Source organism: Cupriavidus neocaledonicus (assembly GCF_000372525.1).
Classification (GTDB): Bacteria; Pseudomonadota; Gammaproteobacteria; order Burkholderiales; family Burkholderiaceae; genus Cupriavidus; species Cupriavidus neocaledonicus.
Map to the genome: position 1 here is coordinate 1 of NZ_AQUR01000068.1, position 46521 is coordinate 46521.

Annotated in this window: 49 protein-coding genes; 26 read left to right on the plus strand and 23 right to left on the minus strand. The window is 65.7% G+C overall.

From position 1 onward, the window contains the following. A partial coding sequence (locus A3AG_RS31275; protein ID WP_018003985.1) for an ISL3 family transposase occupies positions 1-291 on the plus strand: 291 nt, incomplete at its 5' end. Between the two features lie 295 nt (positions 292-586). Continuing rightward, entirely contained in the window at positions 587-976 is a 390-nt protein-coding gene (locus tag A3AG_RS0102910) for a cupin domain-containing protein (protein WP_018003986.1), read from the plus strand. Positions 977-1084: 108 nt separating this feature from the next. Here A3AG_RS0102910 and A3AG_RS0102915 read toward each other — a convergent pair whose 3' ends face one another. After that, complete coding sequence (locus A3AG_RS0102915; protein ID WP_018003987.1) at positions 1085-1696, minus strand: alpha-ketoglutarate-dependent dioxygenase AlkB; 612 nt, start codon at positions 1694-1696, stop codon at positions 1085-1087. Between the two features lie 59 nt (positions 1697-1755). Further along, positions 1756-1956 (minus strand): hypothetical protein, encoded by a 201-nt coding sequence (locus A3AG_RS33885; RefSeq protein ID WP_145987516.1) that lies wholly within the window; start codon positions 1954-1956, stop codon positions 1756-1758. Positions 1957-2066: 110 nt separating this feature from the next. On the opposite strand from A3AG_RS33885, the gene A3AG_RS0102920 reads away from it, so the two are divergent. Then, positions 2067-2639 carry a phasin family protein gene (locus A3AG_RS0102920; protein WP_240619780.1) on the plus strand — a complete coding sequence of 191 codons (573 nt, stop codon included), beginning with the start codon at positions 2067-2069 and terminating at the stop codon, positions 2637-2639. 246 nt (positions 2640-2885) lie between these two features. Here A3AG_RS0102920 and A3AG_RS0102925 read toward each other — a convergent pair whose 3' ends face one another. The 3 genes from A3AG_RS0102925 to A3AG_RS0102935 are packed head-to-tail and all read right to left on the minus strand — an operon-like array spanning position 2886 to position 5717. Continuing rightward, entirely contained in the window at positions 2886-3623 is a 738-nt protein-coding gene (locus A3AG_RS0102925; protein WP_018003989.1) for an ABC transporter substrate-binding protein, read from the minus strand. A 22-nt stretch (positions 3624-3645) separates the two neighbouring features. After that, the gene (locus tag A3AG_RS0102930; protein ID WP_018003990.1) at positions 3646-4689 is read right to left on the minus strand and encodes an Ldh family oxidoreductase; all 1044 of its coding nucleotides are present in this window, start codon (positions 4687-4689) and stop codon (positions 3646-3648) included. 20 nt (positions 4690-4709) lie between these two features. Further along, positions 4710-5717: a Bug family tripartite tricarboxylate transporter substrate binding protein gene (locus A3AG_RS0102935; RefSeq protein WP_018003991.1), complete on the minus strand. Its 1008-nt coding sequence runs from the start codon at positions 5715-5717 to the stop codon at positions 4710-4712. 113 nt (positions 5718-5830) lie between these two features. On the opposite strand from A3AG_RS0102935, the gene A3AG_RS0102940 reads away from it, so the two are divergent. Continuing rightward, positions 5831-6727, plus strand: a complete 897-nt coding sequence (locus A3AG_RS0102940) for a LysR family transcriptional regulator (protein ID WP_018003992.1) — start codon at positions 5831-5833, stop codon at positions 6725-6727. Between the two features lie 76 nt (positions 6728-6803). Here A3AG_RS0102940 and A3AG_RS0102945 read toward each other — a convergent pair whose 3' ends face one another. The 8 genes from A3AG_RS0102945 to A3AG_RS0102980 all read right to left on the minus strand — a co-directional run bounded on the left by A3AG_RS0102945 (position 6804) and on the right by A3AG_RS0102980 (position 13799). Next, positions 6804-7460 carry a TetR/AcrR family transcriptional regulator gene (locus tag A3AG_RS0102945; protein WP_018003993.1) on the minus strand — a complete coding sequence of 219 codons (657 nt, stop codon included), beginning with the start codon at positions 7458-7460 and terminating at the stop codon, positions 6804-6806. Between the two features lie 124 nt (positions 7461-7584). Further along, entirely contained in the window at positions 7585-9231 is a 1647-nt protein-coding gene (actP, locus tag A3AG_RS0102950; RefSeq protein ID WP_018003994.1) for a cation/acetate symporter ActP, read from the minus strand. After that, positions 9228-9611, minus strand: a complete 384-nt coding sequence (locus A3AG_RS0102955; protein WP_018003995.1) for a DUF485 domain-containing protein — start codon at positions 9609-9611, stop codon at positions 9228-9230. The genes actP and A3AG_RS0102955 overlap by 4 nt, the downstream gene beginning before the upstream one ends. A 30-nt stretch (positions 9612-9641) precedes the next feature. After that, positions 9642-10862 carry an FAD binding domain-containing protein gene (locus A3AG_RS0102960; protein WP_018003996.1) on the minus strand — a complete coding sequence of 407 codons (1221 nt, stop codon included), beginning with the start codon at positions 10860-10862 and terminating at the stop codon, positions 9642-9644. Next, on the minus strand, positions 10859-11338 hold the full coding sequence (locus A3AG_RS0102965) for a VOC family protein (RefSeq protein ID WP_020384427.1): 480 nt from the start codon (positions 11336-11338) through the stop codon (positions 10859-10861). Before A3AG_RS0102965 ends, A3AG_RS0102960 begins: the two co-directional genes overlap by 4 nt. A 336-nt stretch (positions 11339-11674) precedes the next feature. Beyond that, on the minus strand, positions 11675-12241 hold the full coding sequence (locus A3AG_RS0102970; protein ID WP_018003998.1) for a DUF6036 family nucleotidyltransferase: 567 nt from the start codon (positions 12239-12241) through the stop codon (positions 11675-11677). Further along, the gene (locus tag A3AG_RS0102975) at positions 12238-12903 is read right to left on the minus strand and encodes a helix-turn-helix transcriptional regulator (RefSeq protein ID WP_018003999.1); all 666 of its coding nucleotides are present in this window, start codon (positions 12901-12903) and stop codon (positions 12238-12240) included. The genes A3AG_RS0102970 and A3AG_RS0102975 overlap by 4 nt, the downstream gene beginning before the upstream one ends. 116 nt (positions 12904-13019) lie before the next feature. Next, positions 13020-13799 (minus strand): DNA-binding transcriptional regulator, encoded by a 780-nt coding sequence (locus A3AG_RS0102980; protein WP_026163886.1) that lies wholly within the window; start codon positions 13797-13799, stop codon positions 13020-13022. A gap of 264 nt (positions 13800-14063) precedes the next feature. Here A3AG_RS0102980 and A3AG_RS0102985 point away from each other — a divergent pair, with 264 nt between their 5' ends. The 8 genes from A3AG_RS0102985 (at position 14064) to A3AG_RS31280 (ending at position 22942) form a co-directional block, all read left to right on the plus strand. Further along, positions 14064-15932 (plus strand): bifunctional 3-(3-hydroxy-phenyl)propionate/3-hydroxycinnamic acid hydroxylase, encoded by a 1869-nt coding sequence (locus A3AG_RS0102985; RefSeq protein WP_018004001.1) that lies wholly within the window; start codon positions 14064-14066, stop codon positions 15930-15932. Positions 15933-15934: 2 nt separating this feature from the next. Next, complete coding sequence (locus A3AG_RS0102990; protein WP_018004002.1) at positions 15935-16894, plus strand: 3-carboxyethylcatechol 2,3-dioxygenase; 960 nt, start codon at positions 15935-15937, stop codon at positions 16892-16894. A 15-nt stretch (positions 16895-16909) separates the two neighbouring features. After that, positions 16910-17698 (plus strand): 2-keto-4-pentenoate hydratase, encoded by a 789-nt coding sequence (gene mhpD, locus A3AG_RS0102995; RefSeq protein ID WP_018004003.1) that lies wholly within the window; start codon positions 16910-16912, stop codon positions 17696-17698. A 12-nt stretch (positions 17699-17710) separates the two neighbouring features. Beyond that, positions 17711-18679 (plus strand): acetaldehyde dehydrogenase (acetylating), encoded by a 969-nt coding sequence (locus A3AG_RS0103000; protein ID WP_018004004.1) that lies wholly within the window; start codon positions 17711-17713, stop codon positions 18677-18679. Further along, positions 18676-19698: a 4-hydroxy-2-oxovalerate aldolase gene (gene dmpG / locus A3AG_RS0103005; protein WP_018004005.1), complete on the plus strand. Its 1023-nt coding sequence runs from the start codon at positions 18676-18678 to the stop codon at positions 19696-19698. Before A3AG_RS0103000 ends, dmpG begins: the two co-directional genes overlap by 4 nt. Before the next feature lie 149 nt (positions 19699-19847). Further along, the gene (mhpT, locus tag A3AG_RS0103010) at positions 19848-21119 is read left to right on the plus strand and encodes a 3-(3-hydroxy-phenyl)propionate transporter MhpT (protein WP_018004006.1); all 1272 of its coding nucleotides are present in this window, start codon (positions 19848-19850) and stop codon (positions 21117-21119) included. A gap of 62 nt (positions 21120-21181) precedes the next feature. After that, complete coding sequence (locus tag A3AG_RS0103015) at positions 21182-22054, plus strand: alpha/beta fold hydrolase (RefSeq protein WP_018004007.1); 873 nt, start codon at positions 21182-21184, stop codon at positions 22052-22054. Positions 22055-22177: 123 nt separating this feature from the next. Beyond that, positions 22178-22942 (plus strand): GntR family transcriptional regulator, encoded by a 765-nt coding sequence (locus A3AG_RS31280; protein WP_018004008.1) that lies wholly within the window; start codon positions 22178-22180, stop codon positions 22940-22942. An 84-nt stretch (positions 22943-23026) separates the two neighbouring features. Here A3AG_RS31280 and A3AG_RS0103025 read toward each other — a convergent pair whose 3' ends face one another. The 9 genes from A3AG_RS0103025 to A3AG_RS0103065 all read right to left on the minus strand — a co-directional run bounded on the left by A3AG_RS0103025 (position 23027) and on the right by A3AG_RS0103065 (position 31934). Continuing rightward, positions 23027-24097, minus strand: a complete 1071-nt coding sequence (locus A3AG_RS0103025) for a porin (protein WP_026163887.1) — start codon at positions 24095-24097, stop codon at positions 23027-23029. Positions 24098-24243: 146 nt separating this feature from the next. Next, positions 24244-25593, minus strand: a complete 1350-nt coding sequence (locus A3AG_RS0103030; RefSeq protein WP_026163888.1) for a 3-hydroxyacyl-CoA dehydrogenase — start codon at positions 25591-25593, stop codon at positions 24244-24246. A gap of 13 nt (positions 25594-25606) precedes the next feature. Further along, positions 25607-26404: a crotonase/enoyl-CoA hydratase family protein gene (locus A3AG_RS0103035; RefSeq protein WP_026163889.1), complete on the minus strand. Its 798-nt coding sequence runs from the start codon at positions 26402-26404 to the stop codon at positions 25607-25609. 41 nt (positions 26405-26445) lie between these two features. After that, on the minus strand, positions 26446-27414 hold the full coding sequence (locus A3AG_RS0103040; RefSeq protein ID WP_018004010.1) for a PDR/VanB family oxidoreductase: 969 nt from the start codon (positions 27412-27414) through the stop codon (positions 26446-26448). Positions 27415-27518: 104 nt separating this feature from the next. Next, a complete protein-coding gene (locus tag A3AG_RS0103045; protein ID WP_018004011.1) occupies positions 27519-28514 on the minus strand; it encodes a tripartite tricarboxylate transporter substrate-binding protein in 996 nt (331 codons plus the stop codon). Between the two features lie 39 nt (positions 28515-28553). Then, positions 28554-29792 carry a Rieske 2Fe-2S domain-containing protein gene (locus A3AG_RS0103050; protein ID WP_018004012.1) on the minus strand — a complete coding sequence of 413 codons (1239 nt, stop codon included), beginning with the start codon at positions 29790-29792 and terminating at the stop codon, positions 28554-28556. Position 29793: 1 nt separating this feature from the next. Further along, positions 29794-30798: an amidohydrolase family protein gene (locus A3AG_RS0103055; RefSeq protein WP_018004013.1), complete on the minus strand. Its 1005-nt coding sequence runs from the start codon at positions 30796-30798 to the stop codon at positions 29794-29796. Positions 30799-30803: 5 nt separating this feature from the next. Beyond that, positions 30804-31205, minus strand: a complete 402-nt coding sequence (locus tag A3AG_RS0103060; RefSeq protein WP_026163890.1) for a RidA family protein — start codon at positions 31203-31205, stop codon at positions 30804-30806. 27 nt (positions 31206-31232) lie between these two features. Then, the gene (locus A3AG_RS0103065) at positions 31233-31934 is read right to left on the minus strand and encodes a GntR family transcriptional regulator (RefSeq protein ID WP_018004015.1); all 702 of its coding nucleotides are present in this window, start codon (positions 31932-31934) and stop codon (positions 31233-31235) included. Between the two features lie 450 nt (positions 31935-32384). On the opposite strand from A3AG_RS0103065, the gene A3AG_RS0103070 reads away from it, so the two are divergent. From A3AG_RS0103070 to A3AG_RS34310, 14 genes are read left to right on the plus strand one after another with little or no spacing between them, the layout of a single operon-like run. Next, entirely contained in the window at positions 32385-34556 is a 2172-nt protein-coding gene (locus A3AG_RS0103070; RefSeq protein ID WP_018004016.1) for an acetate--CoA ligase family protein, read from the plus strand. A 14-nt stretch (positions 34557-34570) separates the two neighbouring features. Then, positions 34571-35758 carry an acyl-CoA dehydrogenase family protein gene (locus tag A3AG_RS0103075; RefSeq protein WP_026163892.1) on the plus strand — a complete coding sequence of 396 codons (1188 nt, stop codon included), beginning with the start codon at positions 34571-34573 and terminating at the stop codon, positions 35756-35758. A gap of 27 nt (positions 35759-35785) precedes the next feature. Then, complete coding sequence (locus A3AG_RS0103080) at positions 35786-36913, plus strand: acyl-CoA dehydrogenase family protein (RefSeq protein WP_018004018.1); 1128 nt, start codon at positions 35786-35788, stop codon at positions 36911-36913. Between the two features lie 47 nt (positions 36914-36960). Beyond that, positions 36961-37947: a Bug family tripartite tricarboxylate transporter substrate binding protein gene (locus A3AG_RS0103085; protein WP_018004019.1), complete on the plus strand. Its 987-nt coding sequence runs from the start codon at positions 36961-36963 to the stop codon at positions 37945-37947. 51 nt (positions 37948-37998) lie between these two features. Further along, positions 37999-39162, plus strand: a complete 1164-nt coding sequence (locus A3AG_RS0103090; protein ID WP_018004020.1) for a thiolase domain-containing protein — start codon at positions 37999-38001, stop codon at positions 39160-39162. Between the two features lie 5 nt (positions 39163-39167). Beyond that, on the plus strand, positions 39168-39611 hold the full coding sequence (locus tag A3AG_RS0103095) for a Zn-ribbon domain-containing OB-fold protein (RefSeq protein WP_051073463.1): 444 nt from the start codon (positions 39168-39170) through the stop codon (positions 39609-39611). A gap of 18 nt (positions 39612-39629) precedes the next feature. Then, the gene (locus A3AG_RS0103100; protein WP_018004022.1) at positions 39630-40856 is read left to right on the plus strand and encodes a CaiB/BaiF CoA transferase family protein; all 1227 of its coding nucleotides are present in this window, start codon (positions 39630-39632) and stop codon (positions 40854-40856) included. Between the two features lie 26 nt (positions 40857-40882). Next, the gene (locus A3AG_RS0103105) at positions 40883-41881 is read left to right on the plus strand and encodes a DODA-type extradiol aromatic ring-opening family dioxygenase (protein ID WP_018004023.1); all 999 of its coding nucleotides are present in this window, start codon (positions 40883-40885) and stop codon (positions 41879-41881) included. Between the two features lie 29 nt (positions 41882-41910). Next, positions 41911-42573, plus strand: coding sequence for an RraA family protein (locus tag A3AG_RS0103110; RefSeq protein ID WP_018004024.1), 663 nt, complete (start codon positions 41911-41913; stop codon positions 42571-42573). Positions 42574-42578: 5 nt separating this feature from the next. Next, on the plus strand, positions 42579-43241 hold the full coding sequence (locus A3AG_RS0103115; protein WP_018004025.1) for an RraA family protein: 663 nt from the start codon (positions 42579-42581) through the stop codon (positions 43239-43241). Between the two features lie 2 nt (positions 43242-43243). Further along, positions 43244-43906 (plus strand): 4-carboxy-4-hydroxy-2-oxoadipate aldolase/oxaloacetate decarboxylase, encoded by a 663-nt coding sequence (locus A3AG_RS0103120; RefSeq protein WP_018004026.1) that lies wholly within the window; start codon positions 43244-43246, stop codon positions 43904-43906. A 15-nt stretch (positions 43907-43921) separates the two neighbouring features. Next, positions 43922-44692 (plus strand): enoyl-CoA hydratase/isomerase family protein, encoded by a 771-nt coding sequence (locus A3AG_RS0103125; RefSeq protein WP_018004027.1) that lies wholly within the window; start codon positions 43922-43924, stop codon positions 44690-44692. A 7-nt stretch (positions 44693-44699) separates the two neighbouring features. Further along, positions 44700-45122 carry a PaaI family thioesterase gene (locus A3AG_RS0103130; RefSeq protein ID WP_018004028.1) on the plus strand — a complete coding sequence of 141 codons (423 nt, stop codon included), beginning with the start codon at positions 44700-44702 and terminating at the stop codon, positions 45120-45122. 40 nt (positions 45123-45162) lie between these two features. Next, the gene (locus A3AG_RS34310) at positions 45163-45369 is read left to right on the plus strand and encodes a hypothetical protein (protein ID WP_018004029.1); all 207 of its coding nucleotides are present in this window, start codon (positions 45163-45165) and stop codon (positions 45367-45369) included. A 229-nt stretch (positions 45370-45598) separates the two neighbouring features. Here the strand turns inward: A3AG_RS34310 and A3AG_RS0103140 are convergent, their stop codons facing one another. After that, positions 45599-46513 carry a LysR family transcriptional regulator gene (locus tag A3AG_RS0103140; RefSeq protein ID WP_018004030.1) on the minus strand — a complete coding sequence of 305 codons (915 nt, stop codon included), beginning with the start codon at positions 46511-46513 and terminating at the stop codon, positions 45599-45601. Positions 46514-46521 lie beyond the last annotated feature (8 nt).

Consider the following 46521-nt stretch of genomic DNA (forward strand, 5'->3'; position numbering starts at 1 on the left):
GAGCTCAAGCGCCTGTGGTTCTATCGCCGCCCGGGATGGGCGCAAAAGGCGTGGGAGCATTGGTGCGAACAAGCAAGGCAGAGCCGAATACCTGCCCTCGAACTGTTCGCCCAGCGCCTGAAAGCGTATTGGCACGGCATCCTTGCCCGATGCCGCCATCCGCTGAATACCAGCGTCGTTGAGGGCATCAACAACACCATCAAAGTCATCAAGCGCCGAGCCTATGGCTACCGTGACGAGGAATACTTCTTCCTGAAGATCAAGGCTGCCTTCCCCGGAATTCCTCGTTGAACCAATTAATTGGGGCTGAACGTCCGGCAGCCCGGACCTGGATCCGATCGCCTTCAATCCCATGTATTAGGGCTGTGGCGGGCGAGGGACGTATTTGCAAACGGACGTGGATAAGATCCAACCGAGCGGCGCCATCTGGATTGGCGCGGCCGCCAATTCCGTTCGTTCTCGTACAGACAAAGATGGACGTTGGCGAAAAGACTCACTCTAGTCGGCAGCTCCGCCAGCATGAGAGTCAGCGCGAACCAGACGTGATACCCACCTCCGAAACGCCAGAATAAGTCCGGGAGACATCATGCACTACAAGCATTTGACCATGTTGGGCGCGGTGGCACTGATGGCAGGTAGCGCCCTTGCGCAGGGTTCGGGGCTGACCCGTACCGTGGTAGGGAGGGCAGACGTATCTGTACCGGGGCGCGAAGCTGTGGTCGCGCGCTTGGAGGTGGCGCCAGGCGCCTATGCCGGGCGTCATACGCATCCCGGGGACGAGATCAGCTATGTCATGGAAGGCGAGGTGCAACTCTTGGTCGACGGCCAGTCGCCGCGCACGGTCAAGGCCGGTGAATCGTTCGTCGTCCCCGCCGGCATTGTGCATGACGCCCACAACAGCAGTAGCGCGGCGGCGCGGGTTGTTGGCGTGTACGTGGTCGAGAAGGGGAAGCCGCTGGCATCGCCGGCCCCGTAACGGCGTGGGCGACGAGCGATATTGCTCTCACTGGGGGGCGGCTCATTTGTCAGTTTGCCGGCGCCGATTGCAGTAGGCGTCCCGCCGGTGCAGGCGATTGGCAGACGGTCATGAGTGCACAGGCAAAGGCCTACGTGGCGGTATTGCGTGGCGCTTCGTACGTAAGGTGATCGACCAGCGGCGATCCTTGACCGGCGGTACCGAGTGCTGCCACTCCCACCGTGCCACGCCCTCCAGCTTGTAGATCGACCTGGGCGCCAATTCCAGCTTTATCGATTGACGGTTGGTGGGTTGGCTTGGCGGGTATCGCCGGAAGCGGAGGACGGCAGCGCTGCCAAGGGAAATGCCGACGATTGTCTCGTACTGCGGCACATCGCGGTGCCAGCCCAACTGGGTGCCTGGCGCATACTCAGTCACCAGAAGGTTCTCGATCTCCCGCGGTTCCGCGCCTAGCCAGGCTGCAACCCGCTCGCGAAGAGGGAAAAACCGGGGATCCAGCTCCAGGCTGGGCTCCACCGTGTTGGTGCTGAAATCGTAGATTCCACCATAGCTGATGATCCGGCATCGGGATTCGTGCTCTTTGTACTGGGCCGGATGCAAAGGAAGCGTACGAATAATGGCGAGCAGCTCTCGTTCTTCCTGTTCGGTCAGGAAGTTCAATTGATAACTCAGGCCAGGAATCGCCTCGCCTTCCTCGTATCCGAACAGATCCAATTGCATGGTTCGATCAGCGGGGCAACATCAAAGTGGATCGCCCGTTCCGTATCCTAACTGCTTCTTCATAACAAGTTGCGTGCCGTCTTGACTGGAGGCGAGGCGGCGACGGCTTCGGGTTTGCCGCAAGCGACCATCTGTCCACCACCTGGACCGGTCCCCCGCCCAAGAACGATGGTCCAATTCGCTTCCACGGCTAACCGCATGTTGTGTTCATCCATGATGATGGTGTGTCCGTGCTGAGCCAACGCGTTCAGGACTGCCATCCATCTATCCATATGTGACGGATGCAGCCCTGACGTTGTTGCCGTGGGTCGACGGCGAGATGGAATGAGACTTGCGACCGACCGATGCGCGGGATAACCCAAAGGAGACCATGATGCCAGTCGACAAGCTCGACCCCATGTACGGAACCCAGGCTGCAGCCCTGGATATCGTCGTTGGCATGACGACGAAGACCCTGGACGCGCTCCAGAGGCTAAGTGAGTTGAGCATGCAGACCATGAAAGAGACCATCGCCGACAGCCAGGAAACAATGCGCCGGGCTTTCGCTGTCAGGGATCCTCAAGAACTTTTTGCGTTGCAGGCCAGCTCCGTCGAGTCAGCCGCCGGGAAATCACGGCGATACCTGCAGCAGGTACACGAAATCGCTGCGGCGACGAGAGACGACTTCCAGAAGGTGGTAGAAGCCCACTACGAAACGAGCAAGCATAGCTTGCAGGAGATTTTCGACAAGCTCATGCAAAGCGCGCCGGAGGGCTCGGAGGGCACGCTGAACGCGTGGCAGGCGGCCATGCTTTCCGGTGCCACGTTTTGCGAATCCTTGCGGCGATCCACCCGGCAAGCCGCAGAACTCGCGGAGAGCCAGGTGGCCAGTGCCGCCGCTGACGCCGTCAAGGCCGCACACAAGCCGAATATCCCGTCCGCGCGCGCGGCCGCAAAGCGTTAAAAACCGGGGAACCCTTGGGTACGGCACCCGGCGCCGTCCCCATGGCCTCGCTATTGTTTTCGCGAATGTCGGAGGGAATCGGGCCGTACGGAAGGCTCGCCTTTGGCGCGGATGAATGCCTGCCCTGTGCGTCCTCCCGCGTAAAGCTTGCAAACCGCCCCGGGGAGAATTACCAGGGCGTATTGCCCGTCGGCGGCGCACGGCATGGTCAAGGCCTGGGCAGAAATGGGTCGATTCCAGCCCTCGCTACGATATCGAAGGCGCGACGGACGCGCCGTCGATGCCGTGACGCCTGAGAGCGTCCGAAACGAAGCAGGAGGTTTTCATCTCCTCGACGAACCGCCGCAGGAATTCCACGGCTTCAGCGCTGCGGGCGATGGGGAGGCCCATGGCTTGCTGTATGACCATAAACCGGCCCGGCAGCAACCTCAGGCCGCCAGTGCGCCTGGCATCGGCTTCCAGTTGCTGTCGCACCCCTGCAGCCACGTCCGCGCCCTGTTCCAGGAAGGTTTGCACAACGGCAGGAGACGTTGGGGCGCGCACGATGTGTGCATGTTGCAGCGTACGAGTGAGATAAAGGTCGTAGGCGCTGCCTTTTCCTACCACGACACGGCGGCCGGCAAGGTCGACCTCTTCGTTCGCCTTGAGGGGGGATTCCTCCTTCACCAGATACGCGCCCTCGATCAGCACGTAGGGTTCGGAGAATGCGATGCCGGCGCCCCGGACCGGGTCGACGGCAAAGAATCCGAAGTCGGCTTGTTCGGCCGTGACGGCCTCTACCGACTTCCCCGCGGAGTCGAACACGACCAGCTCCAGCGGGATGCCAAGGCGATGGGCAAACTCGCCGGCCAGGTCTACTGAAACGCCGAATGGATTGCCGTCGGCATCGAGGTTTGCCAGGATAGGGTTGCCTACGTTGATCGATGCGCGAAGGATTCCCGTCGGGGCAAGCGCCTTAGCGAGCCGTGCATGGTCGTTTGTCATGATGCTTTCGGAGTGTGCAATCTCAGTTCGTGGTTGCGTTCGCATGTCGGTCCAGTAGCGCCTTCACCGCCGGGTCCATGGCGATGCCCCTTTCGCGCTGCCGCGCCAGCTGCTCTAGTTCGATCTCTCCGGGAACGATGACAGGCTTGCCAGGCTCGGCCGGTGCGCTACCGTGGAGGATGGCTGCAAAGTCTTTCATGCGGGCACTCAGCCATTGCGCCGATCCCAGTCGCCTGGTATCGACCAGCATAAAGAAATGGCCCAGGTTCTGCGGCTCGTCGGGTGCATCGACCCACGACTTGACGTGAGTCAGGTACGCAGCATCCGAGAGCAATCCGGCGAAGAGATCGACCATCAGTGCCAGCCCATAGCCCTTGTGCCCGCCAATAGGCAGCAGGAAGCCATCGAGGGCGGCCTTGGGATCGGTGGTTCTTCGTCCTTGCGCGTCGGTGGCCCATGAATCCGGAATGGATTGTCCGGCCTTGAGCGCATTGCGAATCTTGGCGCGAGCGGCCACGCTCATGGCCATGTCCAGCAGGAAGTGGCGGCCGTCATGCCCCGGTACGCCGAAACCCAGCGGGCTGTTGCCCAGGCGCGCATCGCTTCCGCCCCATGGCGCGATGGTCGTCGTGGCATTGCTGCCAATCATGCTGGCGAACCCCGCTTCCGCCGCAATGTAGCTGTACGGCGATACCGGCCCGAAATGATTGCTGCCCCGGACGAAGGCCATGCCGATGCCGAATTCTTCGGCGACTTCCATGGCTGCACGCAGTGCCTTCATGCCGGCGAGCGGACCGACTGCGTTGCCACCATCGACCTTTACCAGCGCCGGCGCGACACGTTCGACGGTGATGGTGGGGCGTGCCGAGATACCACCGGACTGGAGTCGTTCGCCATAGGATTCAATCCGGGACAGTCCGTGGGTGCTGAGCCCGAAGAGGTCTGCGAGTACCAGGATGTCGATGACATCGATGGCATCGCCTTCGGTCAGGCCGAGGCCCTGGAACGCGCGCGTTCCGAGTTGGCGGAGTTCGGCTTCGGATACCGTGATTCGATCTTGTTGCATGCTGGATGTTCTCTGAAGACTTAGTTTGCCTGGATGCCTGCGCCGCGGATGACAGTGCCCCAGCGTTGTTGCTCGGTACGAATGAATGACGCAAATTCGGCGCTGCCCGCGCCGACGGCCGTGCTAGCGTCCTCGGCAAGCCGTTGGCGCACCAGCGGGGTGGCCAGGGCCTTGACTGCCTCGGCATGCAGGCGGCTGATCACCGGCGTGGGCGTGCGCGCAGGCGCCATCAGCCCAAACCATTGTGAGCTTTCGAATCCCGGATAGCCTTCCTCGGCAATGGTGGGAACGTTGGGAATCGGCGCGAGGCGCTTTGACGAACCAACCGCGAGGATGCGCAGCTTGCCTGACCTGGCGTGTTGCAGGATCCCCGCCAGGCCCGCCGATGCCGCGTCAATGTTTCCGGCGAGCAAGTCGGTGATCTGGGCGCCGGTGCCCTTGTAAGGCACGTGCACCAGGTCGATATGCGCGGTCTGCTTGAGCATCTCGAAGGCAACGTTGCCGGCGCTTCCGTTGCCCGCCGAACCGTAGGTCATGGCGCCAGGCTTCGCCCTGGCCTGAGCGATGAATGCCTTGATGGAATCGCTATGGACGGCAGGCCCCACCGCGAACACCATCGGCACTTTGGCGAGCAGTGTCACCGGCGTGAAGTCCTTCAGCGGATCGTAGGGAAGCTTGTGCATCATGGCGGGATTGACGGCAAGCGTGCCAACGTGACCGAGCACCAGCGTGTATCCGTCAGGCGCGGCGCGCGCGGTCTCCTGCATGGCGATAACACCCTGGCCACCGCCCTTGTTATCCACCACGACCTGTTGGCCCAGGCCTTTCGACATCTCGGCCGCGATGACGCGGGCAATGGCGTCAGAGCTTCCGCCGGGTCCGTACGGGACGATCAGCCGGATCGGCCTGACGGGTGCCCAGGTCTGCGCATGTGCGGGAAGAAGGGAAGCAGCTAGCGGGATGGCGAGGGCGGCAAGGGCGGTACGGCGCGACAGGCGCCGTACCGGCTTTCGTACTTTGTTGGACATTTTGTCTCCTGCTTGGTCAGGACAGTGTTGCGTTCCGTCCATGCAGCGAATGATCACGCTGACCGGATTCCGGTGTAAAGTGCAAAGATCACAAGTATTCTTGCGTCAGACACATGAATTTCGATTTGGCCGACTTGCGGGCGTTTCTGGCCGTCGCCGATCTGGGCAGCTTCAAGGCGGCATCCGACGCGATGTTCCTGTCGCAGTCGGCACTGTCGCGTCGTGTCGACAAGCTGGAAGAAGCGCTCGGCGTTGCGCTGTTCACGCGGACCACCCGGAAGGTCGAATTGACGACCTTGGGCCGCATGTTTGTGCACAAGGCGCGAAACGTCATCAACGAACTGGAAGATGCCATGCTCGGCATCCAGACCGTTGCCGAGCGGCTATCGGGCGAGGTGACGATTGCCTGCGTACCGTCCGCCGTCGGGCATTTCCTGCCCTCTGTCGTGGGGCCATATCACGAGCGCTATCCGGGGATACGGCTCCGGATCGTTGACGAGTCTTCCGGCGACGTCCTGCTCGCGGTCACGCGCGGCGATGCGGATTTCGGCCTGACCTATATCGGGACGCAGGAGCCAGATATCGATTTCTGCCCCCTGATCGAAGAGGCGTTCGTTGTCGCCTGTCGCAAAGGGCATCCGCTGGCGGCGCGACGAAGTGTCAAATGGAAAGACCTTGAAGGTTTTGACTACATTACGCTCGCGCAAGGCAGCGGCAACCGCTTCCTGATCGACCAGGCCCTTGCGCGGCTGCAGGTAAGACCGCGATGGTACTGCGAGGTAAATCATGTTCCAGCCCTGGTAAGCCTGGTCCAGGCCGGCCTGGGAATCGGTGTCGTACCTCGCATGGCTTTGCCGCCGAAGCCCGGCAGTGGGCTGCTTGCGATCCCACTGACTGACCCAGTGATAACTCGAACGTTGGGCTTGATTTCGCGGCGAGGACGCCCGTTGGCGCCGGCCGCTCAATTTCTCTTTGACATGCTTATCCGAAGAGGAACAGCGAAACTCTAGGCGCGTGGCACGAGGCCCCGGATGGCTGCAATACGGGTAAAGCGAATGCGCTGCAAGGCCAAAAGGCCCCCGACCACTATCCTCGCATCTTGGCCATCGCGGCGGGTGCACCCAGCAGAAACATGTCAACCTTCTGCCGGATCACGGTATCCATGTCCGTCGGGACCTTCAGCCCATAGACCCATTTGCGCACGCCGATATAGAAAATGGCGGCGTGCAGGCTCCAGATCATCTCGATCTCCGCGTCGGTTTCGGCGGCGGTGCGCGGCGCGGGAATATCGAAAGCCTCCCGGACTTCGGCAAGTACGGGCAGGAACACCTTGGTGCGCAACTTACTCAGGTACTTGTTGTTGATGCCTTCGTGAGTCAGGCCGGCAAAGATAAACAGCCGGATCCATTCTTCGCGCAGGATCACCGACGAATAGTCCAGGTAGAAGGCGTACAACCGTTCGGTCAGCGGCAGGGAGCGGTCCGTGATCTGGCGGTCCCAGTCCGGGCGCCACTGGAAGACTTCGTTGTAGACGCGCTCGATCAGCGCGTCCTTGCTGGCGAAATACCGATAGAGCAAGGGTTGGGTGACGCCAATCTGCTTGGCCAGTTCGCGCGTGCTGCCGCCGAAGCCATTCCGGGTGAAGTGCTCGATGGCCTTTTCGACGATCTGCTGCTCCCGCTCCTCGGGCAGCAACCGCCGCGTGGATTTTGCGGCGGCGTCTTCAGTGGCGCGTGGCTCCATGGCTGTCTCTCTCGTCGTATTGTTCCGGTAATGGCCCGATTCTACCAATCGCCCGATCAATAAGAACAGGCGGCACACCAGTCGCCCGGCGGCCGCCCTCAAGCTGCCTCACCAGCCTTTGTATTCAATGACCAGGTTTGGCGGTGATGCCCAACTCGCAGTCCACGCGCTGGTTCTGGTAGGCATTGCGTTCCCACGCGCCGCGCGCCGAGCGATCCGTCACCGAGAACACGTAGATGCCCGCAAACGCCACCAGCATCGAGAACAGCGCCGGATACTCGTACGGGTAGATGGCCGACGCGTGCCCCAGCACCTGCACCCATACCGTCGGGCTCAGGATCGTCAGCACCACGGCGGTAACCAGGCCCATCATGCCGCCCATGACCGCGCCGCGCGTGGTCAGCCCGCGCCAGTAGATCGACAACAGCAGCACCGGGAAGTTAGAACTGGCTGCAATCGAGAACGTCAGGCTGACGATGAACGCAATGGTCTGCTTCTCGAACAGGATGCCCAGCAGGATCGCCAGCACGCCCAGCACCAGGGTGGTGATGCGCGACACGCGCATCTCGTCCTTGTCCAACGCGCGGCCTTTGCAAATCACGATTGCGTACAGGTCGTGCGAGATGGCCGAAGAGCCGGCCAGCGTCAGGCCTGCGACCACGGCCAGGATGGTCGAGAACGCCACAGCACAGATGAATCCCAGGAAGACGCTGCCACCAACGGCGTGGGACAGGTGTACGGCCACCATGTTGACGCCGCCAATGACAGCGCCCGAAGTGGTGTGGTACAGCGGGTCCCTGGCGACAAGCGCAATCGTCCCGAAGCCAATGATGATGATCAGCGCGTAGCCCATGCCAACGATGCCGGTGGCATACAGCACGCTCTTGCGCGCCGCCTTGACGTGGCTGACCGTAAAGAAGCGCATCAGGATGTGGGGCAGGCCAGCCGTGCCGAAGATCAGCGCGAGGCCAAGCGAGACCGCCGAAACCGGGTCGGACACCAGGCCGCCCGGACGCATGATTGCGGCCTGCTTGCCGTGGGCCGCGATGGCATGGTCGAACAGGCTGTTCAGGCTGAAACCGAAGCGGCTCATCACCATGAACGCCATGAACGCGCAGCCGGCCAGCAACATGACGGCCTTGATGATCTGGATCCAGGTGGTGGCCAGCATGCCGCCGAAGAACACGTAGACCACCATCAGCACGCCGACGAGCACCACTGCCGAGGTGTAGTTGAAGCCGAACAGCAGTTCCACGAGCTTGCCAGCGCCGACCATCTGCGACACCAGGTACAGCAGCACGATCACGATGGAACTCGACGCAGAGAACGCGCGGATCGGCCGTTGCCGCAGCCGGTACGAGAGCACATCGGCCAGCGTGTAGCGCCCGAGATTGCGCAACGGCTCGGCAATCAGGAACAGGATGATGGGCCAGCTTGCCAGGAAGCCGATCGAGTAGATCAGGCCGTCGTAGCCACTGGTGAACACCAGCGCCGAGATGCCCAGCAGCGACGCAGCCGACATGTAATCACCCGCGATGGCCCAGCCGTTTTGCATGGCGGTGATCTTGCCGCCGGCGGCGTAGTGATCGGCGACGGTGTTGTTGCGGCGGGCTGCCCAGCGGGTAATGGCCAGCGTGGCGACCACGAACACGACGAACATTCCGATGGCGATGCCGTTCAGGCCCTGGCCGACGGGTGGCGTGGCAGCCAGGGCAGGGGTGGCGGCTGCCAGCGCGGCGAGCGTGGCAACAAAGGCAAGCGTGCGATTCATGACGGCTCTCCGTTGCGGATGTCCGCGATCATCGGGTCGTAGACCGTGTTGGTGCGATACACATAGATGGCCACGAGCGCGAAGGTGAACGCGAACATGCCAAAACCGATGGGGATGCCAATGTTCATTGGCTGATCCGCTGCCAGTCGCAGCGCCAGCAGGTCGGGACGGAAGGCCAGTGTCAGGATAAATCCGAAGTACACCAGCAGCATGGCGGCAGTGAGCGACCAGGAGAAGCGCCGCCTTGTGCGGTGCAGTTGCTCGAAGTCGTGGCGACCCAGCATGGGATGCGGCGCCAGCGGGGCGTCGATGGCACCGGGATCTTCGTACGCCTTGTAGGACGCGGGTTGGGACGCGGCTTGGGGGGCGGCTTGAGGCATGGTTGTCTCCTGGGTTGTTGTCCTTGACCGTCAGAACTCGCGCGACACGGCGGTTTCCCGCATCACCGCTTCGGGCGTGCGATAACGTTCGGCCATGGCGCGGTCTTCGTCGCTCTTCAGTTGGGCTTGCATATAGGCGCCGAGGTGGCGAGCGTGCTCGACAATGGCCTGGCCGACTTGCACGCGTTCGGCGCTGTAGGCTTCGAGTCCGGCTTCGATCGTCCGTGCATCCGACAGCGCGCGCACCAGTGCCATGGCGTCGCCAGCGGCCTTGGTGACACCCATGCCGCAGTGCGGCCGGGCCACAAAGGCAGCGTCGCCCAGCAGCGCAACCCGACCGAAGGCCATCTGCGGAACGGTCAGGTCATAAATCGGCTGGAACAGTGGGTGGGCAGTCCGGGCCACGACTTCGGCAAACTGAGGCGCAAGCAGGTCAGAAGCGGCGCTTTCCATGTCGGCGATGACGTCGGGACGGATCAGGCCCGGCGGAATGCCGGTGGACCAGCATTTGCCGGTGGCGTCGGTGAGCAGGTCGGCCAGTTCGCTTTCGCATGTGGCGCGATACCACACGAAGTTGAATCGACGCTGGCCTGGCGCGGTACTGTTGCGCTCGCCGGCGACCGGGTAGCCAAGGATCTGTTCGTGCGGAGGCAGGCAGAACGCGAACTTGTCGAAGATCGCAGCGTGCGTGTGAGGCGTCAGATCGGTCTCGTCGACCAGCCCCCGCCAGGCGATATAGCCCGCGTATTCAAGCTGCGCGGACGGCAGCAGTTGTTCCCGGACCGCTGAGCGGAAGCCATCGGCGGCGATCACCAGATCGGCGCAGTGCTTCGAGCCATCCTGCAGGGTGACTTCGGCATCATCGGCATGTGAAGCCACCGCCGTGACATGTGAACCGGTGCGATAGATGCCGGGAAAGGCCTTGCCCAGTACCTCGTACATCTTGCCCCAGGCCGTCAGCATTTGGGGCAGTTCGCGATGCGAGACCGCACTGCCGTCGCGGGCCAAGGTCACACGGGTATTGACCGGGACGCCGATGCTGTCGTCTACGTTTACGCCGGCGGCCAACAGCGCCTCAAACAGTTCCGGATGCGTGACAATGCCGGCGCCTCGTCCGGCCAGGGCTTCGGGCGTGCGCTCGAAGATCTCCACTTCCCAGCCGCTGCGCGACAGAAGATTGGCGGCAAAGAGTCCGCCGACGGAGCCACCGATGATGATGGCCTTGCGGGGGGATGATTGGGTGATGGTCATGCTGCGACTCCTGCGTTGGCTTGCGAGTGCTGCGGCAGGGCGAGGCCTGCCATTTCCTCAGCGGGGTAGTTGAGCTCGATGGTGACCCCCGACGGGTCTTCGATGAATACCTGATGCAGGCCGAGGCTCGGGACGGTACGGTCGCGCCAGGCGATGCCCTCGGCGCGCAGTGTTTCCCACATCGCCGCGACCCCCGTCGCCAGGAAGGCGATGTGGTCGACGGTTCCCGTGCCAGTTTCCGGCAGCGCCTTGTCGCCAAGGTAGGCCGTCAGGCCGGCAGGATTGTTCGGGTCGATGCCGATGATGTGTACCGTGCCGAAGTCCCGTTCGTCGTCGCCCATGTAGAGCCACGCGCCGGGGAAATCGAACGGCGGCCGGTACCCGCGACGGAATCCGAGAATGCGTTCATAGAATGCGCACGACCGTTCGAGGTCCGCCGTCCGGATCGAATAGTGTGCAAGCTTGGTAATCGCCATGGTCACCTCCAATAAATTATCAATCGATCATTGATCGGTTGATAAATGGTAGTGTCAGGCAGCAGGTTAACCAAGCGCCAGGAGGGTGGTATTTACCCTGATGCGCCGGTCCGGCGGACTTGCAATGGTTTTGGAAGGCGCCGCCCGCGACACAGGATGGAGCGATCCCGCGGGCCAACTGTCAATGGCGGCTCGTGGCCGCTTGCTGGCCTGAGCTTCCTCAAGACTCCCAGGCGCATTGAACAGTCCGCGTGACGAGGCCGGTATTACCGAGCAGGCAATAAAGCGAAATGCTAGCGCGATGGCACGCCGATGGCGGCTGCGCTGAAAGCTGAGCTAAGCGTCGTCAGCTGGAGTCGCATGGCCTTGGTCCAGCAAGGCCTTGGTCCAGCGCTTGATGCGTGCACGTAGTCGCCCCTGCGCAGCTCTGTCTATCGGCATGTCATCGACGCGACTGATCGCTGTACGGGGCAAGACATAGCCATGTTGTATCAGGGCCATACAGAAGACTCGGTCCTTGTCGCGATCAGCTGCTGCCTTCGCCATAAAGAGGTCGACAAGGTCAAGGCAATAGCCGACCCGGCCATTCGTCCCCGCTGTTTGGATGCGCTGCAAACGGCTTTCCCACCCGGCCGGAAGACATGCTGTCTCTGGCCCGACGCCCTGCGCGTAGTAACCATACGTCTCGTGGAAGCGCGAGCCTTCTCCAATCGCCGCGTCGATCGCATCCGCCTTGTGGGTGGCATTTAGCGGGTATATGTCCGCCTCCGCGGACATCGTGAAAACCGCCGGGGGATTGGGAATTGGCCCCAGGATGGACTGGCTGCCAACGACAACGAATTCATATTCGTTCGTGATGTCGGCAGCGGCCCGAATGATGTGCTCAAGATCTTCCCGCTTCATTCCTGGTCCCCCAGGACAACGCCTTTTTTCAACGCCTGAACCTGTGCTAGCACTTCGTGCCGAATGGCATCTGGTAAAAGCGTGGGCAGCGGAGACGCTTGGCGCAGCTCTTGAGCACGCCGAGTTCGGCCAAGCGCTTTGCGCCACGACTTGTTTGCAAGAATAGCTTCCCACTCGGACCAGAGTGAATCAGAACGTGAGTCTCCCTGCGCGCGCCATCGCCTGAGGACTTCTCGGGCCCGCTCCAGTAGCGCCGGGTCATCCTGGATCAGGCGGATTGCTTCCTTGTGGAGCGCCATGCTCTGCAAGTCCTGGGCCTCATGGCGGCTTGGATCAGTCCTTACCCGAACCTGAACCTGCGGAATGACGCGCTTGGATGAGGCGGCCGCAGAGTTCGCGGGCGCCGGTTGGAAAGTATCGCTGACTAACAGGGCCAGGTCACCGGCGACACCCAGCACGGACATGACACGCAGATATGTGCCCATGGTTGGCGCGGGGTCGCCGGCTTCAACCGCCGCGAGGGTCGTCCGTGAGATGCCGACGCGCTTGGCCATCTCAACCGTGCCAAAGCCCTGAGCCTTCCGCAGGCGTTTGATGCGGTCGCCGAGTTGCAAGAGCAAGTGGCGCTCGAGGACGGTGGTGGTATCGGTAAAGGCTGGCATATGTCCAATATTTTAGACAAAAGATCGAAGGATGACTAGTTTACTGAACAAATTTGCGTTGGGGGAGCGTTACATCGGACTCCCTGGACGTATCTCAGTCCGCGGAATGACTTGCTTCACCCCAGCGCCTCGACCATCTCCTTTGCTGCATGCTGCAACTCAGGAACAAAGCGCCGCGTCGCCTCCGCCGGACTGATTGCCTGCTGCAGGTAAATCACGTTCAGGCTCGCAAGTACACGCCCCTCGGCCTCGATGGCGACGGCCACGGCACCGATCTTGCGCTGATCGGACCAGTCGCCCTGATTGGAGCCAAAGCCATCCTTTCGGGTTTGCCGGATGAGGTTGCGGATATAGGTGTCATCCATCGCGAGCTTGAGCTGCTGTTCGCCGCCAGCGCCTGAGCGCAGGACTTCGAGAATGTCTTCGCGCTCGGCATCCGGGCACATCGAGAAATACACACGGCCGGCGGCGGTCAGCAGGATTGGCAGGCGTCGGCCGACCATGGCGCGGTGAAACGACAGCGGGCTGAACCGGTGCGTGGTTTCGCGGATGATCATGGCGTCGCCGTCGGGCGTGGTCAGGTCGGATGGCCAGACCACGCGCTGCATCAGGCGTCCCATGATTGGCGGCGCCACGGTGGCAATGCGTTCGTCGTCGGTGAAGCCTTCGCTGAGCGCGCGCACGTCGAGCGTGAGCCGGAAGCTGTCGTCCGATGTACTGCGCCGCACGAATCCTTCTTCCAGCAGCGTCTCAAGCAACCGTCGCACCGTGGTCCGGTGCAGGCCGGTTGCGTCGCTGAGCTGCTGGCTGGTGGCGCGGCCGTTCTCCATGGCGTTGAGAGCCCTCAGTACCTGCAGACCACGTGAAAGTCCCCGCACATTCGCGTATTTGCTCACCGAAAGTCCTTATAAATCAGAGATGTGCACTCCTTGCACATTTTAGAGAAATTTTTGAGTGCGCGCGGCCCGATGCCTAGACTCATCTCAAAATCGCACACTCGGAGACCACCCCATGTCCTGCCTGATCCGTCGCCAGCGCCGCCGCGCCGGCGCCTGACCCGCAGCCGGTCACGCCGGCCGCCCTTTCCAATCCATCAAAACAGAGCCAGTACGCGCCGGTCCGGCGCGGGGGCGCGCTCGTGCCTTGCCAGTAGGAGACCTATGAACACCATGGCCAAGCAGACGTCGCAAGTCGACCGTCTTCCCCATGTCGACACCGACGTTGCCATCATCGGCGCCGGCCCTGTCGGACTGATGATCGCCAATATTCTCGGCCTCCAGGGCGTGCACGTCACCGTCGTCGAGAAGCTGGACCAGCTTATCGACTATCCGCGCGCCATCGGCCTCGACGATGAAGCGCTGCGCGTATTCCAGGCCGTGGGGCTCGCCGATACGCTGCTGCCGCACACCACGCCCGACCACTGGATGCGTTTTGTCACGAAGGACGGTCATTGCTTCGCGTCCATCGAGCCGCGCACCGACGAGTTCGGCTGGTCGCGCCGCAACGCATTCATCCAGCCGCTGGCCGACCAGGTGCTGTACGAGGGGCTGCAACGCTTCGAGCACGTGCAGGTGCTGTTCGGCCATGGCGTCGACGCCTTCAGCCAGGACGGCACCGGTGTGAGCGTCGAGGTGACCACGAACGCCGGCCAGCGCCGCACCATCCGTGCCGCTTACATGGTCGGTGCCGATGGCGGCAACAGTCTGGTTCGCCGCACGATGCAGGTGCCCTTCGAAGGCCGTACCAAGCCGAACCAGTGGATCGTCGTCGACGTGCGCAACGATCCGGTCGGCTCGCCGCATATCTACATGCATTGCGATCATGAGCGTCCCTATGTCTCGGCCGCGCTGCCGCATGGCATCCGCCGCTTCGAGTTCATGGTCATGCCCGGTGAGACCGAGGAAGAGTTGTCGAAGCCGGAGAACATGGCCGCGTTGATCCGCAAGGTGGTGGCCGATCCCGACAAGGTCGACTACATCCGCAAGCGCGTGTATACGCACAACGCGCGGCTCGCGTCGACGTTCCGCGTCGACCGCGTGCTGCTGGCCGGCGATGCCGCGCACATCATGCCGGTGTGGCAGGGGCAGGGCTATAACAGCGGCATCCGCGACGCCAACAACCTCGGCTGGAAACTGGCGATGGTCGCCAAGGGGCTGGCCGATGCGCGCCTGCTTGACAGCTACACGGTCGAGCGCCGCGCTCACGCGCGCTCGATGATCCACCTGTCCGAGGTGGCGGGCGACATTTTCGCGCCGACCACGCGCTTCGGCACGCGCTTCCGAGATGCGCTCGTGCGCAGCTTCAACGTGCTGCCGTCGGTCAAGCGCTATTTCGTCGAAATGCGCTTCAAGCCCATGCCGCGCTATGAGGAGGGTGTGGTGCTGCTGCCGCCTGTGCGTCAGCGCGGCGGCTGGCTGGCGGGCGTACTGGAGCGTTCCGGCAGTTCGGCGCCGGGGCGTCTGCTCGGCCTGATGAGCCAGAAGCGCGATTCATGGCTCGGCCGCCTGGTGTATGGGAACGATCCGCTGGCCGGTTCGCCGGTGGGCCGCCTGTTCATCCAGCCGCGCGTGCGTACCAGCGATGACCGCCTCACGCTGCTCGACGATGCCATCGGGAACGGCTTCGCCGTGATCGGCTGGGGCACAGACCCGACCTTTGGCTTGACGCCCCAGGCGCGCGCGCTCGCGCAGAAGGCGGGCATGCGCTTCGTGCTGGCCAAGCCCGATGTGCAGCTGCGCCATGGCGTTGACGTGACCGAGGGCGTGATCACAATCGGCGACGCAGGCGGCCGCCTGAAGGAGTGGTTCAGCCGCCTGCCGCAATCGGTAGTGCTGCTGCGCCCGGACCGCTTCGTCGCAGGCGTGTGTTCGCCGCAGCAGGTGTCGGAGGCCATCACGGAACTGGCCGGCAAGCTCGGCATGACGCAGGTGCCGCCGTATGCGGGTGCGTCCAGCCCTTCCATGTCGTCGCGCCCCGCGTGCGACGCCGTCACCGACCCCACCACCATTACCCAAGCAGCAGGAGCATGAGGATGCCGATTCGCCTGGAATGTCTGTCGCATACGCCGTTGCACGGCTATGTCGACCCAGCGCCAGAAGTCGTTGCCGAGGTCGAGCGCGCACAGGCCGCGGCGCGCGAACGCGTGCGCGCGTTCGACCCGGAACTGGTCGTTGTGTTCGCACCGGACCACTACAACGGCTTCTTCTATGACGTCATGCCGCCGTTCTGCATCGGCGCCGCCGCCACCGCGATCGGCGACTTCAAGAGCCTGGCCGGCAGGTTGTCGGTGCCCGCGGATCTTGCGCAGTCGCTGGCCGAATGCGTGATGGCCGCGGAGATCGATGTCTCGCTGTCGTACCGGATGCAGGTCGACCACGGCTGTGCCGACGCGCTCGCAGTCCTGACCGGCGGGCTCGACCGCTACCCGGTCATCCCCGTCTTCATCAATTCGGTGGCGCCGCCCATGGCGACGCTGCGCCGCGCGCGCCTGCTCGGCGATGCGGTGGGCCGCTTCCTGGCCCGTACCGGCAAGCGCGTGCTGGTGGTCGGCTCGGGTGGCATCTCGCACGAGCCGCCGGTGCCCGAACTGGCCGGTGCGAGCGAGGAAGTCGCCGAACGCCTGATTGCGGGGCGCAACCCGTCGCCCGAATCGCGCGCCGCGCGCCAGGCACGCACGGTAGCCGCTGCGCAGGCGTTCGCCGCCGGCGACAGCCACCTGCATCCGCTCAATCCCGAGTGGGACCGCGCCTTCCTGGCACTGCTCGCTTCCGGCGACCTGACGGCCGTCGACGGCATGACCAACGACGCGATCACGCGCGACGGCGGCAAGTCGGCGCACGAGATCCGCACCTGGGTGGCGGCGTTCGGCGCACTGGCCGCTTACGGCCCGTACCGCGCGTCGCTCGACTTCTACCGCGCGATTCCCGAGTGGATCGCGGGCTTCGCCACGATGCATGCCGAACCGCATGCAACGCTGGCCGCGGCCGCCTGACCGATGGAGAACCCGATGACCGACCCGAATATCGTTAGCGCGATCGCCGCGCGCCTGTGCGCCGCCGAGGCCTCGCGCCAGACCATCGCCCCGGTGCGCGGCGAGATCGCGCCCGATGACACTGCCACGGCCTATGCCGTGCAGCAGGCCAATGTCGATGCGCGCGTCGCCAGCGGCGAGCGTGTCGTCGGCCGCAAGATCGGCCTGACATCGCTGGCCGTGCAGAAGCAGCTGGGCGTCGACCAGCCCGACTTCGGCGCGCTGTTCGCGAGCATGGCCTATGGCGACAGCCAGCCGATGCCCCTGTCGCGCCTGATCCAGCCCAAGGTGGAAGCCGAGATCGCGCTGGTGCTCGAGCACGACCTGACGCACGAGCGCCACACCTTTGCCGACATCCTGCGCGCCAGCGCCTATGCACTCGCGGCCATCGAAGTCGTCGATAGCCGCATCCAGAACTGGGACATCCGCTTCGTTGACACCGTGGCCGACAACGCGTCGAGCGCGCTGTTCGTGCTGGGCAGCCGCCCGGTGCCGCTGTCGCAGGTCGACCTCACCGCATGTGCGATGACGCTTTCGCGCGACGGCGAAGTGCTGTCGCGTGGCAACGGCGCGGCCTGCCTGGGCAACCCGCTCAATGCAGCGGTCTGGCTCGCGGACCGCATGGTGCAGCTCGGCACGCCGCTGCGCGCCGGCGACGTGGTGCTGACCGGCGCGCTCGGCCCGATGGTCGCTGTCACCGAGCCCGGCACCTACACCACCGAGATTGAAGGACTCGGCAGCGTCCGCGCGACGTTTGCCGCATAACAGGGAATACACATGGCTTCCGACAAACTCAAGGCTGCGATCATCGGCTCCGGCAATATCGGCACCGACCTGATGATCAAGATCCTGCGCAACAGCCGCCATCTGGAAATGGCGGCCATGGTCGGCATCGATCCGGCCTCGGACGGGCTCGCACGTGCCGCCCGCCTGGGTGTCGCCACCACGCACGAAGGCGCCGAAGGGCTCACGCGCCTGCCGGTGTTCGACGACATCGACTTCGTCTTCGACGCCACCTTCGCCGGTGCGCATGTCAGGAATGACGCGCTGCTGCGCAAGCTCAAGCCGGGCCTGCGCATGATCGACCTCACGCCCGCCGCAATCGGCCCGTATTGCGTGCCGGTGGTCAATCTCGATGCGCACCTCGGTGCGCCGAACGTCAACATGGTCACCTGCGGCGGCCAGGCCACCATCCCCATCGTCGCGGCCGTGTCGCGCGTGGCGAAGGTCCACTACGCCGAGATCGTCGCGTCGATCAGCAGCAAGTCGGCCGGCCCCGGTACGCGTGCCAACATCGACGAATTCACCGAGACGACGTCGAAGGCGATCGAAGTGGTCGGCGGCGCCGCGAAGGGCAAGGCCATCATCGTGCTCAATCCGGCCGAGCCGCCGGTCATGATGCGCGACACCATCTACACGCTGTCCGAACTGGCCGACCGCGAAAAGATCGAAGCGTCGATCGAGGAGATCGTGCGCGCGGTGCACGCCTATGTACCCGGTTACCGTCTCAAGCAGACGGTGCAGTTCGACGAGATCCCTGCCAACGCGCCGCTCAATGTGCCGGGGCTGGGCCGCTTCAGCGGACTGAAGACTTCGGTGTTCATCGAAGTGGAGGGCGCGGCCCACTACCTGCCTGCGTACGCGGGCAACCTCGACATCATGACCTCGGCCGCGCTTGCCACGGCCGAGCGCATGGCGCAAGCGATGCTGGGCGCCACTGCCACCACGGAAGGAGCCTGCGCATGAGCACCACGGCCAAGAAACTCTATATCTCCGACGTGACGCTGCGCGATGGCAGCCACGCGGTCCGCCATCAATACTCGATCCAGAACGTGCAGGACATCGCGCGTGCGCTCGACCGCGCCAAGGTCGACAGCATCGAGGTCGCGCATGGCGACGGCCTGCAGGGCTCAAGCTTCAACTACGGCTTCGGCGCACACAGCGATCTCGAGTGGATCGCCGCCGTGGCCGACGTGCTCGAGCACGCGAAGATCGCCACGCTGCTGCTACCTGGCATCGGCACCACGCATGACCTGAAGGCCGCCTATGACGCCGGCGCGCGCATCGTGCGCGTGGCCACGCATTGCACCGAGGCCGACATCTCGAGGCAGCACATCGAGTATGCGCGCGAACTCGGCATGGACACCGTCGGCTTCCTGATGATGAGCCACATGACCACACCGCAGAACCTCGCCGTCGAAGCGAAGAAGATGGAAAGCTACGGTGCGACCTGCATCTATGTGGTCGATTCCGGCGGCGCGCTGACGATGAACGACGTGCGCGACCGCTTCCGTGCGCTCAAGGGGGTGCTGAACGCCGATACGCAGACCGGCATGCACGCGCACCACAACCTGTCGCTCGGCGTGGCCAACTCGCTCGTCGCGGTCGAGGAAGGCTGCGACCGCATCGACGCATCGCTGGCCGGCATGGGGGCTGGCGCGGGCAATGCGCCGCTGGAGGTATTCATCGCCGCCGCGGAGCGCATGGGCTGGAACCACGGCACCGACCTGTACACGCTGATGGACGCCGCCGACGACATCGTGCGTCCGCTGCAGGACCGTCCGGTGCGAGTCGACCGCGAAACGCTGGCGCTTGGTTATGCGGGTGTCTATTCGAGCTTCCTGCGCCATTCGGAAGTGGCGGCGCAGAAGTATGGGCTGAAGACGGTGGACATCCTCGTCGAACTCGGCAAGCGCCGGATGGTGGGCGGGCAGGAGGACATGATTGTTGATGTCGCGCTGGATCTGAAGAAGCGCGCGGCTTGAGGACTGACGGTCCGAGACCTGTCAAGACAGCTGACTGGTTTCCAGGTTGCAGGAGCGGGCGGCGTATGGATACACCGCGCCACCGCCCAGCCCAAACCAAAATTCAGACCCGCCACCAAGAGCGGCATACAGATAATGCGGAGACAAGAATGAATTCATCAAACACCATAGGCGCCAACGCGAGCAACACAAAGGGCAGTATCACCACCATCGGCCTGTGCCTGGCCATCGCCCTGCTGGAAGGTCTCGACCTGCAGTCGGCCGGCGTCGCCGCGCCGCGTATCGCGAAGGAGTTCTCGCTGTCCGTCGCGCAAATGGGCTGGGCGTTCAGCGCCGGCGCCATCGGGCTGCTGCCGGGCGCGGCGCTGGGCGGGCGCCTGGCTGACCGCCTGGGCCGCAAGCGCGTGCTGATGCTGTCCGTAGCGCTGTTCGGCGCTTTCTCGCTGGCGACGACGCTCGTGTGGAACTTCGAAAGCCTGCTGGTCGCGCGCCTGCTGACCGGCCTTGGCCTGGGCGCCGCCATGCCCAACCTGATCGCGCTGTGCTCGGAAGCGGCGTCACCCGCGCAGCGCAGCACGGCCGTTGGCGCGATGTACTGCGGCATGCCGTTCGGCGCCGCGCTGGCGGCCGCGATCGGCATCGTCAGTCCCGGCGATGAGGGCTGGCGACACATCTTCTACGTAGGCGGCTTCGGGCCGCTGCTGATGGTGCCATTGCTCGCGCTGTGGCTGTCCGAGTCGGCGCAGTTCGTCGAAGCGAAGTCGCACTCGGTGAAGGGCACGGAAGCCACGCCCGGATTTGTCGAAGCGCTGTGCGGCAACGGCCGTGTGCGACCCACGCTGGCGCTGTGGATCAGCTACCTGGGCACCTTGATCGTGCTGTATTTCCTGATGAACTGGCTGCCGTCGATGGTGTTGTCCAACGGGCTGACGCGCACGCAGGCGGGCATCGCCATGATGATGTTCAACATCGGCGGCGGCATCGGTGCGGTCGGCATTGCCAGTGTGATGGACCGCTTCAGCCGGCGCCTCACGGTGGTGGGCATGTACGTGGGTATCGCGGCCGCGCTGGCGGGGCTCGCCGGGGCGGGCGGCAGTGTGTCGATGGCGTGGGGCGCGTTCTTCTGCGGCCTGTTCCTGGTGGGTGGCCAGTCGGTGCTGTACGCGCTGGCCGGCCAGGCCTATCCGACCGAAGTGCGCGGCACCGGTGTGGGCGCGGCCGTGGCAATCGGCCGGCTCGGCTCGATCCTCGGGCCGCTCATTGCCGGGCAGCTGTTTGCGCTGGGCCAGAGCGCGTCGATGCTGGTGACTGCCAGCATTCCGCTGATCGTCATCGCGGCAGTCGCCGCGCTGACGGTGGTTGGTTCGTTCACGCCGCGCCTGGAGACCCGCGCGGCCGTGCCGGGCGGCCGCCGCGCCTGAGCGTGCGCACTGCCGGCGCACATTCCATTCAGTACAGATTCAGTCGAGCAAGGAAGATCATCATGCAAGCTACTGCACAAGCCATCACCGAAGCGAGCACAAGCCGGTTCGTCACCGTCAGGAATGGCGACACCGAATTCCGCATCCACTGCAACGACACCGGCTCCGGTGCCGAGACCGTTGTCATGCTGCACGGCTCGGGGCCCGGTGCGACCGGCTGGGCCAACTTCAACCGCAACGTCGAACCGCTGGTTGCCGCCGGCTACCGCGTGCTGCTGGTCGACTGCCCGGGCTGGGGCAAGAGCGACCCGGTGGTCAACGCGGGCTCGCGTTCGGAGCTCAATGGCCGCGTGCTCAAGGGCGTGCTCGATGCGCTTGACATCGAGCGCGTGCATATCCTTGGCAATTCGATGGGCGGCCACAGCGCGGTCGCGTTCGCGCTGGCCAATCCGCATCGCGTCGGCAAGCTCGTGTTGATGGGCGGCGGCACCGGCGGCCCGAGCCTGTTCGCGCCGATGCCGACGGAGGGCATCAAGCTGCTCAATGGCCTGTACCGCGAGCCGACCATCGAGAACCTGAAGCGCATGATGAACGTGTTCGTCTATGACGCCAGCTCGCTGACAGACGACCTGATGCAGGCACGGCTGGACAATATGCTGGCACGGCGCGACCACCTGGAGAACTTCGTCAAGAGCCTGGCGGCGAATCCGAAACAGTTCACCGACTACGGCGCGCGCCTTGGCGAGATTGCGGCGCCGACGCTGGTGATCTGGGGGCGTGATGACCGGTTCGTGCCGCTGGATGTCGGGCTGCGGCTTATCGCCGGGATTCCGAATGCGCAGATGCATATCTTCGGCCGCTGCGGGCACTGGGCGCAGTGGGAGCATGCAGAGACGTTCAATCGGATGGTGGTGGAATTTTTGGCGAGAACGTAGGCGCTTCAACCCGGCCCGCAAATCATCGCTTTGTCGACGGTAGCTGTTTATTTCTGGTTCTGGATGGCATGCCAGTATTCCGTTTCGGTATACTGGGCAGTAGAGACCGCTTATTCAGATCAGATGACACAGTCCGAAAAGAAGAGCATGGCCGGCGAAATCAAGGCCACGATCCAGCGCGAAATCGAGGATGGCGACATGCCGCCCGGCACGCCGCTGGACGAACGCATGCTGGCGGAGCGCTTCGGCGTCTCCCGCACACCCGTGCGCGAGGCGCTGCAGCAATTGTCAGTGCAGAACATGGTGCGCATCGTGCCTCGCGTCGGTGTGTTCGTCTCGCGCCTGTCGATCACGCAACTGCGCGAAACCCTGGAACTGCTCGGCGAGCTGGAGGCCGTGGCGGCGAAACTTGCCGCGCGCCGCATGGATGACGACCAGCGGGTTCGCCTGAAGGCCGCCCGCGCCGAATGCGAGCAGGCGCATGCCGAAGACGATGGCAAGCGCTTCGCCAAGGCCAATGCGGAGTTCCATGACACGGTCTATGCGGGTAGCCACAACGAATACCTGGTGGAGCAGATCCAGGGGATTCGCCGGCTGATGCAGCGCTACCGCCCGCGCATCTTCCAGACCTCGGCGCGCCGGCAGCGCGTGTTGGAAGACCACCAGCGGCTGGCCGACGCCATCCTCAGCGGAGATGAAACCGCGGCCCACGCGGCCATGCTTGAACACGCGCCGGTGGGCACGACCGGATTCTCGGAATTCCTTTCCACCTTGCCGGCCAGCTACCTCGAGGGCGCGGGCGGCGGGGAGCCGGCCGCCGCCAGGAGCACCGCCCCCCGCGGCGGCGCAAGACGTGGCCGCAAGCCCGCCGCCTCGCGGGCGGCCTGATCCGGCACGCGGGTGGCCCACAGGCTCCCCCTCACTTATGGGCTTAGGGGAGAGATCAGCTTCGCGGCGTCCCTGGGCAGCGACTCAGAACTTGTGCCGCATACCCATTGCCACGCCGAACTGACTCTTTTCGTTCGGTGCGATCTGGTAAGCCGCCATAGCGCCGTTCAGGCTTTCGAAGTTCAGCGACGCATTCTTGGTGTAAGCGGTGCTGAGGTAGACGTCGGTGCGCTTGGACAGTGAATAATCCGCAATGAACGTGACTTGCCACGGGTTGCTCGGATTGCTCTTGCCGGTCGCGGTATACAGCGACTTGACATTGTCGTAGTAGAACGCCCCTGTGAGCTGCAGGGCGCCGGTTGCCTGGTAGTTCAGGGCAGCCCACCACAGGTCGTCGCGCGCAGCCGTGTTGGCGGCGCGAGTGCCGTTGTTGTTGTAGCGATACGCGGCCTGCGCGAGCAGCGTCGGCGTGATCTGGTAGCGCAGGCCCAGTGCCGCCTTCTGCGTGCGGGTGTAATCGGCGGTCTTGGCGCTGTTGATGCTGTCATAGGCAACGGCGACGCCGAACGAGCCGATGCGGTAGTCGAAACCGCCGCCGTAGGCAGACGAACCCGCGACCGTGCCGGGCTGCTCGCCAAAGCTCCAGTGCGCTTCCGCCGTCAGCGGGCCCAGGTCGACATGGTATTTCACCATGTTGTCTTCGCGCAGGTTCGCGCCGGCAATGCCGACCACCGGTTCGTACGTGGTGGCATACGCCGTGGGCGAGTAGTTGGCCATCATCAGGAATAGCGACGTGTATTGACGGCCCAGCGTCACCTGGTGCGCGCCGGCACGCATGCCGACCCATGCCTGGCGGCCGAACAGGCGCCCGCCTTGCGTTGAAATGCCGTTATCCAGGCTGAAGCCGCTTTCCAGCGCGAACAGCGCCTTTTTTCCGCCACCCAGGTCTTCCACGCCGCGCAGGCCCCAGCGGCTCGGGGACAGGCCGCCCGAGCTCACGCCGACCTTGGAATGCCCGTCGGGCCCTGTTCCCAGGTTGTTGTTCGTGTATTCAATGTTGGCGTCGGCCACGCCGTACAGCGTGACGCCCGATGTCTGCGCGGCCGCGCTGGCACTGGCAATGACGCAGGCAAGGCCGGCCAGGTTTCTTTTCATGATGTTCTCCTCCATGTTTTTGGCTGTCATCCCCTGATCCGGGAAGTGGCAGAAATAACGCGTGCTGGTATTTGAATAAAAAGGAACTTCGTGTTTGGAATGCGACGGCGCGCAGCCGGATAGGCGGAAAATGCGCGCTCGCGACCCTATGCTTTGCCGCGCTGGTAGTCGGCGAAGGTCTTGTCCTGGTGCGCCAGCCGGGCCAGCAGCGGCGCCGGTTCCCACCAGTAGCCGTGCTCCGCGTGGAAGCGTTGGATGTCGGCGTACACCTCGCGCAGCCCGATGCGGTCGGCGTAGTGCATCGGGCCGCCATGACTCGCCGGGAAGCCATAGCCGGTCAGGTAGACGGTGTCGATGTCGCTGGGCCGCAGCGCCACGCCGGCTTCGAGCAGCTTCGCGCCCTCGTTGACCATGCTGTAGACGCAGCGCTTGATGATCTCGTCGGCACTGACGGGGCGCCGTGCGATGCCAAGCCGTGCGGACTCCTGTTCGATGAAGGCCTCGACTTCCGGGTCACGCAGCGGCTGGCGGCTGCCTGGTTCGTAGCGGTACCAGCCCTTGCCGCTCTTCTGCCCCAGGCGGCCCAGTTCGGTCAGCTTGAGGATCAGGTCGTTCCAGCGCCGGTCCTGTGGACGGGTTGCAATCTGTGCCTTGCGGGTCTGGTAGCCCACGTCGTTGCCGGCCATGTCGTGTACGGCGAAGATGCCCATCGCATAGCCGAAGTCGGTGAGCGCCTGGTCGACCTCATGCGGCAGCGCGCCTTCCTCGACCAGGAAATGCGCTTCGCGCGTGTAGTTGCGGAACAGCGCATTGCCGATGAAGCCCGGATAGACGCGCGCGAGCACGGCGGTTTTGCCCATGCGCCGCCCAAGATCCATCAGCGTGGCGATCACGTCCGGCGCGGTGTCCCGCGCGCGCACCACTTCGAGCAGGCGCATCACGTGGGCCGGACTGAAGAAGTGAGCCCCGACCACGTCCTGCGGGCGCTGCGTGACTGCCGCGATGGCGTCGACGTCCAGCCCTGAGGTGTTGGTGGCGAGGATCGCCCCGGGTTTGCACAGTGCATCGAGCTCGCGGAACACCTGCTGCTTGAGCGCCATGTCTTCGAAGACCGCTTCGATCACCATGTCGGCGGACGCGGCGTCAGCCAGATCGACGGAGCCCTTGATGAGCGACAGCCTCGCTTCCATGGCCGAGGGTTCGAGTTTGCCGCGCGAGACGCTGCCGGCATAGTTGTCGCGCACGCGGCGCAGGCCGGTATCGAGCCCTTTCTCGCTACTGTCGATCAGCGTGACCGGCATGCCGATATTGGCCAGCGCCATCGCAATGCCGCCGCCCATGGTGCCCGCGCCCACCACGGCCACCTGGCCGACCGGGCGCAACGGGAGGTCCTGCGGGAAGTCCGGGATATGGGCCGCTTCAGCCTGGGCGAAGCGGACGTAGTCTGCCGTGGCCTGTGCTTCGGCGCCGGCGTCGGTTGGAGTCGTGGTGGTCATGGCGTTGCTTGGCTTATTCGGATGTCTCGCCCGCGACGGCGAGGGGCTTGGCACGGCCTTCGACGAAGTCGCGCAGGCGTTCTGCCGCCTCCGGCGGGCGCGGGATGTTCGAGGTCAGGTATTCGACGAACAGGCCGTCGTCGTGCGACAGGTCGTTGATGCGCGGCAGCACGTTGGTGATGCGCCAGTTGGTGTCGGCGGTATTGCGCCCGACCAGCCCGGCCAGGTCGCGCGCCTTGGCCAATGCCTGGCCCTGCGGCACCACGTAGCTCACGATGTGGTCGCGCTCGCCCTCCTGGGCATTGAGCAGGCGGCCAGTCAGCATCATGTCGGCCATCACGGTGTAGCCCACCACGCGCTGGATGCGCACGGTGCCGCCGCCGCCGACAAAGATGCCACGCTGTCCTTCAGGCAGGCCGAAGAGAGCCGATTCGTCCGCCACGCGGATGTGCGCGGCCGTGGCCAGTTCCAGCCCGCCACCGACTACCGCGCCGTGCAGCGCCGCGACAAACGGGATCGGCCCGCGAGCAATGCCGTCGAACACGGTGTGCCAGGAGTGGCGCGTGCGCTTGCGTGGCCGCGGCTGCTCGCCGGACGCGCGTGCCAGCGCTTCCTTCAGGTCGAGCCCCGCGCAGAAGTTGCTGCCGTGGCCGAACAGCACGCCGACGTCGGCTTCTTCGCCGGCACGCAAGACGGCGTCGTGCAGGGCCCAGACCACCTCTTCGTTGATGGCATTGCGCTTCTCGGGCCGGTTCAGGCCGATCAGCGCGATGTTGCCGTCGAGTTCATAGGTCACCAGTGCGGTGCTCATGTCATGCTCCTTTCAGATTACGTGGTGCCACGGTGCGCTGGCTACAGATCGAGCACCAGCTTGTGACTCTTCGAGCCCGAGCAGCACACCATCATCCGGTTGTTGGCGGCGCGCTCGGCCGCATTCAGTACGAGGTCGCGGTGGTCCGGCTCGCCGTCCAGCACGCGTACCTCGCAGGTCCCGCACACGCCTTCCTGGCACGAATACATGGGCTCCACGCCCTCGGCGATCAGGCATTCCAGGATGGTCCTGCCAGGCTGGATCTCGATGCTGCGGCCGGTGCGCGCCAGTTCGACGGTGAAGCCGCCGGCGGTGGCCGCGTCTTCGCGCGCGGCGAAGTACTCGCGATGCACGCGCCCGGGTGCCAGCGATGCGGTGGCCTGTTCGAAGGCCTCCAGCATCTGCACCGGACCGCAGCAGTAGATGTGCGCGCCTTCCGGCAGGCTTGCGGCGATCGCCGCGACGTCGAGGCGTTCCGCGCCGGCTTCGCGGTCGAAGCTCAGGTGGACCTCGCCGCCAGGCTCCATGCCCATGGCTTCCAGCGTCTCGGCGAACGCTGCCTGCTTGCGCGTGCGCGCGGCATAGTGCAGCCGCCACGGCCGGCCCAGTTCGCGCAGCCGATGGATCATGCCGAGGATCGGCGTGATGCCGATGCCGCCGGCCACCAGTACCGCCAGCGACGCCGAATCGTCGAGCGGGAAGTTGTTGCGCGGCGCGCTGATGGTCAGCACGTCGCCGGGGCGCAGGGTTTCGTGCAGGTAGCGCGAGCCGCCGCGGCTCTGCGCATCGCGGTTGACGCCGATCACGTAGCGGTGCGTTTCGCGCTGCGGGTTCAGCAGCGAATAGCTGCGGATCAGGCCGTTGGTCAAATGCAGGTCGATATGCGCGCCCGCCGTGAAGGCGGGCAGGGTACGCAGTGGCGGCTCGGGCCGCAGCTCGAAGGCCAGGATGCCTTCGGCTTCCCAACTGATGGATTTGACCCGGACTTGCAGGGTATCGGTAATGCTCATGGATGTCTCCGGTCGAAGCAGGGGCGCTTCCGCGCGTGCGGCCCGTGCAGCCTTTGCTGCCGCCACGGCGTACATCGCCGCGAAGAGTCTTGCCGTCCCGGCTTCTAGAGTTCGGCGCGAAAGCCCGAGGCGCGGATGATGGGTCCCCACGTTTCCAGCTCGGCGCGCTGGCGGCGCGCCATCTGCTCGCCGTCGAGGTAGTCGGGCACCACCGCGAGCCGGGTCATCAGGGTTTGCCGTGCCTGCGGCGCAGCCAGGATGGTCTTCAGCGCCGCCTGCACGCGTGCGATCTCAGGCTGCGGCGTGCGCGCCGGCGCCCACATGGCCGTCCAGGCATCGCCCAGGCGCACGGGGATGCCCTGCTCGGCCATGGTCGGGATGTCCGGCGCCAGCGGCGAACGCTTGTCGCTGAAGATGCCGAGCAGGCGCATCTTGCCGGCGCGGTGGTGGCGCAGCAGGTCCTGCAGCAGCGTGACGGCCGATGGGATATGGTCGCCGAGCAGGTCGGTGATCATCGGCGGCGTGCCCTTGTAGGGCGTGACGGACAGCGCAATGCCGGCCGCCCTGGCGAACTGCAGGCCCAGGAAATGGTTCTGGCCGCCCAGCCCCGGCGTGCCGAAGCTGGCCTGCTGCGGATTGGCGCGCGCCCACCGCACGAACGCGCCTGCGTCGGGCGCGCCGGTTGCCATGCCCGCGGCCATGCCGGTCGGGTAGGACACCAGGCCGGCAACCGGCGTGAAATCGCGCCACAGGTCCCACTTGAGCTGCTTGCCGAACACCAGCGTCTGGAACGTGGGCGTGGCGTTGGGGGCGATCATGTAGGTCATGCCGTCCGGCTCGGCGGACTTGAGCACGTCGGCGGCCAGCCGGCCGCCGGCGCCGACATGGTTTTCCACGATCACGGACTGGCCCAGCAGCGCGGGCAGGGAATCCGAGAAATACCGGGCAATGGCATCGGTGCCGCCGCCGGGCGGCAGGCCGACCAGGATGCGGATGGCGGGTTTGCCGCGCAGCTGCGCCAAAGAGACGGCGGGCGCGGCGAGGCCGGCGCACGCCGCCAGCAACAGCTGGCGGCGCGAGCGGAAGCGGGGGCTGTTCATCTGTGTCTCCGTCTTCTTGTCAGTCTTGTGCCGGCGGCTTCAGGCCGCTGTGGCGAGCGATCGCCAGTCTTCTCCGGCGGGCAGCACGCCACCGACCGAGACGATCCGGCTGTAGTCGAGCTCCGGGTTGTCGGCGAGCGTCGGTGTCTTGCCGGCCTGGAACTCGCGCACCGACTTCAGCAACGCCTGGCGCACGCGCAGCACCGCGCCATCCGCCGAGCACAGCTGCTCGGTGGTGCGGTCGGCAATCGGCCCCTGGCCGATGAACATGGCGAAGTCCTCGGTGCCCAGGTGCTGAGGGAACCCGGTGGCATGGCCGCGGCGCATCAGGTCTCGGTTCTGGCCCCAGTTGTCAGCGGGCGTGCCCGGCGGCAGCGGCGGGAAGTTCCACACGTCGGGCGTGGCCGACATGATCGTCATGCCGAGCGGGCGGTGCGGGTTGAAATGCACGAACCAGGCGCGATGCGTGACATCGTCCACCGGCGTCGAGAAGAACACAGTGCTCGGACCTTTTTCATCGGGCGCGCAGATGATGCCGTACCACGGCATGACGAAGTTGTTCACGCGCGCATAGAGCTTGTCGTCAGCCAGCGGGCGCAGCGCCGCATAGCGGTAGCCGTAGGGGCGGTCCTCGAATTCCAGGCGCGGTGCGAGCGCCTGCGTCATGTGCATGCGCTGGTTGCCCGAGCCGGCCGTGATCTGTGTGGTCGATTCATGCAGCACGCCGACGTGGGACGAATCCATCGACGCTTCCACGCCCTGCACCCAGTTAGTCGGCACTTCCTGGCTGGTGACCGAACGCTGCTCTTCGGGCAGCGACGTGAACGGCAGGTCGGGGAACTTCGGTGCCTGTTCGCCCTTGCCCAGCCATACCCACACGATGCCGCCGCGTTCCTGCACGCCGTAGCGGTTCACGCGCACGTGCTTGCAGAACTGGGCCTGGTCGCCGACATGGTTCGGCGCCTCGATGACTTCGCCGGTCGTGCCCAGCTTCCAGCCGTGGAAGATGCAGCGCAGGCCGTTGTCCTCGTTGCGCGCCATCAGCAGCGAGGTCTTGCGGTGCGGGCACAGTTCGTCGAGTACGCCCACGGCACCGTCGGTGCGGCGGAACGCGACGTAGTTGTTCCCCAGCAGGCGCACGCGCACGGGCGCACCATCGGCCATCAGCCGCGCCGACGGCACGGCCGGAATCCAGTAATGCTGCCGGATCATCTCGCCCATCGGCGCGCCGTTCTCGACGCGTGTGAGCAGGTCATTGTCTTCCTGGGTCAGCGGCATCTCAGCACTCCTCATCGGTGCGGAAGGCGCGCGTGTACAGGCGCCTGCAGTTGCATTCGAAAATGTTCTTGCGCTGCGCGTCCGTCAGCCACGAGATCGCTTCGATCACCGGCTTCATGTCGTCGTAGTCGCGGTCAGTCAGCGGGTCGCGCGCGCTGCCGGTGCCGGGCTTCTCGGTGCCCAACAGCACGTTGTCGGTGCCGGCCACCTTCAGCAGCAGGTCAATCGCTTCGGTCGAGTAGTTGCAGGTGTCGAAGTAGAGCTTGCGCAGTTGCTCGTCGAAGGTGACGGTCTCGCCCTTGCGTACCGACCACGAGCGGAAGCGGCCCATCTGGTAGGGAATCGCGCCACCGCCGTGCGCCACCACGATCTTCAGGTTCGGGAAGTCCTGGAATACCTTCGAGTTCAGCAGCGAGACGACGGCGATGCTCTCCTCGTTGATGAACTTGAGCGTGTACGACTCGCGCGCGCTGCAGCTGCCGGCGGAATGGATCAGCCCCGGCACGTCCAGGCGCGTCATGGCTTCGTACAGCGGATACCAGAACTGGTCGCCGAGGCCGGGCGGCGTGGGGCCTTCGCTCTCGGTCGGGTCCGGGTTGATCAGGCAGCCGACGAAGCCAAGCTCGTTCACGCAGCGCTCCAGCTCGGGCACCGCGCGCTCCGCCGGGGATTCCAGCATGTGCTGCGGCAGGCCGGCCACGCCGCGAAAGCGGTCCGGGAACATGGCGACGAAGCGCGCAATGATGTCGTTGCAGTGGCGGGACCACAGCTCCGTCACGCGGCCGGGCTTGACCGAATGCATCTGCAGGTAGGGGCGCGGCGAGATGAACTGCATGTCGGTGCCGACGGCATCCATGCTGCGCACCAGCTCTTCGGCCGCCTTGCGCACGGAAGCGTCCGGAACCTTCGGCGTGGTGGACGGATTGGCGCGGCCGCCGATGAGTTCCGCCATGTAGCGGAAGCTCTCCGGCGGCATGACGACGTGGGCGTGGGAATCGATGATCATGGTGTTCAGCCTTGGTTGGCGCCGGCCAGGACGGCCAGGCATTCGAGTTGCAGGAGCATGCCGTGCTGCAGGTCATGCACGACGATGTGCCGCGCGGGGCGGTCTTCGGGGTTCCTGAAGTACTGCAGCCATTCGGCGTTGATGGCTTCGCGCACGCTGTTGTCCTTCACGTAGATCGTCAGTTTCACCACGTCGGCCACGCTGCCACCGCCGGCCGCGAGCACGCTCGCGAGATTGCGAAACGCATGCGCCGCCTGCGCGTCGGCCCCGCCCGGCAGCTCGCCGGTGGCCGCATCCTTGCCCGAGATGGCGGAGGTGCAAATGACATTGCCCACGCGGGCGGCGGTGGGAATGGGGGCGTTGTGCGCAAGGCCGGGCACGTCGATCGAACGGAGAGGTCTGGTCATGGGATGCCTGAAGTCGCGAAGTCGGGGTCAGGAGTCGGCGGCATGGCCGCCGTCGAAAAAATGGGTCGGCACGGTCGCGAGGAATTCGGCGAAGCCGGTGGTGCCGGCCGGCACATGGAAGGCCATGGCGTCGGCGGCCTGCTGCTCGTCGCCGGCACGGATTGCTGCGGCGATGCGCAGGTGGTCTTCGAGCGACTTCGCTACCTGCTGGGCGGTGGCGAAGTCGCGCATGCGATAGCGCTGCAGGCAGCGCCGCGCCGCGCGGATATGGCTCGCGAGGATCTCGTTGCGGCAGCCCTGGTAGATGGCTTCGTGGAAAGCCGCGTTAGCGGCGGCGTAGCCGACCGCACCCGGTGTCGCCGCAACGCGCCGGCACAGCGCCAGTCCGGCGTCGAGCGCGGCATGCAGGGCTTCGTCACCGCGGCGCGCAGCCATCCGCGCCGCCAGCGACTCCAGTTCCCCCACGTATTCGAGCATCGCCCGCACCTTGCCCACAGACAGGCGCGCGACCGCCGCACCCTGGCGCGGGGCGATGCTGACCAGTCCGTGCGCGGCCAGTTGCTGCAGGGCTTCCCGCACCGGCGTGCGCGACACGCCGAAGCGTTGCGCCAGTTCCCGTTCGTCGAGCGGTGCGCCGGGACACAGGACGCCGGCCTCGATTTCCGCCTCCAGCGCGGCACGGATCTCTTCGTTCCGGCCGTGACGCCCGGCGGGGCGCGGTGGGTTCATGGTTGGACGGGTCGGTTGCATACGGTATGGCACAAACAAGCATCTCGTTGTTGCGTAGAAATATACAACATGAAGATGGTGGTATGCAAAGATGGCCGAAAAAGTTTGCACTTGTGGTGGCCAGGATTCTTCGTCATTCCTCTCCTATGCTGGGAAGAAGGGAGGCCCGCGCACTAGCCGTTTGCTCGGCAACTTCCCGGAATCCCGCTCCAAGACTGGCCTTCAGGCTTGGAGCGACGTGACGCCAGCAGGCCGCGCGAGAGCTTGGTGGCGGTGGCGTGGAAGACGTTCATACGGCCCTCAGGAGCCGTCCCCGCGCCGGCAAGCTAAGGGAAATTCCCTAGTAAATTTCAATAAACATGATTTTCTGGTGTATTGAAACTGCTGTTCTGGTATGCCAGAATCCAATCAACACGAAGCAAACGCCCCCATTTCCTGGAAGAGCACCCCATGAAGACCTCTGACTTTCCCGACGCCCAGGCCTGGCAGCCCCAACAGGCGGCAGAAGCCGCGGTAGCTGCCGTGACCAGCGTCCTCCGCCCGGCTTCCATTGCCATCGTGGGCGCATCGGCGGACCCGCGCTCGTTCGGCGGCTTCGTGCTGGCGAACCTGGAGCGCTTCGGCTACGCCGGTGCCATTCACCTGGTGAGCCGCAGCAGCACCGAGATCAATGGCCGTGGCTGCGTGAAGACGGTCGATGAACTGCCGGCCGGTATCGACCTGGCCGTGCTGGCCATTCCCGAGGCCGGCGTGCTCGATGCCGTGCGCGGCCTGGCCGCAAAGGACACCCGGGCGGCGGTCCTGTTTGCCTCTGGCTATGCGGAGACCGGCGATGCCGGCCGTGAACGGCAGGACCAGCTTGCCGCCGACGCGCGTGACGCCGGCATGGTGCTGCTCGGGCCGAACTGCATGGGTTTCACGAATTTCGAAACCGGCGTGCCCGTGACCTTCGAAGCGGTGCAACCCTATCCGTGCGGCGGGCGTCCCGGTATCGGCGTGGTGGCGCAGAGCGGGGCGATGGCCGCCAATATGCGCGATGCCTTCGTCGGGCGCGGCCTGCCGCTGACCGCGGTGGTCTCCACGGGGAACGAGGCTTCGCTGGGCGTCGAGGATTTCGTCGCCCATTACATCGATGATCCGCAGACGCGCGTGCTGGCCGTGTACGCCGAACAGGTGCGCCGCCCGCGCACGTTCCTGGCGCTGGCGCGCAAGGCGCGCGAGGCCGGCAAGCCGATCGTGATGCTGATGCCGGGCCGCAGCGAGCGTGCCCGCGAAGCGGCCCAGTCGCACACCGGTGCACTGGCCGGCGATCACGCTACCGCTGCCGTCGCGCTGGCGCGCGAAGCCGTGGTGCTGGTCGATACCCCTGACGAGCTTGTCGACGCTGCAGCCATCCTGCTGCGTTTCCCGGTGCCGCCTGCCGGCGGCCCGGCTTTTATGACGGGTTCCGGCGCGATGAAGAACGTCGCACTGGACTTCTGCGACGGGCTCGGCCTGGCGCTGCCCCCGCTCGGCGCGGAAACGACGGCAAGTCTCAAGGCCATGCTGCCGGACTACGCGGTGGCCGAGAACCCGCTCGACTACACCACCATCGGCGTGCGCAACCCCGGCCTGGTTGGCGAGGTGCTGCTGACCATGCTGTCCGATGCGGCCGTGGGCAGCATCGTGCTCAGCATTCCCGCGGGCCCCGAAGTGGCGCAACGCGACAAGGCCGAGCACATCGTCCCGGCGCTGGCCCGTGCCGGCAAACCGGCAGTGCTGGTCGTGACCGGAGACAACGGCCCCATCGAGCCGTTCTTTGTCGATGCCATTCGCGCCAGCGGCGTGCCGTTTTTCCGCTCGCCCGACCGTGCGTTGCGCGCGCTGGCCCGGGTTGCCGCCTATGGCGAGGCGCTGCAGCGTGCCGGCCGCGCCAGCCAGCCGGTGCCGGCAGCGGTGCCATTGCCGGGCGCGGTTCCGCCGTCGGGTGTGTTTGCCGAGTATCAGGGCAAGGCGTGGCTGGCCGCGGCCGGCCTGGCCGTGCCCGAGGGCGCGTTGGCGACGAGTGCCGATGAAGCCGCCGCGATTGCGGCGCGCATCGGCTACCCCGTGGTGATCAAGGCGCAGGCCAGCGAGCTGCCGCACAAAAGCGACGTCGGCGGCGTGATCGTCGGCCTGGCCGATGAAGCCGCGCTGCGTGCCGGGTGGGATCGCCTGCAGCAGAACATCGCCACCCATCGTCCGGACCTCACGCTCGATGGCGTGCTCGTCGAGGCCATGGGCCCGCGCGGGCTCGAACTGGTGGTCGGCGCGCGCCGCGACGCCGGCTGGGGGCCCGTCGTGCTCGTGGGGCTGGGCGGCGTGTGGATCGAGGCGCTCAAGGATGTGCGGCTGATCCCCGCAGATCTTTCGCAAGCCGATGTCGTACAGGAGCTGGGCCGGCTCAAGTCCGCTTCGCTGCTGCGCGGCATCCGCGGCGCGGCCGCGGTCGACGTAACCGCCATCGCGCGGGCCGTGACGCAGATCGGCGGACAGATGCGCGCCAACCCGGCCATCACCGAGATCGATGTCAATCCGCTTGTGGCGTATCCCGACCGTGTGCTCGCGCTCGATGCGCTGGTCGTGTGCGCCCCGCAAGCCTGAACCACGCATACACCATGAAGCTGACTTTCTCTGCCGCCGACGAGGCGTTCCGCCAGGAGGTGCGTGCGTTCGTCAAGGCGAACCTGCCCGCTGACATCCGGCGCAAGGTCGAACTCGGCTTGCGCCTCGAGCATGCCGATTACGTGACGTGGTTCCGCATCCTCGAAGCGCGCGGCTGGCTTACGCCTGGCTGGCCCGTCGAACATGGCGGCCCGGGCTGGAACCACGTGCAGCGCTATATCTTCGACGAGGAAACCATGCTCGGTGGAGCGCCGCGCATCATCGCCAGCGGCATCCAGATGCTGGGCCCGGTGCTGATCGCCTTCGGCACGCCCGAGCAGAAGGCGAAGTACCTGCCCGATATCCGCCAGAGCAATACGTGGTGGGCGCAGGGCTTCTCCGAACCGGGCGCCGGGTCGGACCTCGCGGCGGTGCGGACCACCGCGGTGCTGGAACCCGACGGCAAGCACTTCGTCGTGAATGGCCACAAGGTGTGGACCTCGTATGCGCACTGGTGCTCGATGATGTTCGCGCTGGTGCGCACCGACCCGAACGCGGCCAAGCCGCAGGAGGGCATCTCGTTCCTGCTGATCGACATGAATACGCCGGGCGTGCAGGTCCGGCCCATCCGCATGCTGGAAGGCGGCACCGACCTGAACGAGTGCTACCTCGACAACGTGCGCGTGCCGGTGGAGAACCTGGTAGGCGAGCTGAACAAGGGCTGGTCCTACGGCAAGTACCTGCTTGGCCATGAGCGCACGGGCATCGCGGGCATCGGCTCCTGCAAGCAGCAATTGCAGCGCGCCCGGGCGCTGGCGGCCAGCGAGGGGCTGGATGCCGATCCGGTGCTGCAGTCGCGCCTGGCGCAGTTCGAGATCGAGCTGCTGGCGCTGGAGTTCACCGCGCTGCGCCTGCTCAGCGCAAACCAGCAGAGCCGGGTGCCGGCCGTGGAAGCGTCGATGCTCAAGGTGCGCGGCACCGAACTGCGCCAGGCCATCTACGAACTGCTGGTGGAAGTGGCGGGCCCGCATGCCGTGCCGTTCGAGGAAGCGGCGCTGCGCGGCGATCTGGACGACCCCGCCAGCCCGCTCGAACTGTCGGCGCTGGCCGCCAACTATCTGGACGCGCGCAAGCTGTCGATCTACGGCGGCGTCAACGAAGTGCAGCGCAACCTGATCAGCAAGGCCTTCCTTACAGCCTGAAACCGGGCCTGACACCGTACCGAGACCATGGACTTTTCTCTCAACGATGAACATATCGCGCTGCGCGATGCGGTGCGCCGCTTCTGCGACGGCGAGTACCCCGCGCATCGCCGCGGCGATGCCGAGAGCGACGGCGAAGCCGCCGCGCGCTGGTCGGCCATGGCCGAACTTGGCCTGCTCGGACTGCCCCTGGCGGCGGACGTGGGCGGCAGCGAGCAGGGCCCGACCGAGGTGATGCTGGTGGCTCAGGAGCTCGGCCGGGCGCTCGGCGGGGGTGCATGGCTGTCGAGCGTGGTGCTCGCCGGACAACTGCTCGACGAGGCCGGCACGCCCGCGCAGCGGCAGCAGTGGCTGCCGGCGCTGGCTGCGGGGCAGGCCAGGCTGGCCCTGGCGATTGGCGAGGCCGATGCCCGCTATGACCTGTCGCGCGTCAGCACGCGGGCTCGAGCGCATGGCGACGGCTGGGTGCTCGCCGGTGCCAAGACGCTCGTGCTCGATGGCGCGCGGGCCGATGCCTTCATCGTGGCGGCCCGCACCGCGGGTGATGTCGCCGATGAAGCCGGTATCACGCTTTTTCTCGTTCCGGCGGGAACACCGGGCGTGAGCGTGCGCGAGTTCCCCACGCTCGACGGCCGCAGTGCCGCGCATCTGGCGTTGCGCGAAGTAGCCCTCGGCGCCGACGCCGTGGTCGGCCAGACGGGCGGCGCGCTGCCAGCGATTATCACCACCGCCGACCGAGCCAACGCCGTACTGTGCGCGGAAGCCGTCGGCGCACTGGAAGCCTTGCTGGACCTGACCGCGGATCAACTGAACACGCGCAGGCAGTTCGGCTCGCTGCTGGCGAAGTTCCAGGTGCTGCAGCACCGCGTCGCGGACATGCTGATCGCGCTCGAACAGTGCAAGTCGATGGCCTGCGTGGCTGCCATGGCGGTCGCCGATGGCGATCCCGTGCAGCGGCGCCGGCTGGTATCCGCCGCCAAGACCGTGATCGGGCAGGCCGGCCGGCAGGTCGGACAGTGGGCGATCCAGATGCACGGCGCCATGGGCATGACCGATGAATGCCGCGTCGGCCATTACGCCAAGCGCCTGATGGTCATCAACCAGCTGTTCGGGGATGCCGGGTACCACCTGGCTTGCTTTGCCCGGCAGGCCTGACCTGCCCCCTGACCGGTTCACACAAGAAACATACAGGAGACAAAGACATGGCCCTCATCCGTACCCTCCGCGCGGCCTGCGGCGCACTGGCCCTCGCGCTGGCATTCGCCTGCGGTGCACAGGCGCAGGAGAAGCCGCCGATCAAGTTCCTGGTCGGCTTCCCGCCGGGCGGCTCCACCGATACCGTGGCGCGCGTGCTGGCCGAGAAGCTGCAAGGCGAGCTCGGCCAGATCGTGATCGTCGACAACCGGCCCGGCGCCGGCGGCCGTGTCGTCACCGGCATGCTCAAGCACAGCGCGCCGGATGGGCTTACTTACATGGTGGCGCCCAATGCCACCGCCATCTTTCCCACGCTGCTGTACCCGCCGGCCACGCTCAAGTACGACCTGCTGGCCGACCTGGTGCCAGTGGCGGTGGTGATCTCGTATCCGCTGGCGCTGGTCGTGAGCAGCCAGACCGGCGTCACCGATATGAAGGGCTTCGTGGAATGGGTGAAGGCGCATCCCGGCAAAGCCCTGTTCGGCACCGCCGGCCTGGGCGGGCAGACGCACTTCACCGGCCTGCAGTTCGGCAAGGCGATCGGCGTACCGATGAACGTCGTGCCATACAAGGGGAACGGCCCCCTTGTCACCGACCTGCTCGGCGGGCAGCTCGCTGCGGCCGTGATGACCGCCGGCGACATCCTGCCGCATGCCAGGAGCGGCAAGGTCCGCATCCTCGCCGTGTTCGGCGCGGCGCGCTCGCCGCTGCTGCCGGGCGTGCCGACCGCGACCGAGCAGGGCGTTGCAGTCGACAGCGGCGAAGCGTGGGCCGGCATCTGGGCTCCGGCTCGCACGCCCAAGGCAGAACTGGACCGCATGCAGGCCGCGCTCGGCAAGGTACTTGCCATGCCTGACGTGCGCACCACGCTGCAGCAGCGGGCCACCTTGAATCCCGATTTCCGGCCGGCCGCAGACCTGGACCGCCTCCAGCGCAAGGAACTGGCCTATTGGGGGCCGGTGATCAAGGCCAGTGGCTTCACCCCTGACCAGTGAATCCGGCAACGGCGACGTCCCGCATCTCTTCCCAAGCTTCCGCCATTCATCATGACCCTCAACGGATCCGCCTACATCGTGGGAGCCTACGAGCATCCCACACGCAAAGCCGATGACCTGTCGGTGGCACGCCTGCATGCCGATGTGGCCCGCGGCGCGCTGGCCGACGCCGGCCTCACCGCTGCCGATGTCGACGGCTACTTCTGTGCCGGCGATGCACCCGGCCTTGGCAGCACCACGATCGTGGAATACCTCGGCCTGAAGCCGCGCCACGTGGATTCCACCGAATGCGGCGGCTCCGCGCCGATCCTGCACGTGGCGCACGCTGCCGAGGCCATCGCCGCGGGGCGCTGCAACGTTGCGCTGATCACGCTGGCGGGGCGCCCCCGCGCCGCAGGCGCCGCGCTTGCCCTGCGGGCCCCGGATCCGGATGCGCCCGACGTGGCCTTCGAACTGCCATTCGGCCCGGCCACGCAGAACCTCTACGGCATGGTGGCGAAGCGCCATATGTACGAGTTCGGCACCACCAGCGAGCAGCTCGCGTGGATCAAGGTGGCCGCGTCCCATCACGCGCAGCACAACCCGCACGCCATGTTGCGCAATGTGGTGACGGTGGAGGACGTCGTCAGCTCGCCAATGGTGGCCGATCCGCTGCACCGCCTGGACTGCTGCGTGATGAGCGACGGCGGCGGCGCGCTGATCGTCGCTCGCCCCGAGATCGCCCGCCAGCTGAAGCGTCCGCTGGTGAAGGTGCGGGGCACCGGCGAAGCGCCCAAGCACGCCATGGGCGGGAACATCGACCTGACGTGGTCGGCTGCCGCATGGTCGGGCCCGGCCGCATTCGCCGAAGCCGGCGTCACGCCTGCCGACATCAAGTACGCGTCGCTGTACGACAGCTTCACTATCACCGTGCTGATGCAGCTTGAGGACCTGGGCTTTTGCAAGAAGGGCGAGGGCGGCAAGTTCGTCGCCGACGGCGGGCTGATTTCCGGCGTGGGACGCCTGCCGTTCAACACCGACGGCGGCGGCCTGTGCAACAACCACCCGGCCAACCGCGGCGGCGTCACCAAGGTGATCGAGGCCGTGCGCCAGCTGCGCGCCGAGGCGCATCCCGCCGTACAGGTCCGCAACTGCGACCTGGCGCTGGCCAGCGGCATCGGCGGTGCGCTGGCTTCGCGCCATACCGCGGCCACGCTGATCCTTGAAAGGGAATGAACACCATGAGCACACCCGCCACTCCAGCCACCCCTGCCAACGCGGCAGCCAAGGCGCCGCCCGCCGGCCCGCGCAAGATTCCCGCGCCGCGCACGCTGCCGGAAAGCCGGGCGTTCTGGGAAGCCGCAGACGCCGGCCGCTTGCTGCTGAAGGCCTGTCTGGACTGCCACGCACCGCACTACTACCCGCGCGATATCTGCCCGCATTGCCAGTCCGACCGCACCGAATGGCGCGATGCCAGCGGCCTGGGCACGGTCTACTCGTTCAGCACCATGGGCAAGGCTGAGGCCGCGTGGACGCTCGCCTACGTCCGGCTGGATGAAGGCGTGACGATGATGACCAACCTGGTGGACTGCGACCCGCGCGAGATCGAGATCGGCCAGCGCGTCAAGGTCGTGTTCAAGCCTAGCGACGGCGGCTATGCCGTGCCGATGTTCACCCCGGCATAAGGACCTTAGGCAACGACCATGGCTGATACCCGACATAACGAGCACGGCACGGCCGGGCGCAAGGGCCCGCTGTCCCGCTTCACCGTCCTCGACGCCTCGCGCGTACGCGCCGGTCCCACCGCAGTGCGGCTGTTCGCCGACATGGGTGCGCGCGTGATCAAGCTGGAGATCCCGCCGGGTGCGCCCGGGGGCGACGACATGATTGGCGGACGCGACCACAACCGTGCCGATTACGAGAACCTGCACCGCAACAAGGAAAGCCTCACGCTGAATATGAAGACTCATGAGGGCGTGAAGATACTGCACGAGCTGGTCAGGCGTGCCGATGTCTTCATCGAGAACTACCGCCCCGACGTGAAGCACCGCCTCGGCATCGGCCCGGATGCGCTGCGCGCGATCAACCCGCGGCTGGTCTACGCGAGCATTTCCGGCTTCGGCCAGGACGGCCCCTACGCGGGCTGGCCCGGCTTCGACTCTATCGCGCAGGGCATGGGTGGGCTGATGAGCGTGACCGGCAAGCCGGGCGAGGGCCCGATGCGTGTGGGCATTCCGCTCGCGGACCTGTGCGCCGGCCACTTCTGCGCGATGGGCATCCTCACGGCGCTGCTGGAGCGCGAGGCCTCGGGCGAGGGGCAGTGGGTGCAGACCTCGCTGCTGGAAGCGCAGATCGCCATGCTGGACTTCCAGGCCGCGCAGTGGCTGCTCGACGGAAAGGTGCCGGAACAGACCGGCAACGAACATCCGCTGACGGTGCCGACGGGCGTGTTTGCCACGCGCGACGGCTACCTGAATATCGCCGCCATCGGCCAGACCATGTGGAAGCGCCTGTGCGAGGCGCTCGAAGTGCCGCAGCTCGTCGACGAGCCCGGCCTGGGTTCAGATCCGGAGCGCGTGCGCAACCGCGACAAGGTCAATGCCGCGATCGAGGCGGCGCTGCGCACGCGCACCACTGCCGAATGGACCGAGCGGTTGCTAAAGGCCGGCGTGCCGTGCGGCCCGATCCATCGCGTGGACCAGGTATTTGCCGATCCACAGGTGAAGCACCTTGCAGTGGCCTGGCCGATGCAGCACGCAGAACTTGGCGACGTCGCACTGGTAGGGCAGCCGATGCGCCTCTCGCGCTATCCGCGCGACCTGCCACCGCAGCCCGCGCCGGAGCAGGGCGCCAACACCGACCACATCCTGCACGAGCTTGGCTACACCGCCGCGCAGGTCGACGAACTGCGCGCCGCCCATATCGTTTGAACGCGTTTGAACGCAAGGACACTTCCATGGCAAGACTCGTCGCCGCTTTCGGCTCCTCCCACAGCATCATGCTGGTTTGTCAGCGTGAAGACTGGCAACACGGCTTCCGCCAGGTCGATCCGAAGAACCCGCATTACTTCGATCGCGCGGGCAACCCGACAACCTATGAAGCGCTGCTCGCGATTGCTCCGGGCGATGCCGAGTCCATGGTGACGCCCGAGCGCATGGGCCAGCGCTACGACCAGGCCGAAGCCGCCATGGACGAGCTGCGAGACCGCATCCGCGCCGCACGGCTCGACGTGCTGCTGGTGGTTGGCGATGACCAGACCGAACTGTTCCGCACCACCAACAACCCGGCTTTCGCGATCTACTACGGCGACACCATCCGCAATGCGAAGCGCGACGAAGGCGCCTCCGACGGCTGGTACAAGAAGGCCCGCATGGCACGTCAGGAGCCCGACGCCGACCGCGACTACCCGGTCAACGCCGATATGAGCCGCTGGCTGATCCGCGCGCTGTGCGACCGCGATTTCGACATCACCGCGATGGACGGGCTCGAACGCGGACAGTTCGAAGGCCATGCGTTCTCGTTCATCCACCGCCGCTACCTGCAAGGCCTGGATTTGCCAGTGGTGCCCGTCATCGTCAATACCTTTGACCCGCCCAACCAGCCTACGCCGCGCAGATGCATCCAGTTTGGCGCCGCGCTGCGCGAGCTGATCGCCGCGTATCCCGAAGACCTGCGCGTGGGTGTGCTGGCCTCGGGCGGCCTGAGCCACTTCGTGGTGGATGCCGATCTCGACAACGCGATCATCGATGCCATCCGCCGGAAGGACCCCGGCTTCCTCGCCTCGCTGGACCCGCGCCAGCTCCAGGCGGGCAGCTCCGAAATCCGCAACTGGCTGATCGCCGTCGAGGCCGTGCGCGACCTCGACCTTGAATGGGTTTCCTACGTCCCGGGTTACCGCACGCCTGCGCTGACCGGCACCGGCCTGTGCTTCGCGGCCTGGCAGACGCTGGATTGAATAACCGAAGAAAAGGCATACCAACGACCATGAGTGAAACCGAATCCAACGTACAACGCCTGCGCCGGCTCGACTGCTGCGCGGTATCCGACGCGCTCGACAAACTCCAGCTGGCTGGCACCGTGACCGGCCTGCCACAGCGTTCCGGCGCCGGGCGGATTGCCGGCCGAGCCATCACCGTCAAGCTTGGCACTGGCGCGCCGCCGCCCGGGCCGGTGCGCCATCTCGGCTGCACGGCGATCGAGCAGGCGGGCCCGGACAACATCATCGTCGTCGAGCAGCGCACCGGCGTGGAGGCGGGAAGCTGGGGCGGGCTGCTGTCGCTCGGGGCCAAGGTGCGCGGCGTTGCCGGCGTCGTGGCGGACGGACCGGTGCGCGATATCGATGAAGCGCTCGACTTCGATTTCCCGGTATTCAGCCGTGCGCTGACCGCGTTCACGGCACGCAGCCGCGTGGTGGAGCAGGGCACCAATGTCCCGGTGCAGATCGGCAACGTCACGGTGGAAGAGGGCGACTACGTGGTCGCGGACCGCAGCGCCGTGATCTTCATCGCCGCGCGCGACATCGCCCGCGTGCTCGAGACGGCCGAAGCGATCGTGCGCAAGGAGTCCGTGATGGCGAAAGCCATCCTGGGCGGCACGCCCATCGGGGAAGTCATGGGCGGCAACTACGAACACATGCTGAAGGGTTGAAAGAGATGAGCGAACCACAGGACATCAACGTCGCGCGCGCCGCGAAGCTGGATACGGCAACGCTCAGCGACGCGCTGGACAAGCACGGCATCGCCGGCCAGTGCTATCGCATCAAGGCCCGTGGCGAAGGCTTCGCCACGGCAGGGCGCGCCTACACGCTGCTGTATGGCCCGGCATCGAACCCGCCCGGCACTGTGGGAGACTACATCGACGACGTGCCGCCGGGCAGCATCCTCGTGCTCGACAACGGTGGCCGCGACAACGCCACGGTGTGGGGCGACATCCTCACCGAGATCGCGCACCGCCGCGGCATTGCCGGCACCGTTATCGACGGCGTGTGCCGTGACGTGGCCCTGTGCCGCCAGCTAGGCTACCCGGTATTCAGCAAGGACCACTGGATGCGCACTGGCAAGGACCGCGTACAGGTGGAAGCCACCAACGTGGTCGTCAATATCGGCGATGCGCGTGTGCAGCCTGGCGACATCCTGCGCGGCGACGCCGATGGCGTGGTGGTCATCCCGCGCGAGCATGAATCCGCCGTGCTGGATACCGCCGAGCAGATCGAGCACGCCGAGAATGCCATCCGCGAAGCCGTGCGCGGCGGCATGCGCCTGGACGAGGCGCGCCGCCAGTTTCGCTACCACCAGTTGCAGACCAAGGGAGCCTGATCATGGTGGAACACGACGCAACGAGCACGACGATCCGTGAATTCGATCGGGTCAGCGCCGAAATCGTCAACGATGCGCGCGCATTGCCCACCGCCACGCTGCATGAAGCGGGCGGCAAGATCGGCGTGGTGTCGCCCGCCATCAAGCCCGTGGCACCGGGGTTCCGCATCTGCGGGCCGGCGCTGACGGTCCATTCCCCCGGCGGAGACAACCTGTGGCTGCATCGCGCGCTGGATATCGCGCAGCCCGGTGACGTGCTCGTGGTGCACGTGAGCGGTGCCTATGATCATGGGTATTGGGGCGAAATCATGACAACGGCGGCAAAGGTCAGGAAACTGGGCGGTCTGGTCATTGACGGCTGCGTGCGCGACGGCGTGCTGCTGCAGGAGATCGGATTCCCGGTGTTCGCACGCGGTCTGTGCATCCGCGGTACCGGCAAGGACTATGGTGCGATCGGCTGGCTCAATGCGCCGGTGCTGGTCGGCGGCGCGCGGGTAGAAGCCGGCGACCTGGTCGTCGGCGACCGTGACGGCGTGGTGGTGGTGCCACGCACTCGCGCCGCCGAGGTGGTCCGCAAGGCGCAAGACCGCGAGGCTACCGAAGCCGCCATCCTCAAGCGCGTGGAAGCGGGCGAGACCACCATGCGCATCTACGGCTTCCACTGAACGAGGTCCGATTCCATGAGCGAGACCCCGCAAGGGCTGCCGCCCGAACTGGCGATCGACGGCCATCTAGCCCTCATCACGCTGCGTCGCCCGGAGGTGGCGAACCGGTTGGAGCCGGAAGACCTCGACCTGCTGCGCCACTACGTGGAGACGGTGAACGCGGACAGCCGGATAAGCGTGCTGCGCCTTGAGGGACAAGGCCGACACTTCTGTAGCGGGTTCAACATCGGCTGCCTTGGCGGCGCCGACGTCAGTGCCCGCTTCGAGGCGTTGGCTAAAGCGCTGGAACAGGCGCGCCCGGTCACCATTGCCGTGCTGCACGGCGGCGTCTACGGCGGCGCGACCGATCTGGCGCTCGCATGTGATTTCCGTTTCGGCGCACCGGCAGTCGAGATGCACGTGCCGGCGGCCCGCCTCGGCCTGCTGTTCTACCGCGGCGGACTGGAACGCTACGTCACGCGGCTGGGTCTGGCCGCGGCCAAGCGCGTGATGCTGCTGGCGGAGCGCTTCGACGCCGACGCCATGCTGCGCATCGGCTATCTCGATGGCCTCGAATCGAGCGTAGACCTGCTGCGCTCTCGTGTGCGGGAGGTTAGCGAAACGTTGGGCGGCATGGCGCCGCTGGCTCTGCTCGGCATGAAGAAGCACATGAACCGCATCGCGCGCGGCATGCTCGATGCTGACGAGTTGGCGAGGGACATTGCCCGCGCCGACGCCTCGGACGACCTGCGCGAAGCCGCGCTGGCGTGGCGCGAGAAGCGGGCGCCGCGCTTTACCGGACACTGAAGCGGATATGACGCCCGACAACTACTTCACCCGCATGCGCCGAGGCGAGGTGCCCCCACCGGCCATCTGTGGCCTGCTTGGCGGCGAAGTCCGCACCGTCGACACGGAAGCGGGCACGCTTGAAGCCGCCTACGTGGCGAAGGACACATTCCTGAACCCTGCCGGACAGGTGCAGGGCGGCATGCTCGGCGCGATGCTCGACGACGTGACCGCCATGCTTGTCACCTCCACGCTGGCGAACGGCGAGGCTTGTTCGACGCTGAACCTCAACCTGTCCTTTCTGCGGCCCGGACGGCCGGGGCCGCTGCAAGGGCGGGCGCGGCTGGAGCGGCGCGGCCGCAACGTCTGCAACGTGGTTGGACAACTCTGGCAGGACGGTCAGTTGCTGGCGACTGCCACGGCCACCTGCATGGTGGTGCGGCGCGCCTGAGCGCCACCTTCCCGACCCGAACACCGAATCAGGGATACCTATGAAACTGGTCAGCTTCGTCCATCAGGGGCGAAAGAGCTTTGGAGTCACGACGGCCGGCGGAGTGATCGACCTCGGCGCGCGCCTGCGCACCGCCGACATCGGAGCGGCGCTGCGCAGGCAGCACGTGGAAGTTCTGTTCACGTCCGCTATACGAAGGGCGCTCACAGCTTATTGCATCCAAAAACCATCGACTGCCGTCCGCTAAGAAGGTGTCCGCAGCTAACCTGCGAGATGCCTCGGCCATGGCGCCGAGCTACCATATGAGCGCAGAAGCCATGCACATCCGGAATTGGCTGTGCAACTACGGCGGCAGATCGCGAAGGCATAACTTTCTCGATTCCCACCGGTGAATACATCGGCTTCCTTCTGGACCATTTCGTAGCAGCTGGGGTTATGCTGACGCGATTTGGCGTGGCGGGAGGCGATCACTCCATCTACAGTTTACGCATCCGTGCGCTCATGGCCATCAGTGGGTCGAGCAGCGCGGCATGCAGGTATCTGACGGCGGGCGAGAACTGACGGCGATGCGGGCAGACCAGGTTGAGGGGTGCCGGCTCGCCGGGCTGGTCAGGCAACAGCAGTTCCAGGCGGCCTTCTTCGACGTCATCGCAGACGTCGAGCCAGGACTTGTAGGCGATGCCGCGTCCATCCAGTGCCCAGCGCCGCGCGATTTCCGCGTCGTCGCACATCAGCGTGCCCTTGACGGTGATCTGCCGCCGCGTGCCGGCGATCGGAAAGCTCCAACGGTCATGGACCCGGCCGCCCAACACATAGGGCAAGCACTGGTGCGTGAGCAAGTCGTCGAGCGATGCGGGCCGGCCGTGGCGCCGAAGGTAGTCCGGAGACGCCACCAGCACGCGGCGATTGTCGGGCGCGAGCGGCAGGGCGACATAGGTGGCGCCTTCGTTCATGCCATACCGGAAGGCGATGTCCACCGGGTCGCGAAAGACGTCGGAGACCTGGTCGGACAGGGACAGCCGGAGCACAAGTTTCGGGTGGGATTCCCGGAACGCGGTCAGCAGCGGCAGCAGGATATTGCGGCCAAGGTCTGACGGGGCGGCGATCTTCAGCGTGCCCTGTAATGCACGCTGTTCGCCGTGCAGGCGGTCCCGGCCTTCCTTGAGCTTGGCCAGCACTTCGTCCGCATACGGCAGGTACTGTTCGCCCTCGGCAGTGAGCCGCAGGCTGCGAGTGGACCGTGCGAACAGCCGGATGTCGAGCTCTTTCTCCAGGCGCTGGATGGCTGCGCTGACCTGTCCGGGCAGCAGGTCGGCCTCGCGAGCGGCGTTCGAGAAGCTGCCAAGCGCTGCGGTTCGCAAAAACAGTTGCAGATCGTCGAGTCTGATCATTTTCACTC

Coding starts and splice junctions, on each gene's coding strand:
- A3AG_RS0102930 (WP_018003990.1), bottom strand. CDS start 4,689: ATGCAACAAGATCGAATCACGGTATCCGAAGCCGAACTCCGCCAACTC.
- A3AG_RS0103025 (WP_026163887.1), bottom strand. CDS start 24,097: ATGAAAAGAAACCTGGCCGGCCTTGCCTGCGTCATTGCCAGTGCCAGC.
- A3AG_RS0102955 (WP_018003995.1), bottom strand. CDS start 9,611: ATGCCTCAAGCCGCCCCCCAAGCCGCGTCCCAACCCGCGTCCTACAAG.
- dmpG (WP_018004005.1), top strand. CDS start 18,676: ATGAGCACCACGGCCAAGAAACTCTATATCTCCGACGTGACGCTGCGC.
- A3AG_RS0102970 (WP_018003998.1), bottom strand. CDS start 12,241: ATGAAGCGGGAAGATCTTGAGCACATCATTCGGGCCGCTGCCGACATC.
- mhpD (WP_018004003.1), top strand. CDS start 16,910: ATGACCGACCCGAATATCGTTAGCGCGATCGCCGCGCGCCTGTGCGCC.
- A3AG_RS0103090 (WP_018004020.1), top strand. CDS start 37,999: ATGACCCTCAACGGATCCGCCTACATCGTGGGAGCCTACGAGCATCCC.
- A3AG_RS34310 (WP_018004029.1), top strand. CDS start 45,163: ATGAAACTGGTCAGCTTCGTCCATCAGGGGCGAAAGAGCTTTGGAGTC.
- A3AG_RS0103040 (WP_018004010.1), bottom strand. CDS start 27,414: ATGAGCATTACCGATACCCTGCAAGTCCGGGTCAAATCCATCAGTTGG.
- A3AG_RS0102925 (WP_018003989.1), bottom strand. CDS start 3,623: ATGACAAACGACCATGCACGGCTCGCTAAGGCGCTTGCCCCGACGGGA.
- A3AG_RS0103105 (WP_018004023.1), top strand. CDS start 40,883: ATGGCAAGACTCGTCGCCGCTTTCGGCTCCTCCCACAGCATCATGCTG.
- A3AG_RS0103035 (WP_026163889.1), bottom strand. CDS start 26,404: ATGAGCACCGCACTGGTGACCTATGAACTCGACGGCAACATCGCGCTG.
- A3AG_RS0103120 (WP_018004026.1), top strand. CDS start 43,244: ATGGTGGAACACGACGCAACGAGCACGACGATCCGTGAATTCGATCGG.
- A3AG_RS0103065 (WP_018004015.1), bottom strand. CDS start 31,934: ATGAACCCACCGCGCCCCGCCGGGCGTCACGGCCGGAACGAAGAGATC.
- mhpT (WP_018004006.1), top strand. CDS start 19,848: ATGAATTCATCAAACACCATAGGCGCCAACGCGAGCAACACAAAGGGC.
- A3AG_RS0103000 (WP_018004004.1), top strand. CDS start 17,711: ATGGCTTCCGACAAACTCAAGGCTGCGATCATCGGCTCCGGCAATATC.
- actP (WP_018003994.1), bottom strand. CDS start 9,231: ATGAATCGCACGCTTGCCTTTGTTGCCACGCTCGCCGCGCTGGCAGCC.
- A3AG_RS33885 (WP_145987516.1), bottom strand. CDS start 1,956: ATGGCAGTCCTGAACGCGTTGGCTCAGCACGGACACACCATCATCATG.
- A3AG_RS0103100 (WP_018004022.1), top strand. CDS start 39,630: ATGGCTGATACCCGACATAACGAGCACGGCACGGCCGGGCGCAAGGGC.
- A3AG_RS0103130 (WP_018004028.1), top strand. CDS start 44,700: ATGACGCCCGACAACTACTTCACCCGCATGCGCCGAGGCGAGGTGCCC.
- A3AG_RS0103140 (WP_018004030.1), bottom strand. CDS start 46,513: ATGATCAGACTCGACGATCTGCAACTGTTTTTGCGAACCGCAGCGCTT.
- A3AG_RS0102965 (WP_020384427.1), bottom strand. CDS start 11,338: ATGGCGATTACCAAGCTTGCACACTATTCGATCCGGACGGCGGACCTC.
- A3AG_RS0103115 (WP_018004025.1), top strand. CDS start 42,579: ATGAGCGAACCACAGGACATCAACGTCGCGCGCGCCGCGAAGCTGGAT.
- A3AG_RS0103030 (WP_026163888.1), bottom strand. CDS start 25,593: ATGACCACCACGACTCCAACCGACGCCGGCGCCGAAGCACAGGCCACG.
- A3AG_RS0102945 (WP_018003993.1), bottom strand. CDS start 7,460: ATGGAGCCACGCGCCACTGAAGACGCCGCCGCAAAATCCACGCGGCGG.
- A3AG_RS0102915 (WP_018003987.1), bottom strand. CDS start 1,696: ATGCAATTGGATCTGTTCGGATACGAGGAAGGCGAGGCGATTCCTGGC.
- A3AG_RS0103060 (WP_026163890.1), bottom strand. CDS start 31,205: ATGACCAGACCTCTCCGTTCGATCGACGTGCCCGGCCTTGCGCACAAC.
- A3AG_RS0102910 (WP_018003986.1), top strand. CDS start 587: ATGCACTACAAGCATTTGACCATGTTGGGCGCGGTGGCACTGATGGCA.
- A3AG_RS0102935 (WP_018003991.1), bottom strand. CDS start 5,717: ATGTCCAACAAAGTACGAAAGCCGGTACGGCGCCTGTCGCGCCGTACC.
- A3AG_RS0103055 (WP_018004013.1), bottom strand. CDS start 30,798: ATGATCATCGATTCCCACGCCCACGTCGTCATGCCGCCGGAGAGCTTC.
- A3AG_RS0102985 (WP_018004001.1), top strand. CDS start 14,064: ATGAACACCATGGCCAAGCAGACGTCGCAAGTCGACCGTCTTCCCCAT.
- A3AG_RS0103070 (WP_018004016.1), top strand. CDS start 32,385: ATGAAGACCTCTGACTTTCCCGACGCCCAGGCCTGGCAGCCCCAACAG.
- A3AG_RS0103080 (WP_018004018.1), top strand. CDS start 35,786: ATGGACTTTTCTCTCAACGATGAACATATCGCGCTGCGCGATGCGGTG.
- A3AG_RS0103125 (WP_018004027.1), top strand. CDS start 43,922: ATGAGCGAGACCCCGCAAGGGCTGCCGCCCGAACTGGCGATCGACGGC.
- A3AG_RS0103085 (WP_018004019.1), top strand. CDS start 36,961: ATGGCCCTCATCCGTACCCTCCGCGCGGCCTGCGGCGCACTGGCCCTC.
- A3AG_RS31280 (WP_018004008.1), top strand. CDS start 22,178: ATGACACAGTCCGAAAAGAAGAGCATGGCCGGCGAAATCAAGGCCACG.
- A3AG_RS0103050 (WP_018004012.1), bottom strand. CDS start 29,792: ATGCCGCTGACCCAGGAAGACAATGACCTGCTCACACGCGTCGAGAAC.
- A3AG_RS0103075 (WP_026163892.1), top strand. CDS start 34,571: ATGAAGCTGACTTTCTCTGCCGCCGACGAGGCGTTCCGCCAGGAGGTG.
- A3AG_RS0102940 (WP_018003992.1), top strand. CDS start 5,831: ATGAATTTCGATTTGGCCGACTTGCGGGCGTTTCTGGCCGTCGCCGAT.
- A3AG_RS0103015 (WP_018004007.1), top strand. CDS start 21,182: ATGCAAGCTACTGCACAAGCCATCACCGAAGCGAGCACAAGCCGGTTC.
- A3AG_RS0102960 (WP_018003996.1), bottom strand. CDS start 10,862: ATGACCATCACCCAATCATCCCCCCGCAAGGCCATCATCATCGGTGGC.
- A3AG_RS0102990 (WP_018004002.1), top strand. CDS start 15,935: ATGCCGATTCGCCTGGAATGTCTGTCGCATACGCCGTTGCACGGCTAT.
- A3AG_RS0102920 (WP_240619780.1), top strand. CDS start 2,067: ATGATGCCAGTCGACAAGCTCGACCCCATGTACGGAACCCAGGCTGCA.
- A3AG_RS0103045 (WP_018004011.1), bottom strand. CDS start 28,514: ATGAACAGCCCCCGCTTCCGCTCGCGCCGCCAGCTGTTGCTGGCGGCG.
- A3AG_RS0102975 (WP_018003999.1), bottom strand. CDS start 12,903: ATGCCAGCCTTTACCGATACCACCACCGTCCTCGAGCGCCACTTGCTC.
- A3AG_RS0103095 (WP_051073463.1), top strand. CDS start 39,168: ATGAGCACACCCGCCACTCCAGCCACCCCTGCCAACGCGGCAGCCAAG.
- A3AG_RS0103110 (WP_018004024.1), top strand. CDS start 41,911: ATGAGTGAAACCGAATCCAACGTACAACGCCTGCGCCGGCTCGACTGC.